The 57,373-nt window shown below is 52.7% G+C and carries 55 protein-coding genes and 1 riboswitch (2 of these 56 cut by a window edge); of the genes, 38 read left to right on the top strand and 17 right to left on the bottom strand.

Going from position 1 to position 57,373, the window contains the following annotated elements:
- Positions 1-935 carry the 3' end of a glycoside hydrolase family 2 protein gene (locus U9S71_RS10755; RefSeq protein ID WP_326327417.1) on the top strand. It extends 1,288 nt beyond the left edge of the window, so the window shows 935 of its 2,223 coding nt (coding positions 1,289-2,223); its start codon lies off the left edge, out of view; it ends in the stop codon at positions 933-935.
- 33 nt (positions 936-968) lie between these two features.
- On the opposite strand, the gene U9S71_RS10750 is transcribed toward U9S71_RS10755, so the two are convergent.
- Together U9S71_RS10750 and U9S71_RS10745 are read right to left on the bottom strand one after the other, a co-directional pair.
- On the bottom strand, positions 969-2,507 hold the full coding sequence (locus tag U9S71_RS10750; protein ID WP_326327416.1) for a YifB family Mg chelatase-like AAA ATPase: 1,539 nt from the start codon (positions 2,505-2,507) through the stop codon (positions 969-971).
- Positions 2,508-2,593: 86 nt separating this feature from the next.
- A complete protein-coding gene (locus U9S71_RS10745) occupies positions 2,594-3,784 on the bottom strand; it encodes a glycosyltransferase family 4 protein (protein WP_326327415.1) in 1,191 nt (396 codons plus the stop codon).
- Positions 3,785-4,041: 257 nt separating this feature from the next.
- Between U9S71_RS10745 and U9S71_RS10740 the strand changes: the two genes are divergently transcribed.
- The 3 genes from U9S71_RS10740 to U9S71_RS10730 all read left to right on the top strand — a co-directional run bounded on the left by U9S71_RS10740 (position 4,042) and on the right by U9S71_RS10730 (position 5,236).
- Positions 4,042-4,311 (top strand): YtxH domain-containing protein, encoded by a 270-nt coding sequence (locus U9S71_RS10740; protein ID WP_326327414.1) that lies wholly within the window; start codon positions 4,042-4,044, stop codon positions 4,309-4,311.
- Between the two features lie 93 nt (positions 4,312-4,404).
- Positions 4,405-4,791: a phage holin family protein gene (locus U9S71_RS10735; RefSeq protein WP_326327412.1), complete on the top strand. Its 387-nt coding sequence runs from the start codon at positions 4,405-4,407 to the stop codon at positions 4,789-4,791.
- Positions 4,769-5,236, top strand: a complete 468-nt coding sequence (locus U9S71_RS10730) for a hypothetical protein (RefSeq protein WP_326327410.1) — start codon at positions 4,769-4,771, stop codon at positions 5,234-5,236. Before U9S71_RS10735 ends, U9S71_RS10730 begins: the two co-directional genes overlap by 23 nt.
- Here U9S71_RS10730 and U9S71_RS10725 read toward each other — a convergent pair.
- Positions 5,203-6,147, bottom strand: coding sequence for a GDP-L-fucose synthase family protein (locus tag U9S71_RS10725; RefSeq protein WP_326327408.1), 945 nt, complete (start codon positions 6,145-6,147; stop codon positions 5,203-5,205). The two genes, U9S71_RS10730 and U9S71_RS10725, sit on opposite strands and share 34 nt — an antisense overlap.
- Before the next feature lie 908 nt (positions 6,148-7,055).
- Between U9S71_RS10725 and trmB the strand changes: the two genes are divergently transcribed.
- Entirely contained in the window at positions 7,056-7,706 is a 651-nt protein-coding gene (gene trmB / locus U9S71_RS10720; RefSeq protein ID WP_326327407.1) for a tRNA (guanosine(46)-N7)-methyltransferase TrmB, read from the top strand.
- On the opposite strand, the gene trhO is transcribed toward trmB, so the two are convergent.
- The 3 genes from trhO to U9S71_RS10705 all read right to left on the bottom strand — a co-directional run bounded on the left by trhO (position 7,678) and on the right by U9S71_RS10705 (position 11,030).
- On the bottom strand, positions 7,678-8,664 hold the full coding sequence (gene trhO, locus U9S71_RS10715) for an oxygen-dependent tRNA uridine(34) hydroxylase TrhO (RefSeq protein ID WP_326327406.1): 987 nt from the start codon (positions 8,662-8,664) through the stop codon (positions 7,678-7,680). The two genes, trmB and trhO, sit on opposite strands and share 29 nt — an antisense overlap.
- A 179-nt stretch (positions 8,665-8,843) precedes the next feature.
- On the bottom strand, positions 8,844-9,359 hold the full coding sequence (locus tag U9S71_RS10710) for a TlpA family protein disulfide reductase (protein ID WP_326327405.1): 516 nt from the start codon (positions 9,357-9,359) through the stop codon (positions 8,844-8,846).
- Between the two features lie 24 nt (positions 9,360-9,383).
- Complete coding sequence (locus tag U9S71_RS10705; RefSeq protein WP_326327404.1) at positions 9,384-11,030, bottom strand: hypothetical protein; 1,647 nt, start codon at positions 11,028-11,030, stop codon at positions 9,384-9,386.
- Positions 11,031-11,131: 101 nt separating this feature from the next.
- Between U9S71_RS10705 and U9S71_RS10700 the strand changes: the two genes are divergently transcribed.
- A complete protein-coding gene (locus U9S71_RS10700) occupies positions 11,132-11,635 on the top strand; it encodes an ArsR family transcriptional regulator (protein WP_326327402.1) in 504 nt (167 codons plus the stop codon).
- 18 nt (positions 11,636-11,653) lie between these two features.
- Here the strand turns inward: U9S71_RS10700 and U9S71_RS10695 are convergent, their stop codons facing one another.
- On the bottom strand, positions 11,654-13,186 hold the full coding sequence (locus U9S71_RS10695) for a sulfatase family protein (RefSeq protein WP_326327400.1): 1,533 nt from the start codon (positions 13,184-13,186) through the stop codon (positions 11,654-11,656).
- A 276-nt stretch (positions 13,187-13,462) separates the two neighbouring features.
- Here U9S71_RS10695 and U9S71_RS10690 point away from each other — a divergent pair, with 276 nt between their 5' ends.
- The 16 genes from U9S71_RS10690 to U9S71_RS10615 all read left to right on the top strand — a co-directional run bounded on the left by U9S71_RS10690 (position 13,463) and on the right by U9S71_RS10615 (position 32,115).
- Entirely contained in the window at positions 13,463-14,323 is an 861-nt protein-coding gene (locus tag U9S71_RS10690) for a sulfite exporter TauE/SafE family protein (RefSeq protein WP_326327399.1), read from the top strand.
- A gap of 75 nt (positions 14,324-14,398) precedes the next feature.
- Positions 14,399-14,491, top strand: a riboswitch (TPP riboswitch).
- Positions 14,492-14,558: 67 nt separating this feature from the next.
- A complete protein-coding gene (locus U9S71_RS10685; RefSeq protein WP_326327397.1) occupies positions 14,559-15,281 on the top strand; it encodes a class I SAM-dependent methyltransferase in 723 nt (240 codons plus the stop codon).
- The gene (locus U9S71_RS10680; protein ID WP_326327395.1) at positions 15,281-16,336 is read left to right on the top strand and encodes an AIR synthase-related protein; all 1,056 of its coding nucleotides are present in this window, start codon (positions 15,281-15,283) and stop codon (positions 16,334-16,336) included. Before U9S71_RS10685 ends, U9S71_RS10680 begins: the two co-directional genes overlap by 1 nt.
- On the top strand, positions 16,327-16,977 hold the full coding sequence (locus U9S71_RS10675) for a thiamine phosphate synthase (protein WP_326327393.1): 651 nt from the start codon (positions 16,327-16,329) through the stop codon (positions 16,975-16,977). The genes U9S71_RS10680 and U9S71_RS10675 overlap by 10 nt, the downstream gene beginning before the upstream one ends.
- Positions 16,978-16,989: 12 nt before the next feature.
- Positions 16,990-17,262, top strand: coding sequence for a Trm112 family protein (locus U9S71_RS10670; RefSeq protein ID WP_326327392.1), 273 nt, complete (start codon positions 16,990-16,992; stop codon positions 17,260-17,262).
- Between the two features lie 24 nt (positions 17,263-17,286).
- Positions 17,287-18,564: an alpha/beta hydrolase family protein gene (locus tag U9S71_RS10665; RefSeq protein ID WP_326327391.1), complete on the top strand. Its 1,278-nt coding sequence runs from the start codon at positions 17,287-17,289 to the stop codon at positions 18,562-18,564.
- Between the two features lie 230 nt (positions 18,565-18,794).
- On the top strand, positions 18,795-19,136 hold the full coding sequence (locus U9S71_RS10660; protein ID WP_326327389.1) for a hypothetical protein: 342 nt from the start codon (positions 18,795-18,797) through the stop codon (positions 19,134-19,136).
- Positions 19,137-19,401: 265 nt separating this feature from the next.
- A complete protein-coding gene (locus tag U9S71_RS10655) occupies positions 19,402-19,971 on the top strand; it encodes an RNA polymerase sigma factor (protein ID WP_326327388.1) in 570 nt (189 codons plus the stop codon).
- 74 nt (positions 19,972-20,045) lie between these two features.
- Positions 20,046-21,212 (top strand): FecR family protein, encoded by a 1,167-nt coding sequence (locus U9S71_RS10650; RefSeq protein ID WP_326327386.1) that lies wholly within the window; start codon positions 20,046-20,048, stop codon positions 21,210-21,212.
- Between the two features lie 224 nt (positions 21,213-21,436).
- Positions 21,437-24,871 (top strand): TonB-dependent receptor, encoded by a 3,435-nt coding sequence (locus U9S71_RS10645; protein WP_326327384.1) that lies wholly within the window; start codon positions 21,437-21,439, stop codon positions 24,869-24,871.
- Positions 24,872-24,881: 10 nt separating this feature from the next.
- A complete protein-coding gene (locus tag U9S71_RS10640) occupies positions 24,882-26,624 on the top strand; it encodes a RagB/SusD family nutrient uptake outer membrane protein (protein ID WP_326327383.1) in 1,743 nt (580 codons plus the stop codon).
- A 41-nt stretch (positions 26,625-26,665) separates the two neighbouring features.
- Positions 26,666-28,162 (top strand): outer membrane protein assembly factor BamB family protein, encoded by a 1,497-nt coding sequence (locus tag U9S71_RS10635; protein WP_326327381.1) that lies wholly within the window; start codon positions 26,666-26,668, stop codon positions 28,160-28,162.
- A 5-nt stretch (positions 28,163-28,167) separates the two neighbouring features.
- Entirely contained in the window at positions 28,168-28,980 is an 813-nt protein-coding gene (locus U9S71_RS10630; protein ID WP_326327379.1) for an endonuclease/exonuclease/phosphatase family protein, read from the top strand.
- A gap of 89 nt (positions 28,981-29,069) precedes the next feature.
- Complete coding sequence (locus U9S71_RS10625; RefSeq protein ID WP_326327377.1) at positions 29,070-29,762, top strand: endonuclease/exonuclease/phosphatase family protein; 693 nt, start codon at positions 29,070-29,072, stop codon at positions 29,760-29,762.
- Positions 29,763-29,764: 2 nt separating this feature from the next.
- On the top strand, positions 29,765-30,595 hold the full coding sequence (murQ, locus tag U9S71_RS10620; RefSeq protein ID WP_326327375.1) for an N-acetylmuramic acid 6-phosphate etherase: 831 nt from the start codon (positions 29,765-29,767) through the stop codon (positions 30,593-30,595).
- Positions 30,596-30,597: 2 nt separating this feature from the next.
- On the top strand, positions 30,598-32,115 hold the full coding sequence (locus U9S71_RS10615) for a sodium:solute symporter (RefSeq protein ID WP_326327373.1): 1,518 nt from the start codon (positions 30,598-30,600) through the stop codon (positions 32,113-32,115).
- A gap of 50 nt (positions 32,116-32,165) precedes the next feature.
- Here U9S71_RS10615 and U9S71_RS10610 read toward each other — a convergent pair whose 3' ends face one another.
- Complete coding sequence (locus U9S71_RS10610; RefSeq protein WP_326327372.1) at positions 32,166-33,146, bottom strand: hypothetical protein; 981 nt, start codon at positions 33,144-33,146, stop codon at positions 32,166-32,168.
- Between the two features lie 802 nt (positions 33,147-33,948).
- On the opposite strand from U9S71_RS10610, the gene U9S71_RS10605 reads away from it, so the two are divergent.
- From U9S71_RS10605 to U9S71_RS10595, 3 genes are all read left to right on the top strand, one after another.
- A complete protein-coding gene (locus U9S71_RS10605; RefSeq protein ID WP_326327371.1) occupies positions 33,949-34,641 on the top strand; it encodes a hypothetical protein in 693 nt (230 codons plus the stop codon).
- 276 nt (positions 34,642-34,917) lie between these two features.
- Positions 34,918-35,121: a hypothetical protein gene (locus U9S71_RS10600; protein WP_326327370.1), complete on the top strand. Its 204-nt coding sequence runs from the start codon at positions 34,918-34,920 to the stop codon at positions 35,119-35,121.
- The gene (locus tag U9S71_RS10595; RefSeq protein WP_326327368.1) at positions 35,118-35,582 is read left to right on the top strand and encodes a SecDF P1 head subdomain-containing protein; all 465 of its coding nucleotides are present in this window, start codon (positions 35,118-35,120) and stop codon (positions 35,580-35,582) included. Before U9S71_RS10600 ends, U9S71_RS10595 begins: the two co-directional genes overlap by 4 nt.
- A gap of 37 nt (positions 35,583-35,619) precedes the next feature.
- On the opposite strand, the gene U9S71_RS10590 is transcribed toward U9S71_RS10595, so the two are convergent.
- From U9S71_RS10590 to U9S71_RS10580, 3 genes are all read right to left on the bottom strand, one after another.
- Entirely contained in the window at positions 35,620-36,513 is an 894-nt protein-coding gene (locus U9S71_RS10590) for a Fic family protein (RefSeq protein WP_326327366.1), read from the bottom strand.
- Between the two features lie 323 nt (positions 36,514-36,836).
- A complete protein-coding gene (locus tag U9S71_RS10585) occupies positions 36,837-37,214 on the bottom strand; it encodes a nuclear transport factor 2 family protein (protein ID WP_326327364.1) in 378 nt (125 codons plus the stop codon).
- Between the two features lie 44 nt (positions 37,215-37,258).
- Entirely contained in the window at positions 37,259-37,936 is a 678-nt protein-coding gene (locus U9S71_RS10580) for a helix-turn-helix transcriptional regulator (protein ID WP_326327361.1), read from the bottom strand.
- Here U9S71_RS10580 and U9S71_RS10575 point away from each other — a divergent pair.
- Both U9S71_RS10575 and U9S71_RS10570 read left to right on the top strand, forming a co-directional pair.
- Complete coding sequence (locus U9S71_RS10575; protein WP_326327359.1) at positions 37,881-39,239, top strand: MFS transporter; 1,359 nt, start codon at positions 37,881-37,883, stop codon at positions 39,237-39,239. The genes U9S71_RS10580 and U9S71_RS10575 overlap by 56 nt on opposite strands.
- Before the next feature lie 175 nt (positions 39,240-39,414).
- Positions 39,415-40,017: a hypothetical protein gene (locus U9S71_RS10570; RefSeq protein ID WP_326327357.1), complete on the top strand. Its 603-nt coding sequence runs from the start codon at positions 39,415-39,417 to the stop codon at positions 40,015-40,017.
- 97 nt (positions 40,018-40,114) lie between these two features.
- Here U9S71_RS10570 and U9S71_RS10565 read toward each other — a convergent pair whose 3' ends face one another.
- Entirely contained in the window at positions 40,115-40,468 is a 354-nt protein-coding gene (locus U9S71_RS10565) for a VOC family protein (RefSeq protein WP_326327355.1), read from the bottom strand.
- A 186-nt stretch (positions 40,469-40,654) separates the two neighbouring features.
- Here U9S71_RS10565 and U9S71_RS10560 point away from each other — a divergent pair, with 186 nt between their 5' ends.
- The 5 genes from U9S71_RS10560 to U9S71_RS10540 all read left to right on the top strand — a co-directional run bounded on the left by U9S71_RS10560 (position 40,655) and on the right by U9S71_RS10540 (position 48,603).
- Complete coding sequence (locus U9S71_RS10560; protein ID WP_326327353.1) at positions 40,655-41,206, top strand: RNA polymerase sigma-70 factor; 552 nt, start codon at positions 40,655-40,657, stop codon at positions 41,204-41,206.
- Between the two features lie 63 nt (positions 41,207-41,269).
- Positions 41,270-42,283, top strand: a complete 1,014-nt coding sequence (locus tag U9S71_RS10555; RefSeq protein WP_326327352.1) for a FecR family protein — start codon at positions 41,270-41,272, stop codon at positions 42,281-42,283.
- A gap of 171 nt (positions 42,284-42,454) precedes the next feature.
- Positions 42,455-45,706: a SusC/RagA family TonB-linked outer membrane protein gene (locus U9S71_RS10550; protein ID WP_326327351.1), complete on the top strand. Its 3,252-nt coding sequence runs from the start codon at positions 42,455-42,457 to the stop codon at positions 45,704-45,706.
- Positions 45,707-45,717: 11 nt separating this feature from the next.
- The gene (locus tag U9S71_RS10545) at positions 45,718-47,136 is read left to right on the top strand and encodes a RagB/SusD family nutrient uptake outer membrane protein (protein ID WP_326327349.1); all 1,419 of its coding nucleotides are present in this window, start codon (positions 45,718-45,720) and stop codon (positions 47,134-47,136) included.
- A gap of 18 nt (positions 47,137-47,154) precedes the next feature.
- On the top strand, positions 47,155-48,603 hold the full coding sequence (locus U9S71_RS10540; RefSeq protein ID WP_326327348.1) for a TlpA family protein disulfide reductase: 1,449 nt from the start codon (positions 47,155-47,157) through the stop codon (positions 48,601-48,603).
- Positions 48,604-48,631: 28 nt separating this feature from the next.
- Here U9S71_RS10540 and U9S71_RS10535 read toward each other — a convergent pair whose 3' ends face one another.
- The 5 genes from U9S71_RS10535 to U9S71_RS10515 form a co-directional block, all read right to left on the bottom strand.
- Positions 48,632-49,624 (bottom strand): hypothetical protein, encoded by a 993-nt coding sequence (locus tag U9S71_RS10535; RefSeq protein ID WP_326327347.1) that lies wholly within the window; start codon positions 49,622-49,624, stop codon positions 48,632-48,634.
- Positions 49,625-49,749: 125 nt separating this feature from the next.
- Entirely contained in the window at positions 49,750-50,538 is a 789-nt protein-coding gene (locus U9S71_RS10530; RefSeq protein WP_326327345.1) for a DUF4382 domain-containing protein, read from the bottom strand.
- Positions 50,539-50,649: 111 nt separating this feature from the next.
- A complete protein-coding gene (locus U9S71_RS10525; RefSeq protein WP_326327343.1) occupies positions 50,650-50,847 on the bottom strand; it encodes a quinol oxidase subunit 4 in 198 nt (65 codons plus the stop codon).
- A 126-nt stretch (positions 50,848-50,973) separates the two neighbouring features.
- Complete coding sequence (locus U9S71_RS10520) at positions 50,974-52,293, bottom strand: T9SS type B sorting domain-containing protein (RefSeq protein WP_326327341.1); 1,320 nt, start codon at positions 52,291-52,293, stop codon at positions 50,974-50,976.
- Positions 52,294-52,351: 58 nt separating this feature from the next.
- The gene (locus U9S71_RS10515) at positions 52,352-52,702 is read right to left on the bottom strand and encodes an MmcQ/YjbR family DNA-binding protein (RefSeq protein ID WP_326327339.1); all 351 of its coding nucleotides are present in this window, start codon (positions 52,700-52,702) and stop codon (positions 52,352-52,354) included.
- A 59-nt stretch (positions 52,703-52,761) separates the two neighbouring features.
- Between U9S71_RS10515 and U9S71_RS10510 the strand changes: the two genes are divergently transcribed.
- The 6 genes from U9S71_RS10510 to U9S71_RS10485 form a co-directional block, all read left to right on the top strand.
- Positions 52,762-53,331 carry a Crp/Fnr family transcriptional regulator gene (locus U9S71_RS10510; protein WP_326327337.1) on the top strand — a complete coding sequence of 190 codons (570 nt, stop codon included), beginning with the start codon at positions 52,762-52,764 and terminating at the stop codon, positions 53,329-53,331.
- Positions 53,332-53,444: 113 nt separating this feature from the next.
- A complete protein-coding gene (locus U9S71_RS10505) occupies positions 53,445-54,107 on the top strand; it encodes an NADPH-dependent F420 reductase (RefSeq protein ID WP_326327335.1) in 663 nt (220 codons plus the stop codon).
- A gap of 40 nt (positions 54,108-54,147) precedes the next feature.
- Positions 54,148-54,720: a YceI family protein gene (locus tag U9S71_RS10500; protein ID WP_326327333.1), complete on the top strand. Its 573-nt coding sequence runs from the start codon at positions 54,148-54,150 to the stop codon at positions 54,718-54,720.
- A 104-nt stretch (positions 54,721-54,824) separates the two neighbouring features.
- Positions 54,825-55,922, top strand: coding sequence for an NAD(P)-binding domain-containing protein (locus tag U9S71_RS10495; protein WP_326327331.1), 1,098 nt, complete (start codon positions 54,825-54,827; stop codon positions 55,920-55,922).
- Between the two features lie 53 nt (positions 55,923-55,975).
- Positions 55,976-56,836, top strand: coding sequence for a DUF808 domain-containing protein (locus U9S71_RS10490; RefSeq protein ID WP_326327329.1), 861 nt, complete (start codon positions 55,976-55,978; stop codon positions 56,834-56,836).
- A 134-nt stretch (positions 56,837-56,970) separates the two neighbouring features.
- On the top strand, positions 56,971-57,373 hold the 5' portion of the coding sequence (locus U9S71_RS10485; protein WP_326327327.1) for an RrF2 family transcriptional regulator. Its footprint extends 35 nt past the window's final position; only the first 403 of its 438 coding nucleotides appear in the window; its start codon is at positions 56,971-56,973; its stop codon lies beyond the right edge, outside the window.

The following is a 57,373-nucleotide window of genomic DNA, read 5'->3' as shown; positions in this document are numbered from 1 at the left end:
AGATCATCGATCACCTGCGCTTCTTTCCATCCATCGTGGTATGGGTGCCTTTCAACGAAGGGTGGGGACAGTACGAAACTGAGCGGATGGTGAAGTGGACTATGCAATATGACACCACCCGGGTGATTGATGGGGTGAGCGGCTGGACCGATCGGGGTGTGGGCCACATGAACGATGCCCACCAGTATCCCGGCCCAGCCATGGAGCCCGCCGAACAGAACCCCGGCCGTGTTATCGTCCTCGGCGAATTCGGTGGCCTCGGCCTGCCTGTGAAAGAGCATCTTTGGAACCCCGAAATGCGCAACTGGGGGTACCGTACCTACATGACAAGCGACAGGCTGATCAAGGAGTATACCCAGCTCATCCACAACCTCCAACCCATGATCGGCCGCGGCCTTTCCGCCGCCATATATACCCAAACTACCGATGTGGAAGGGGAAGTCAACGGGCTCATCACCTACGACCGCCGGAAGGTCAAGGTGGACCCCGCGTGGCTACGCCTCCTGCATAGCCGGCTGTACAACGAACCCCAGCCCGCCCGGGCGGTGGTAAGCGATTCGGAGGTTCAGCCACAGCAGCTGCTCGTTGCCAGCGAAAACCCCATCAACGATGCGGGAGAGGTCAATCGGGCGGCCTTCCGCGCCGAGCGCGGCCCCGTAACCTTACATAAAGGCGACAACCGGTGGGGGCTGCTGCCGTTCACCATGGACGAGGTGGAGAACCTGCAACTCCGCATTCTGGCCCATGCCGATGTGAAGATCTATTTAAACGGCAAACTCGTAGTGGATAAGTTTTTGCAGACGAAGCGGCATTACGACGACATCAACATCAGTGAATTCAAAGGCTATCTGAAGCGTGGCGCCAACGAGCTGCTGGTCGAGCTGACCGACGTGAAAGCGCGCTCCCTGTTCGACGTGGGCCTGTACGCCTTCTGAGAGGAGGGGGATTCCCCCCGCGAGCCCGCCCCATTAGCCCGCCCAGCTGTCGCGGTCCAAACTGCGGAATTGGATGGCTTCGGCTACATGTTCGGGCCCGATGCCGTCGCACCCCGCCATATCGGCGATGGTGCGTGATACCCGGAGGATGCGGTCGTACGCCCGGGCCGAGAGGCCGAGCCGCTCCATGGCTGTTTTCAGCAGCGCCTGGCTACTTTCGTCGATACGGCAGCGGTCGTGTACCTGTCGCGGACTCATCTGTGCGTTGCAATGGGTGGTGGCGTGTGCTTCAAACCGCTGTGCTTGCCGCTCGCGGGCGGCCACGACGCGGCGGCGTATCGTGGCGCTCGTCTCTGCTGGCCGCGGGGCTGTCAGCGCCTGGAAATCGACGGGGGTCACCTCTACATGCAGGTCGATGCGGTCTAACAGCGGCCCCGATATCTTATGGAGATATTTGCGCACCATGCCCGCAGGGCACACGCAGGTTTTCTGCGGATGGTTGTAGAAGCCACATGGGCAGGGGTTCATGGCCGCCACCAGGATGAAGCTTGCGGGGTAGTCGACCGAAAAGCGGGCGCGCGATATGGTAATCTGGCGCGATTCGAGCGGCTGGCGCATAACCTCCAGCACAGCCCGCTTAAACTCGGGCAGTTCATCCAGAAACAGCACCCCATTATGGGCCAGCGAAATTTCCCCCGGCTTAGGGTTTGCCCCACCGCCCACCAAGGCCACATCACTAATGGTGTGGTGCGGCGCACGGAAAGGCCGCGTGGCCATGAGCGATTGGGCGGTACCGAGCGCACCAGCTACCGAATGGATTTTGGTGGTCTCCAGCGATTCGTCCAAACTGAGCGGAGGTAGGATGGTAGGTAGTCGTTTGGCCAGCATGGTCTTGCCCGATCCCGGCGGGCCGATGAGCAGGACATTATGCCCGCCCGCGGCGGCAATTTCCAATGCCCGTTTGATGTTTTCCTGTCCCTGCACATCCGCAAAATCAGTGTCATAGTCGCCAGTCCGCTCCAGTAGTCCATTGCTGTTATTTACCGTTACGCTATCCAGCGGCTGCTTGCCGGTTAGAAAGGCAATGGCCTCCTTGATATGATGGATGCCATAAACCTGCAAACCCGCTACGGCCGCAGCTTCCCGTGCATTGGCGTGGGGGAGAATAAGCCCTTTGAAGCCATCGCGCACGGCCTGCATGGCCACGGGGAGGGCCCCTTTAATAGGCTGCACGCCACCATCGAGCGACAGCTCGCCCAACATCAGGAAGTCGCCGAGTGCCGGTGCTTCCACCTGCTTGGATGCCGCCAAGATGCCCATGGCGATGGCCAGATCATAGGCAGAGCCCTCCTTCCGGATATCTGCCGGTGCCAGGTTTACTACGATTTTCTGCCGCGGCATCCGCATACCGGCCGTAGACAGCGCACTTTCAATGCGCTGCAAGCTTTCTTTCACGGCATTATCTGGCAGCCCCACAATGTAATAGCGGGTTCCACCTGTAATGTTCACTTCGATGGTAATTGTTGTTGCCTCAATACCATAAACAGAACTACCATAGGTTTTTATGAGCATAGGAGGAAATAATTTCCGATAAACTTAGAAAAAGTTTGCTGGAAAAGCAATTGAAAATAGATTATTAGGGCAGGAAACTGGGGAAATTAATTTTGGTGTTGCTTTTCCTCGTACTGTTGCAGCGCTTCCTCGGCCACCTCGCGCGCGTGGTCGCGCAGCGGATAGATGGCTTCGTCGTCTTCGACCACGGCCGCTTGCGACCGCACGATGACCTGGCGTACATCATAGAGCCACAGCATGGTATTCATCAGCAACGCCACGAGTCCGATAAGGATCAGAAGTTCCACCGTGCCGATAAACTGGAAAGATAGGGCCGTAGTGATCATCACCATATTGAACGCGGAGAGCACCAACGTAGCTTGCGTATGGGTCATTCCGGTGTCGAGCAGGCGGTGGTGCAGGTGGTTGCGGTCGGCCATAAAAGGCGATTTGCCTTGCGACAGGCGGATTACAATCACGCGCAGCGTATCAAAAATCGGGATAATCAAAATCGCTATGGCGATAGCGACAGCCGGAATCGCAGGGCGGAGCGACTCGACCAATGCCGTTACTTCGCCGGGTTTGTTTAGCTCGATAAACTGAATGGCAAGCACCGAAATGATAAAGCCAATGGTATATGCTCCTGCATCGCCCATAAAGATGCGGGCTTTGCCCAGGTTATAACGGAGGAAACCCAGTACCGAGCCCGCCATACTAACCGCCAATATCGCCAGCCCATATTCCTCCATCTGGAAGAACATGTAGCCGAAGGTAAGGCTCACGATCATGCTGACGCTGCCCAACAGCCCATTGATGCCATCGATCAGGTTAAATGCATTGATGATAAATACGATAAGCAGACTGGTAAACGGGTAGCTTACTACGGGATGAATATCATGGATGCCAAATACGCCATAAAAACCCGTAAGGCGGATATCGGCAAAATAAACCACAATGAATGCGGTTACCGCTTGGCCAAGAAATTTTTTGTAGGGATTTAATGCGGCGAGGTCATCTTTGAGGCCTACCGAAAAAATAAGCAATCCGGAGGCAAAGATGTAATTGGCATACGGTAAAATATTTCCCGGAATGCAAAGACACGCGGTAAAGGCAAATGAGATAAGCACCGCTATGCCGCCCAGATTTGGTGTGCGGTATTTATGGATTTTCCGTTCTTCCAGTGCCGGGTCATCAAACAATCGCTTCTTATAGGCCAGCTTGATGAGCGACGGCACGGCATACAAGGTGATGATGCAGGAGAACAGAAAGGAAAACAATAACAAGTAGATCTCCACCATATAGATTAGCGTGTTCGTCCAAATGCAACGTGGCAAAGATAAGCGAAATATTGGAAAAAGTCATCCTGCCATGCTGCTTAGCGATGGTGCAATATTTATGCCATATTAACATGCACCCCGTCGAATCGGTTCAAAGCACCCTCATTTCTTCCCTTTTTTTAGTTTTTGGCAAACGATTTGCGGATTTGTTTGTATATTTAACAGGACTGGACTTCTGAAGTTTAATCGTATGTTCCATATATAAATAGATAGTGATTATGAATGATAACGCAAAAGTGGTAGCAGCATTGTTGACAGGTTTAGCCGCAGGGGCTGCGTTGGGTATTTTATTTGCGCCAGAAAAGGGCTCCGAGACGCGCGAGAAATTGAACGACTCGCTCAAAGATCTCGGCGACGCACTGAAGGAACGTACGGCCGAGCAGGTAGACCACCTTAATGACTTCAAGGAGAAGGTCGTTGCCGCCGTTAAAACCAAAGTAAACAAGCACGAAGGGGCGGTTGAGGAGGCCCTCGAAGAACACGCCTGAATATAGAAAGGGGCCTCGCCCTAGGCCATCACATGGCACTGCATTCGGATGCCTTTCTAAGGCGATAAGCATAAACCTTTTGGCCAAGACCAAATGGAGGAGAAAAAATTTTCAATAAACGGCGTATTCCAAAAGAGCAAGGAATATATCGATACCCGTTTCAAGCTATTCAAACTGAAGCTTGTTGAACGATCGTCACGATTGATTGCAAGCCTCATCACCGACGGGCTAAAGGGAATCCTGGCTATCTTTGTGATTTTCTATCTGAGCTTGGCGCTGGGTTTTTACCTCAGCGAACTACTGGGCAGCTCGGCATTGGGGTTTCTGGCAACCGGTGGGATTTTTGTGCTGCTGATTATTATCGTATCGGCCTTTGAGAATCCCTTGGAACGTTTTTTCATGAACCTTTCCATCAAGCGTTTTTTGCAGAAGTGGAATGACGAAATAGACGAAGACGATGAGGAAGGAAAGCAAAATTAAAGACCTGAGCGACCTACGGCTCGAAATCGCCCGACTCAAAAGCTTGGCCGCCGAGCAGGAGAGTTACCTCGGTGACCAGTACCAGCTGCTGAGTGATAAGGTGGCCGCACCGGCGCGCTTCATCAAGTCGCTCGCCACCTGGGTACCGGGGGTTAACTTTACCAAGGGGCTGTTTGAGCAAGGCAGAAAAGATGAAGACTGGTTAACCAGGGCGCTGCGCGTCGGGCTGCCCGTGGTGCTCAACCGGTTTTTCTTACATAAGGCCGGTTTTATCAAGCGCGCGCTGGTTACGTTGCTTTCCCAACAAGCCGCCGGTGCGCTCAATAAAGATACCTTAGCCAGCCTCGTCAGCAAAGTGGCCGATTTCGTGCGCCCGCCGGCCAAACGCCGCAAGCGGGCACGTCGCAAAGATTACGGCATCCCGCCCGATAGCGAGACCTCCTGAAAATCTTTATAAACGAGCTCGAGGCCCGTTTCCAACGATGTGGTGTGATGCCATCCCAAGGCGTGCAGTTTACTCACATCCATCAGTTTACGCGGTGTGCCGTCGGGTTTCGACGGATCAAACACCAGATCACCTTCATACCCTACCACCGATTTAATCAGATACGCCAGCTCCTTGATAGGCAGGTCTTCGCCTGTGCCGATATTGACCAGCTGGGGGTCATTGTAGGTGGACATCAAAAACACACACGCATCGGCCAGGTCGTCGGCAAACAAGAATTCGCGCATCGGCTTGCCGCTGCCCCACACGGTTACCGAGGGCTTGTTGGCCACCTTCGCTTCGTGAATGCGCCGCAATAGCGCCGGCAACACGTGCGAATGTTCCGGATGGTAATTATCGCGGTAGCCATAGAGATTGGTCGGCATTACCGATATGAAATTACAGCCGTATTGGTCGTGATAGGCCTCGCATAGCTTAATGCCTGCAATTTTGGCGATGGCATAGGGCTCGTTGGTGGGTTCTAGCAAACCGGTGAGCAGGTACTCCTCCTTGATGGGCTGCGGCGCCAGCTTCGGGTAGATGCAGCTTGATCCCAGAAAAAGCAGCTTCGTTACGCCATGCACATGCGCTTGGTGGATGACATTATTCTGTATCGCCAGGTTTTCATAGAGGAAATCAGCGCGCATGGTATTATTGGCCAATATGCCCCCCACTTTGGCTGCGGCCATGAAAACGTAATCTGGCCGCTCTGCCGCAAAAAAATCTGCCACGGCCTGCTGGTTACGCAGGTCCAGCTCGCCCGAGGTGCGCAGCAACAGGTTATCGTATCCCAGCGCTGTTAACTTCCGGTGGATGGCTGATCCTACCATGCCGCGGTGCCCGGCAATATATATCTTCGCGTTTTTTTCCATTGCTTCGATTGCGTGTGGTACAAAGGTAAGGTTATTTTGGCGTTTGTGTTATTTCGTTAACTTAACTAAGTTTTCTGCAGCTGTCGTGCTTTCAATGGCAGCAGAGAGATCACAAACTACGCATCTTTGTGCGTAATTTGCTAAGTTTCTGCAGCTGTCGTGCTTTCAATGGCAGCAGAGAGATCACAAACTACGCATCTTTGTGCGTAATTTGCTAAGTTTCTGCAGCTGTCGTGCTTTCAATGGCAGCAGAGAGATCACAAACTACGCATCTTTGTGCGTAATTTGCTAAGTTTCTGCAGCTGTCGTGCTTTCAATGGCAGCAGAGAGATCACAAACTACGCATCTTTGTGCGTAATTTGCTAAGTTTCTGCAGCTGTCGTGCTTTCAATGGCAGCAGAGAGATCACAAACTACGCATCTTTGTGCGTAATTTGCTAAGTTTCTGCAGCTGTCGTGCTTTCAATGGCAGCAGAGAGATCACAAACTACGCATCTTTGTGCGTAATTTGCTAAGTTTCTGCAGCTGTCGTGCTTTCAATGGCAGCAGAGAGATCACAAACTACGCATCTTTGTGCGTAATTTGCTAAGTTTCTGCAGCTGTCGTGCTTTCAATGGCAGCAGAGAGATCACAAACTACGCATCTTTGTGCGTAATTTGCTAAGTTTCTGCAGCTGTCGTGCTTTCAATGGCAGCAGAGAGATCACAAACTACGCATCTTTGTGCGTAATTTGCTAAGTTTCTGCAGCTGTCGTGCTTTCAATGGCAGCAGAGAGATCACAAACTACGCATCTTTGTGCGTAATTTGCTAAGTTTCTGCAGCTGTCGTGCTTTCAATGGCAGCAGAGAGATCACAAACTACGCATCTTTGTGCGTAATTTGCTAAGTTTGCGGGCTATTAAGTGGCCCCATGGGAAAAGACAAGTTACGCAAGTTCAAGGAAATCGAGACGTTTACCAATGTATTGCAGCTGGATGCCGGCAAGCCGATGCAGGGCAGGTGGGCAACCGATCATTTCGGCAATGACCGGCCCATCGTGCTTGAGCTGGCCTGCGGCAAGGGCGAGTACACGGTAAACTTGGCCAAGCTGTTCCCCGAGCGCAACTTCATCGGTATCGACTACAAAGGCAACCGCATTTGGCGGGGTGCCAAAACCGCCATCGAAGAGGATATTTCGAACGTCGCCTTTCTCCGTATCCAGATTGAGACGATCCTCGACTATTTTGCGCCCGGTGAAGTGGCCGAGATATGGATTACCTTCCCCGACCCGCAGCCGCAAAAAAGTCGCGAAAAAAAGCGGCTCACCCACCCGGTTTTCCTCGCCCGGTACCGGCAGCTTATGGTGCCCGAAGGTGTGATGCACCTCAAAACGGATAACGACGGGCTGTACGCCTATACCTTGGCGCAGCTAACTGCGCAGGGATTGCCCATTCGTGCCCAAACCACAGACCTCTACCATTCCGACTTGGTCGATGAGGTGCTCAGCATCAAAACCTATTACGAGCGCAAATACCTCGAAGTAGCCAAAAACATCAATTATGTAACTTGGGGGTGGCCGTGAGCCGCTTCGCTTCACGGCGGCTGATTTTCTCGTAGTTTACCGGCTGTGGCACCTTTACATAAAAGCCCGTACCATCGTAGGGGCGCCTGCGGGGGTGCGCCATGCAAGCCTCCGAGCAGCACCCTTCCATCTTCCAGCCACACGCCTCGCATTGGGCAAAGTGGTCGTTGCATTCGGGATTGGCGCAGTTGATCATGCGGCTGCTAGGTGTACCGCAGTTGCGGCAAGTGGCTACCTCGGTGGGGTTCACCCGGTTCACGTCTACCGTTACCCGGTTGTCAAACACATAGCATTTCCCCTCAAAGTCTTTTCCACCCGCTTCCTTACCGTATTTGATGATGCCCCCATGCAGCTGGTACACGTCGGGAAAGCCACTTTTCAGCAGCAGGGCCGAGGCTTTTTCGCATTTGATTCCGCCGGTGCAGTAGGTCAATATTTTCTTGCCTTTGTAGGCCTCCAGTTCCTTGATCTTATCTGGAAACTCCCTGAAGTTCTCCATATCTAGCGTTACCGCGTTCTTGAACCGGCCCACGTTATGCTCGTAGTTGGACCGCACGTCTAACACCACCACATCGTCGCGGTCTTTCATTTCCATAAACTCATGCGGTTCCAGGTGTTTGCCCGTTTCCTTGGTGGGGTCGATCATTGTCGGGTCGCGCAGGCCGGAATGTACGATTTCGGGCTTATAGCGGCAGTGCATCTTGACGAAGGAAAGCTCATCCACCGCATCGATTTTGAACTCCGCCTTTGCGAAGCGGGGGTCGGCATGCACGGCATCCATATACGCCCGGCAGGCATCGGGAGTGCCCGATACGGTACCGTTGAGGCCTTCGTCGGCCACGATGATGCGGCCTACCAGGCCGAGCGATTTACAAAATCGAAGGTGATCTGCGGCATACACGTCCGCATGCTCAATGGGGCTGTAGCAATAGTACAGCAACGTAAGGTATTTTTTCATAGCATTGATACCGGTGCAAACGGCGTTTAATGTTTATTTACGGCGGCAAACTTAGCTAAATTCGCAGAAAAATGCGAATGTTAGCGATCTCTCCGCTGCCGTTGATTGCTTCACTCCGTCGCCCGTTCCCCACGCTCGGGTTCGCAATGACGACACGCGACACGTTGAAAAGTGCCCAATTACTTCGCCAGCTTGTCGACGGCCTGTTGCAATGCGGGGTCATTGGCCTTTACTGCATAATAGTGGGCTATGCCACCCTCGGGGTTAATGATCAGGTAGCGTGGTATCCAGTTGAGGTCGATCGCATTCGTGAAAGCGTTCTTCCAATCGGTTTTAAACCAATAGTGGGTGCCTTTCAGGTCGAACTTCTCGATACCGTCTTTCCACCGCTGTTTTTCCCTATCGAGTGAAAAGAAGACCACGGGCACATCGGGGTTGGCCGCTTGGAAGGCCTTCAGCTCCGGAAACCCTTTGAGACAGTCGGGGCACCACATGGCCCAGATATAGAGGAGCACCGTTTGGCCTTTAAACCCATCCAACACCTCGCCGGCGGTGGTTTGTGTGCCATCCGGACGGAAGAGCGATTGCTGGAGGGCCTCCGCAGTAAATTCGGTTTTCAATACCGCAGGGGTCTTTTGCGCCAAGGCTACGTGGGTGGCCAGCACGGCAAAAAGGAGTAAACACGTACGTATCATGGGCGTAAATTTACGGTTTCTTTTTCATTCATCGCCCAATCCGATGCACTGCTTCGTTCCTTCACGGATGCTGCGCCAGATCATCTTGAAGAACGAAAACGAAGCTGGACGTTCGATATAGACCTGCCCCGTGTGGTGCACACCGTTCGCATCGGGGTTGCTATCGTTCAGGAGGAAGCGGTTGGCCAGGAAGGAGGCTACCTTCTTTGTCGACGTTCCGCCATCGCGGTTTTCCCGCAAAAAGTTCACCTTCAGGCCGTCATAGTCCAGCTGCAGCGTGCCAGCCGTACGGCGGTCGTTCGCCTCCATGTCGAAGCGCAGGCTGCGGACGTTCCCTCCGGCAACTTCGACCCGCAGTTGGGGGGTGAGCATGCGGTTGAAGGCCGTCGCGTCCATGGGACCGACCTCAGCATGGTAGGTATGTGCACCCAGGCTATCCCGCAGGTCAAATCGGAAGTCGACGCTGAGGTCGCCCGCTCCCATGGCCCGGGCGCGTGCATGCAGCAGCATAAAGGGATCGCGCGCCAATTCGGCCGAATCGTTGGTAAGGTGATGTATCAGGGCGGTGGTGCCCCCAAACGTCACCGTTCCGGCCTCACCCGTTTGGTCGCTTACCTCCGTGAAGCGGATATCCATTGCGCCAACCCGCGCCGAGTCGATAGCCACCCGTTGTTCCATGCGCAGCAACTGCTGGTGCGGCGACCGGCCGATTTTATTTTCCGGCGGATTGGGCTGCGTTTTATCTTTATACACGGCGATATGGCCACTGTCGATGTGCAGGGCGGATGCCGCCAGGGTCTGCGTAGCCACCCACCGACCTATATCGATGCCGCGGAGGGAGATGCGGGCGACGGCGATGTCGCCGATATCTTCCGCCCGCCCTACGTGGCGATAAAACTCCGCCTTGCTTACGGTGAGCCCATACTGCAGATCGCGCAGTACCGCTTGGCGCTTCGCTGTCTCGAAACGGAGCGCGCCTGTACGCAATTGGTACAAGCTATCGGGCCGGGTGTAGGCCACCGCCGCAGCGGTTATGTGCGCAGCCTTTGCACCATACAAGCGGCTCGTATCGTGCAAGGCAGCAGCGTCGACCTGGATATCCCGCAGGGTTGCATTGATTTGCCGGACATGGAGGCGGCCAGCATCGCGGTCGCTCACCAACGCCAGTTCACCTTCGTGGATCGCAAAGCGCCCCACGCGGGTGCCTGCCAACGCTCGGTTTTCGGCCAGCCGGTCCAACCATGCCCCCCCGGCGGTGTCTACCTCCGCGGTATCCACGGTCGCATGGGTGGTTATGCGTATCGATGGGGTATCTACGGCGATGGTGCTGATGTGCAGGTTACCGGTTACCAATAATCGCAGTAAGCCCACCCCGCTTACCCGTAGTCGCGCCACTTGGATATCGTAGCTGGTTGCCGGCCGCCAGGTGCTGTCGTGCGGCGCGCGCGGCCGCAATCGGATGCCGGTCGCCATAGCGTTTCCAGCCAACACCGACAACTCCAGCCGATTGTAAGTGAGAGCATAGCGGCCCTCCGTACCTTCGGCCACGCGCGCCACCAAGGCCGCCGCCAATTTCGGCTTCAGCATACGGTTCACGAACCAACTGGCCACGGCAATGACCACGAGTATACCCGCGGCTACACCGATTGCCCATTTCCATAACGGCTTCATCCTTTAAGAAACGCCGCTGCCGCCCGAATGTTTGTAGGCATGTCCACTTGAACGACTTTCCGAAAAAAAGAGTACTTTTGTTGCTCGGTACACAAACAAACATGCTCGATTCGCTCATTACCTCGAAAACCCGCTTGCGATTACTGGTGAAGTTTTTCATCAATGCCGCCAACCGGGGCCACATGCGGGGGCTGGCCGATGAGTTCAACGAATCCACCAACGCCATCCGCCGGGAGCTCAACAACCTGTCGGACGCCGGTTACCTCCAAAAGGAGGCGCAGCGGAACCGCGTGTCGTACCGGGCCAACACGCAGCATCCGCTATTCGGTTCACTGCAGGATATCGTGCATAAGTACCTGGGTTTAGATCGCATTGTGGAGACCGTGTTGCAGCGCATGGGGGAGGTGGATCAGGTGGTCCTTACGGGCGACTACGCCGAGGGGCGCGATACGGGCACCATCGAGGTTACCATCGTGGGGCCGCGGCTCAATGCCGACTACCTGGAGCAGCTGGCACCCAAAGTAGAAGGCATCATCCACCGCCAGGTGGCTTTCACGCTCAGCGGCAACCCACCCAGCGGGGGGCTCGTTTTGTTTGAGCAATAAGGAATTTTTTGCCGATTATCATTTCAACTCCAACAGCTCGGGTGTGCCCGCTTCGCCGCGCAGCTGGCGGTACCGGTCTACCAGTTCCTGTAGTTTCTCCGGCTCCGCCGCGGCCAGGTTATGTTGCTGGCCGATGTCGTCTTTGAGGTTATACAGCTGGTAGGTGGTGTCGTTGCCCAGTTCGATGTTTACGCGGGGGTTGCGTTTCCGTCCGTTGTATGGCGGTATCATCACCCAGTCGCCGTGCCGCAGGGCCGTGCGCGAGCTGGCTTCGATAATCAGGTCGTCGCGCCCGGTGGTGCTGTCGCCCAGCAGGGTGACGAGGAGGTTTTGGCCGTCGCCAGTGTTTACCTGCTGTCCCGTTAGGCTGGCCAACGAGGCCAGCAGGTCCAACTGGCATACCATGGCATCGGATACGCCGGGGGCTACCCGTCCTTTCCACTGCACGATGAATGGTACCCGCGTTCCGGCTTCGAACAGGCTATACTTGCCCCCGCGCAGCGGGCCCCACGGCGTGTGGTCGCCCAGCAGTTCCACCGCATCGTCGTAGTAACCGTCGTTTACCACCGGGCCGTTGTCGCTGGTGAAAATCACCAGCGTGTTTTCCAGCAACCCTTCTTCCTCGAGGGTGTTCATCAGCTGGCCAATGCACCAGTCGGCCTCCACGATGACGTCGCCCCGGGGCCCCAGTCCAGAGGCCCCTACGAAACGCGGATGGGGCGTACGGGGCACATGCGGCTGGTGCATCGCATAATACAGGAAGAAAGGCCCGTCCTTGTGCTTACGGATGTACTGCTGGGCTTGGGTAAGGAACGTATCGGCCAGATGCTCGTCTACCCATTTGGCCTTTTCGCCTCCCTTCATGAACCCGATGCGGGGGATGCCGTTGACAATGCTGTTGTTGTGGCCATGGTGCCACCGCATCCGCAGCAGCTCGGGGTTGTCCAGTCCGGTAGGTTCACCTGCAAAGTTGTTGGCGTAATCTACCTCGATGGGGTCAGCCGGATCGGCATCTACCACGAGGCCATTTTCGATGAAGACCGTGGGCACGCGGTCTTGCGTAGCGGCCATGATAAATGCATAGTCGAAGCCCACTTCATTGGGCCCCGGAGCGATGTGCTGGTTCCAGTCGATCACCCCCGTTCCTAGTCCGAGGTGCCATTTGCCCACTGCTCCCGTATGGTAGCCCGCTTGCTTGAGCATACGGGGTATGGTCTGTTGCTGCGTATCGATAACCAGTGGCGCGGTCCCCGGCAGGATTTTAGCCGACTTATTGCGCCAAGGGTAGGTGCCCGTGAGCAGGGCGAAGCGGCTGGGGGTGCACGTAGCCGACGATGCATAACCATTGGTGAACCGCAGCCCCGAGGCAGCCAGTTTGTCCATGTTGGGTGTCTTCAACTCGGTAGCACCGTACGCGCCGACGTCGCCATAGCCCAGGTCGTCCATATAGATGACCACGATGTTGGGTCGTTTGTTGGCTTCGTGTTTGTTGTTGGCCGGATGGCATGCCATCACGGCGAGCAAGGCAATCCATAGGAGGTAATGTTTCATGAGCTGAATATCATTGGTTGCATGCAAACTTAACCAAAGTTGCTATATATGCCAACAAAAAAACCGGCGTACTGGGCACACATTTCGAAACTTTTTTTAAAATAATACTCTACTTATTAGGTAGAATTTGTGCTGTATTTATATATTTGCCGGGTAATACCATGGTCGGTGGGTAGGCGACGCACAACAGAGATCATGGAAATACCATATGAGTGCAACTGTAAATAGAAGTATATGAGTCCATTCGCTAGGGTCCAAGCATACTCGATTCAGCGGATGAAGCGAATCACAACCCGGCATATCTCCATTGGGATCGTGTTGATGAAATTGGCGTTGGTTGCCATCGTGGTGGTTAAATACCTCCCTTATGCCAGTACCAAAGACCTGCTTTTCGACGAGACCTTCTTTTGGTTTATGCTGGCGGGGTTTGTAGCACAAATGGTCGACGGTGCATTGGGCATGGCCTATGGTGCCACCTCGAGTGCCGTGCTGCTCAGTTATGGGCTGTCGCCGCGGTTAGCGTCTGCGGCCGTCCACACCGCAGAGATATTTACCACCGGCGTTTCGGGGCTCTCACACATCCGGTTCGGCAACTTCAACAAATCCCTATTTTTCAAACTGGTCATTCCAGGGGTTATTTTTGCGTCGTTAGGAGCTTTTATACTGGGGTCGGTCATCGACGGCGATGTCATCAAGCCCTATATCAATGCCTACCTGCTCATCTTAGGCGTGCTGATTTTGCTCAAGGCATTCAAGAAGAACCTCAAGACGACAGAAAATACCAAAGGTGCGTCGTTGCTGGCGGCTTTCGGTGGTTTTTTTGATGCCATTGGCGGAGGCGGATGGGGCCCCATCGTTACTTCCAACCTCATCCGCAAGGGCAATACGCCCAGTACGATTATCGGCACGGTGAATACGGCAGAATTTTTTGTCACTTATTTCACGGCGGGGGTATTGATTTACTTCACGGGTATCCACAGTTGGCAGATTATCCTCGGTCTTATCCTCGGTGGGGCACTGGCTGCTCCGTTGGGCGCCTACATTACCAAAAAGGTGACCAAGAAGACACTTTTCGTTGCGGTCGGCACGCTCATCATCGCCACCTCGCTGTACTCGCTTTACATGGCAATCTTTTAGCAACAAGGGGGAATCGGGCCTTTCGTTTTCTAAATGCGGTTGCATATCAACCCAACATTCCCTATGTTTGTGGCGGTACACAGCAAGGGGTGCCCCGTGGGGGCTGAGATTACACCCTAATTACCTGATTTGGATGATGCCAACGTAGGGATGCAGACCAACAAGACAACCATACTTGTTCCGCACGCCATTGGTATTTCCGTTCACGGTGCTGTCAAACACAAAGGCGAACATCATGGAACACGGAAAAACAACACTCGAACTTATTCCCCAAAAACAGCAAAACTGGCAAAACCGACCCGAATGGTTTTTCAACAGGGCGCACACCGACACGTATGAACAGTGGTACGAGGGCCGCTACAAACGTGCCGAGATCTGGCAGAAGAAGGTGATGGAACAGCTGGTGTCTAAAGACCGTCGCGTAGAGACGCTGCTCGAATTCGGCTGCGGCACCACCCGTTTCACACGGTGGTGGAAAGAAATCGGCATTGAAGCCACGGGAGGCGACATCTCACCCCTCATGTTGTCGCAGGCCATGCACCTCTTCGAGGGTGACCTGGTAATGGCCGACTCGCACCACATGCCCTTCAAAGACCAAACGTTCGACGCGCTTGCCTTCATCACCACGTTTGAGTACTACCGCGACCCGGTGCGCGTGATCCGCGAGGCTGCCCGCGTTGCCCGCTATGGCATCGCCATGGGCATGATGAACCGCAACTCGCCTAAAGTAGTGCGGCGGCGTGTGCAGGAGCTGTTCGGCAAGAACCCTTTCTACCTCACGGCCACCTTCTACACGCCCAAGAAACTGAGTGCCATCATCCATGAGGCCCTTCTGGGGCGCGAGTACACCATCGAATGGACCTGCACAGGCCTGCCCCGGTGGTTCCCCGTACAGCAGTGGAGCCTGCCGTACGGTGATTTTTTCGGCTTGTACGTGCGGTTTAATGATGTGGGTTGATGACGAAGCAACTTGGCAAAATAGGGATTCCGCTGTTTGACCGCACCATCGCGACCATGGGTGGTCACCCCCGTGGGGAAGTACGCGCCGGGCCAAGCTTCGGCGTGGATGTATCGGTAGTAGACCTGCCCGGCGGGCTGGCCATGACCATGACCAGCGACCCCCTGTCGCTCATCCCTTCATTGGGGCTGGAAGCCTCGGCATGGCTATCGGTACACCTCATGGCCAACGACATGGCCACCACCGGTCAGGGGCCCATGTACGGCCAGTTTGTGCTGAACCTGCCCGACACGCTCAGCGAAACCGATTTCAAACAATACTGGAAATATATCCATCGTTTTTGTGCCGATATCGGTGTAGCCATCACGGGCGGCCATACCGGCTTCGTTGCACACCAACATTCCACCATCGCGGGTGGCGGTACGCTGGTTACGGTAGCGCCGCGTGACGCCCTGCTTACCGCCTCGGCAGCCCGTGCGGGTGATGTCATTCTGGTTACCAAGCACTGTGCGCTGTCATCGGCAGCCATCCTGGCCATGAGCTTTCCGGAGACGGTGAAACAAAAGGCCGGTGCGGAAATATACCGGCTGGCTTGCGAATCTTTTTTCCGTACCTCTGCCCTACCGGATGCGCTCGTGGCGGTAAACGGCCAGACGGCCGACAGGCCGATCAGCGCCATGCACGACGTTACCGAAGGCGGCGTGCTGGGAGCCATCTACGAGCTGGCGGTCGCATCGGGCCATGGCGTGTTGATCGACAGCGAAAAGTTGCCCGTTCATCCGGTGCAGCTGCAGGTATGCACTGCTTTCGGGCTTGACCCACGCTACTGCGTAGGTGCGGGCGCCATGGTCATCGCCTGCCAGCCCGCTACCGCACGCGCCACCATCGACCGCCTCCGAACCGCAGGTATCCCCTGCGCGGAAGTGGGCCACCTCACCGATAAGGCCAACGGTATCCAACTCATAGAGGACGGCCAGGCAACGGACATGCCTTACCACGATGAAGACCCCTACTGGGCCGCTTTTCAACATGCTTATCAGAACGGATGGACGTAATAAAAACACCACGCCCCATCGGCACCGGAATCTATCTGGTGGTCGACCCGGCGATGGACAAACTGGAACTATACGACAAGGTGGATGCGGTGCTGGCGGAGGCCGAGAGTATCGCTGCCCTGCAAATCTGGGACCATTTCGACAAGGAGGAGGATGTTCCCGCTCTTGTTGAGGGACTGTGTAAGCGGTGCCATGCCCACAACGTGCCCGTGTTTATCAACAACCAGTGGCCCTACCTGGCGGACACCCCGCTGGATGGTGTCCATTTTGACGCTATCCCTACCGACTTCGGGATCGTGCAAGCTGCGGTAAGCCGGCCCTTCCGGTATGGCATTACCTGCACGAACGATATGGCGTCCGTACACTGGGCGCACGCCCATCAGGCCGATTATATCTCGTTCTGCTCGATGTTTCCCTCCAGCACCACCGAGAGCTGCGAAATCGTTACACCCGCGTCGGTACGCCGGGCACGGGCCATCTATGGTGGACCCGTCTTTTTGGCCGGTGGCATCCGGCCCGACAATGTAGCCGAACTCAGGAACCTCCGTTATAGCGGTATCGCTGTTGTTTCGGGTATCATGGGCAGTGACTCCCCCGCGGAGGCCATCCGCCATTACCAAAAACACATTTCGATAATATGAAAACCCATTATCATGAACATCGCTACCATTAACAAGCTATGCTGCCCCTTCGATCGGGCAGACCTCACACTTACCACCATCCGCACCACAGCGGCGGGCGCCATCGACGAGGGGTACCTTCGCTGTGGGCAGTGCAGCCGTATGTACCCCATCGTGCGGGGCATCCCCATTATGAGTCCCGACGAGTACCGCGAATTTGAGTTGGAGAAGCCGCTGCTCGACCGATGGGAGGCGCACCTGAAGGGCAAGACCGTTGAGGCGTTCCGTTTGGTGGATGGAACTTAACCTAACTTTCGTTAAGTTTGTCGTATGAAGATCCAATACAAGCCTATCGGTATCACCATGATGCTGTTGACGATGGCCAGCGCCAGTAGCTGGGCACAGCGGAAAGATGTAAACTACGACGAGTCGAAGGTCGGGGCATACACGCTTCCGGCGCTGCTCACCAATAAAGACGGCCAGCAGATTACCACCGTGGCACAATGGGAACAACAGCGGCGGCCCGAGCTACTCAACTTGTTCAGCACGTATATGTATGGGCGCACGCCCACCGACCCTGTTGCCGTGCGCTACGAAGTACTCACCGAAAACCCACAGGCGCTGGGCGGCAAAGCGACGAGCCGACAGGTAAAGCTACTGTTCAGTAACGGCACCAAAACCCTGGAGGCCCTATTGCTGGTATACCTACCCAACAATGGCGCGAAGCAGGTGCCGATGTTTGTGGGATACAATTTCAAGGGCAACCACAGCACCACGCTGGATACGACCATCTTATACTCCAAAAATTTCGCCCTGGTGAAGGAAGCGGGCCACCCCGACTGGGAGCGGGGCTGCCAGGCCAGCCGGTGGTCGTACGATGACATCATCGACCGCGGCTATGGCGTGGCCACCATGTGCTACCACGACATATTCCCCGATAAACCCGGGTTGAAAGACCATAGCATTGTTTCGCTTTTCCCCGGTTACGATGCCGATAGCGAAGCGCCCGACGAATGGCAGGCCATTGGCGCGTGGGCATGGGGTTCCAGCCGGATTGTCGATTACCTGGCCACCGAGCCCCGGGTCGACACAGCCCGTATCGCCATCATGGGTCATTCCCGGCAGGGCAAGGCCGCCCTATGGGCAGGTGCGCAAGATACACGGTTCAAAGTTGTCATCTCCAACAATTCAGGCGAGGGTGGTGCCGCGCTGTCGCGCCGTAATTTCGGCGAAACGCTTGCCATTGTGAGCTCCATCAAACCGGCGTGGTTTTGCCCGGCCTATGATGCTTACCACAGGCGCGCGGACGAGCTGCCGTTTGACCAACACGAACTGATTGCATTGATGGCGCCGCGGGCGGTTTATGTCGCCAGTGCTGAAGAAGACCGATGGGCAGACCCCAAGGGCGAATACCTGGCGGCCTACCATGCCGGCCCGGTATACGAACTTTACGGATTACAGGGCCTTCCGTCGGCCACGCCACCGGCCATCCACCAGCCCATCATGCAGGATGTGGGCTACCACATCCGCGCAGGCAAGCACGATGTAACACGGTACGACTGGCTGGCCTTTCTGGATTTTGCCGATAAACACTTTAAGATGGACTAACCAGCGGGCATTTCATTAGCGCACAAAAAGAAAGGTTTCCAAACGGGGAGAATGGAAACCTTTACAAACCAATTATAAACCTAATTATGAAGTTACAAACTTCGGGATATTTTTTTTGATAACTGTACTGTACTCTCCTGCTCATGCTACAACCGCCGATTACATCCGCATGCAGCGCAGCGGCCCGTTGGTTATTTTTTTGTATTATTGCGTATCAAAGCAGATGCATCATGAAGAATATGACCCTACCCAAGATAATGGGCGCACTGATTGTCGCCCTCCTCACATTCCAAGCCTGCATGACGGTCTCCTATGTGGGCGACCGCTACCAGCCTACGGAACAGGTAGATGTTTATTACGCCGAGAAAGATGTCAATACTGCGTACCGTGTCATCGGCCATCTCTCTGAAAAAGTCAGTGGCCTGAAGGGCGAGGAGCGGGCCAAGCAGCGAATTATCGCTAAATGCCGTGAAGTAGGCGCCGATGGTGTTATCATTCTCGGATTTGAGTACGGCGGTTCCGAAGAAACCGACGAATACCAAAAAGCCCAAGCGATTAAATACACCGAATAAGTGGAAACCCCCATGTGCTTATCCGGTATTGATCAACGAGATCATTTGCCTACTCCAAGGTCGGGTCAAATGGCCCTCCCCAGTTATTGTTTTGCTCAATATTCGGATTCCGCCTGGCACGTAAATCACCAATAAAAAGTATCGACATTTTTTCAAGTATTTTGTTTCCATAAGTAGCTACCGTCTGAGAAGAAGACAGGCAATAATTATGTCGTGAAAAGTTCTTATGTTTGACTTGCGTAATGAAATAGTAATGGGATGACACATGGTGAATGTGACAGATAGCGAACTTCTTCAGCAAATAAAACAAGACAGTCAGGAAGCATTCACTGAATTACACAATCGGTATCACCTGCTATTGTTTGCGTATGCCTTCAAATTAACCGGCGAAGAACAGGCCGCAAAGGACCTTGTTCAAGAAATTTTTATTTCATTATGGAATAAACGGGCGACCGTTTACGTGTCGGTATCCATTCGCGCCTATCTCTATAGCGCAGTTCGATATAAATTCTTGAAGCTGGTAGCCCACAATAAAATACGGGCGGACTACGCTGTTCATTTCCACAAGTTCATGGAAACGGCAGAAGTTTACGCTGACGACACACTTCTGTTCAAAGAACTCATTACAGAAGTTGAACGGTTGGCCGATACCTTACCGGGCAAAATGGGCGAGGCTTTCCTCATGAGCAAAGTGGAAAACTATTCGAATGAAGAAATTGCCGAGGCACTTCAACTGTCGAAGAAAACCGTACAAAACATGCTCAGTGAAGCAAAAACCATCATCCGAGCAAAACGCAAAGGACCATATTTTCATTTACTCGGCCTTTTTTGGTGAAAAAAATCAAATTTTTCCGGGACTTTTGCCGTGATCACGGGACATAACCTATAAAAGGAGTTCCTGAATTAGCCATGGAAAAAGACCCTATAAGCGATATCATTGAGCGTTATCTGGTGGACTCGTGCTCCACGGAGGAAAATAAACGAGTCGAAGCGGCTTTTCTGGCCTATTTAAAAGACCGCCGTTTACCTCATGCCGACGCCCCAGTGATGGAACGCATCAGCGCGGAGATGCAGGGCGACATGAAGCGCTTTTTGGCAACGAGCCCCACGGGCACTGTTCAGCGCTTCCCTAAGAAGCTCTCCCCCACCATCCGTTGGGCCGCTGCAGCCCTGCTTTTGCTAAGCCTATCACTGGCCTATCATTTTTGGGCGGGGCGTCCAGCCCCGTTGTCCGAAAACAAGGAGTTGCTATCCACCGATTTATTGCCGGGAACCAACAAGGCAAGCCTTATTTTGGCAGACGGCTCGATTATCGACCTTAGCGATGAGCGTGAGGGGATTGTGGTGAAAGCCGAAGCCGTTACCTATATGGACGGCAGCCCCATTGCGGAGGGGCATCGAAATGTCGTCGACTGGAACACCATCCGTACCCCCAAAGGCGGGCAGTATAAACTGGTACTGGCAGATGGCACGACGGTTTGGTTGAATGCCGCTTCCGCATTACGGTATCCATTGGCGTTCGACGGTAAGCGCCGCGTGGTCGAACTGCTGGAAGGAGAGGGTTACTTCGAAGTAACCCCCAATAAGGAAAAACCATTCCAAGTGGTTTCCAAAGGGCAGTATATTAATGTGGTAGGTACCACCTTCAATATCAACGCTTATGAAGACGAGCCGACGGTGCGCACAACGCTCATCGAAGGAACGATAAAGGTGGTTTCCGTACCCCGTGACGGCTCGGCCGATTCGATGAGTATTTTACTGAAGCCTGGTGAAGAGACGACCCTTTTGGGCAATTCACTCCGTAAGCAAAAAGCAAATATGGCCACAGCGGTGGGTTGGAAGAATGGGATGTTTGTTTTTGATAATACCGATTTAAAAGCCATCCTGCGACAAATTTCCCGTTGGTACGATTTCGAAGTGGATCTGGAGGGGATTCCAGCGCGTACCTTCTCTGCCGAAATTCCGCGGAGTGTCCGACTATCGACCTTATTGAAAACCATCGAGTCAAGCACTGGGTTCACATTCCGCATGGAACAAACGGCCCAACAAGAAAGGAGGTTAATACTGAACGAATGAACAAGACGGTGTCTGATACGCAATAACCGGAAGCGCTGGTAACACTTCCGGTCAACGTTAAGCCGTATTGGATGAATCACTGGAGCAAGTCACCTTTTTATTTACTAACCACTTAACATTACAAATGTATGAATTTTATTATTCATGTAACCAAACCGTGTTACAGGAAAGACCCCTATAAGCACCGGGAATACCACGATGCTATAGGCAAACTAATCTTAATTATGAAGCTGACATTGTTATTGACGTTCGCACTTGCACTGCAGCTGAACGCGAGGACCTACGGGCAATCCATCAGTATCGACGTTAGGAATGCCCAATTGAAAGATGTGCTCAAAGAAGTCAAGGACCAAAGTGGCTACGCTTTTTTCCTCGATGATATGTTGTTGTCGCGCGCTCGGCCAGTGACGTTACGATTGAATCAGGTTCCGGTAGACAAGGCGTTGCAACGTATCTTTAGGGATCAACCATTTGGCTATGCCGTTAGCGAAAAAATCGTCAGCATCAAAGAACTTACAGCAATAACACATTCCACCAACGGCGTCTCCCAAACACCTCCCCAACCGGTCCTGGTGAGTGGTATCGTCACGGATAGTACGGGCACCCCGCTTGCAGGTGTTACCATAGCAATAGCGGGTGAGACCAGCAGAGGCACCCTAACCGGGGAAAATGGCCGCTTCCAGATCGAAGCCCTGCCCGAAGCCACGCTCGTATTCCGGTATTTAGGATATGCGACGCAAGAAATTCCAATAAACGGCAACAACGAAATCCGTGTGGTATTGTCGGCCAAGAGCACGCTGATGGATGAATTGATCGTGGTAGGTTACGGTGATCAGAAAAAAATTAACATCACCGGGGCCGTTAGTCAAACGGGTAAGGAAACTTTCAGCAACCGCCCAATCACAAACGTAGCACAGGGGCTACAAGGGGTATTACCCAACCTAAACATCTCCTTTTCAGATGGGCAACCCGGCAGGGGAGCGTCGTTCAACATTCGGGGCACGACCTCGATCAATGGCGGCAGCGCATTAATATTGATTGATGGTGTTCCGGGCGACATCAACTTGATTAACCCTGAAGACATCGAACAGGTGACGGTACTGAAAGACGCAGCCTCGGCCGCAATATATGGTGCTAGGGCCGCGTTCGGAGTTATCCTGATTACCACCAGCAGGGGCTCGGCAAGCAAACCCCAGATCCGGTATACCAATAACTTCGGGATAGGGAAGCCTACACGCATACCTAATGCGGTCAAAGATCCTTTGATCGCAGCGCAAATACAGAATGAAGCCTACCGCGGGTTTTCCGGCGCCGGCCAAGCAGGCCTGGAGCGTACCATCGATTATTTGCTGCGGCGGCAGGACGACCCCACTTTGCCCGAACTAGGCAGCGATGCTGCCGGCAATTGGATACATGGTGCGACCACCGACTGGTACGGGGAGTTTTACAATGATTCACAGCCGTTTTCCAAACATTACCTTAGCGTCTCTGGCGGTACGGGCAAATTCAACTACCACCTTTCTGGCGGACTTCTCGACCAACGCGGGGCTTTCAAAATATCGCCGGATGACTACCGGAAATACAATTTCAGTGCAAAGTTGGATATCCAGGTCAACGATTGGCTCAAGATATTCGACAATGTCGAATACAACCGCGGCAGCTACGATTCGCCCAATAAGATGATCGCTACCAATGTCAACGTGTTCCGATACCTTTCTTTAGGTGCAAACTCATACTATGCCATCCGGACACCCGATGGGAACTATACGGCTGAAGGAGCCAGGGCCATCGGTGTATTCTCAGAAGGCGGCAGGGTCAAAGAGACCGAAGCCATGTTCAAGAACACCGTTGGTTTCCAGATGAGCTTTTTGAACCGAGCGCTGAAATTGAATGGCGACTACACCATCCTTTCAACGCAGACGCTGGTGAACCAGCAACGGTTGCCGATAGCTTTTGAAACCCGGAAAGGGGTGTTTAGTGAATTTCACGCCGACAACTATTATGCCGCCCAAGCACAGGTAAACCATCAGATTGTTAACCTTTATGGTTCGTACGAAAAGCGGTTCGGCGATCATTACATTTCCGTACTACCTGGTTTCAATGGCGAATTGAACCAACGAAATGCGTTCAATGTATCGCGGGATTTTAATATTTCAACCGATCATGCGGCGCTGGATCTCACATCTGGCAATTTATCTGCGGGCGATAGCAAAACGGAATGGGCCCTGATGGGCTTCTTTTACCGGGCTAACTACCAGTTCAAGGATCGGTATCTGTTGGAACTGAATGGGCGTTACGACGGTACGTCGCGGTTTCCGAAAGTGAGTCGCTTTGGCTTCTTCCCCTCCATTTCCGCGGGCTGGATTTTATCGCAGGAGCGGTTTTTCCAACCCCTGAAACCGGTGGTCGATGTGTTGAAAATCAGAGGGTCGTATGGATCGCTGGGCAACCAGCTGGTTAGCAATTACGCCTACATTACGGCTATGGATGTCAGCCAGATCGGCCAGATACTGGAGGGGGTAAGGCCATTGGCCACCCGGGCGCCCGCGCTACGGTCGGCCAACCTCACCTGGGAAACTTCTCGCACCATCAATTTAGGCGCGGACGCATCCCTTTTCGGCGAGCGGTTGCAAGCCGGGTTCGACTGGTATCGCCGGGAAACGTTGGATATGCTCGCCAAAGGAAAAACCTTACCGGCCGTATTGGGCACCACAGAACCGCAGATCAATGCCGCCAACCTCGCCACTAAAGGCTGGGAATTGTCATTGAACTGGCGGGAGCAGAAAACAGCTGGCCGCCACGCCTGGGGTTACCATATCGGCGGGGTGCTGGCCGACAGCCGTACATTTATTACCCGCTTTGACAATCCCAACCAATTTCTGGGCGACTATTATGAAGGGCAAGAAATCGGGGAAATTTGGGGATACCGAACATTGGGCTTTTTCAAAACCGACGACGAGTACCGGAACCACGCGGACCAATCGAGGGTGCAGACCATTCTTTACAACCTAGATGGCCATCCGCTGGCCGGCGACCTAAAATTTGCCGATCTGAATAATGACGGTGAGATTTTCTCCGGACAAAATACCGTGGGCGATCCCGGCGATATGCGCATCATCGGCAATAGTACCCCCCGACTTGCTTATGGGATCAACCTGGCCTTCAACTGGTCCAATTTTTCCGTATCGGCGTTCTTTCAGGGTGTGGGTAAACGCGACTTCTGGCCGGACCGGGAATCGGGGGTTTTCTGGGGGTTTTACAACCGATGGAACCAACCGGTCTGGGAACATATACGCAATAACTATTGGACACCCGAAAATCCCGATGCTTACTTCCCGAGGTTGAGGTCATACATTGCTTTTAATGATACGCGGTCACTGGGTGCCGTGCAAACGCGGTACCTGCAGGATGCCTCTTATCTCCGCTTTAAGAACCTCACCGTAAGTTACAGCATCCCAAAACCCCTGCTCGAACGCATACACGTTGGTGGCGCCCGTGTCTTTTTCTCGGGCCAGAACATCTTCGAATGGACGCGGTTATCTAAGGCATTCGACCCGGAAACTACCGGCGACGAGCCGGATACCGGCTCGCGCAATGGCAATGGTTTCGTTTATCCCATACAACGCGTGTACACCGCAGGTATTGAAATTAATTTATAATCCGGAAATCATGAAATATCATAGCATAACTTTGTTTTTGGCAGCGCTGATGTTCGCGTCGTGCGGGAAAGACTTCTTGGAGCGCTTTCCGCTCAGCCAGCTTTCGCCCGAAACATTTTTCAATAACGAACGAGACCTGGAGCTCTATACCAACAGCTTCTATGCTTACCTTCCCGGCGAAGAAGCCTATCTCGATGACCAGCAAAGCGATAATCTCGCGGTTACTACCGCCAGTATCCAAGAAATCATCTCCGGCAAACTTGCCGTACCTACCTCGGCTTCCGAAGCAGGCTGGACGTGGGGACCGTTGCGCAACATCAATTATTTCCTTGCTAATTACCAAAAAGCTGACGAGCCGCAAGCCGTTAAAGACCAGTACGCGGGATTGGCAAGGTTTTTCCGGGCGATGTTTTATTTCGAAAAAGTAAAGCGCTTCGGTGATGTTCCCTGGTACGCTCATCCCCTTGACGATAGCAGCGAAGAACTTTACAAAGCAAGGGACCCCAGATCGCTGGTGATGGACTCCGTACTCGCAGACGTAAACTTTGCCGTTGCCCACCTGGGTACCGGAAAAAGTACATCGCGTATTACACGCTGGACCGCATTGGCCCTCAAATCCAGGATTTGCCTCTTTGAGGGGACCTTCCGGAAGTACCATACCACATTGGGCTTGGATGATGCCAACCAATGGCTTGAACAAGCCTATCAAGCAGCACAGCTGCTCATGGACAGTGGCCAATACGCCGTTTATAGCACGGGGTCGCCGGAAACGGATTATTTAAACCTGTTCAGCCAAAGCAATGCAAACGCCAAAGAGATTATCCTTGCCATGGCGTATGACGGGGCAGAACACATGCGCTACCATCAAGCCAACGCGGTGTTCACCGTGGCTACATTGGGAAATCCCGGCATGACCAAATCGTTGGTAAACACTTACTTGATGCGCGACGGCTCCCGATTCACCGACCTACCCGGATATGCATCGATGATGTTCGCTTCAGAAGTGGAAAACCGCGACCCGCGGTTAAAGCAGACCATCCGGACACCGGGTTATACGCGTACCGGAACCAACGTCCCCTTGGTACCCGATTTTGCCAATGCCCGTACCGGCTATCAGGTTATCAAATACGTCACTACGCTCAATGAAGACGGTAATCGGAACACCAACGACCTGCCTATATTCCGATATGCGGAGGTGTTACTGAATTTCGCGGAAGCGAAGGCCGAGCTGGGCACGTTAACGCAAGAGGACGTAAACAAGAGCATCAACCAGCTCAGAAACCGTGTCGGCATGCCCCCCATGGTATTGTCCGCATTGACATTAGACCCCGTACTGAGCGAGCAATATACACATGTCGACGATCCCCTCATACTGGAAATACGGCGGGAAAGGCGGGTCGAACTTGCCATTGAAGGATTCCGCTACCACGACCTGATGCGGTGGCGGGAAGGACATCTACTCGCCAGGAAATTCAAAGGCATGTATTTTCCCTCGAAAGGGAGCTTCGATCTTGATGGCAACGGAACCATGGATGTGGCGCTGGTCGATGCAATGCCAGCTTCGCCGCAGCAGGGTGTTCAGTATGTTGTGCTGGGCAACGACCTGGAGCTCGCCGACACGAACAACGGCAACCTGGTTTTCCGGCCCAACGAAACCAAAATTTTTAATGAGAACAAGCACTACCTGTTCCCATTACCGCGAACCGAGCGGCTGCTGAACCCCAAATTGACCCAAAATCCGGAATGGGAATAATGCCGGACTTGTAGATAACATAACATATAATAAAAACAATCATGAAATACATCAGTTATATTACTGCCTTTTTTTTCGTGGCACTTACTCTAGCATCTTGCAAAAAGGATAAACCCACCGAATCAGGAACCCCAATAATCGATTTCAGTTACGAGCCCGTTGAACCGACCGCCGGTGAAGTGGTATCGTTCATGGCCGAGATAAAGCCAGGATCAAGTAACATTGTATCTTGGGAATGGTCATTTGGAACATCCGATCATTCGAGCATCAAGGACCCTCTTTTTACCTTTGCCAACGAAGGTTCCTTTGATGTGAGACTAACCGCAACGGATGCTGCTGGGGAAACGGCAACCGTAACGAAGACCATTGAGGTACTGGCAGCACCGGTCACCGAATTTCCGGCCACACTCGCGTGGACATTTGAAAACAACACGCCAGTGTCTGCCAAGAACGATGCCACCGCCCCTGCGATAGGTGACGACGGCGTGATTTATTATGTGGAGGGCTTCGCTGGCATCAACAGTAAAATGGTGGCCGTTTCAGACCAGGGCACGGCGGCAACGGTAAAGTGGAACGAAACCTATGGCGGCGACCTGCGGAATGCACCGGCTATAGGGCCCGATGGCCATATCTATATCGGCAAGTGGACAGTAAATGCGATCACTAAAATCAATTCGACCACCGGGGCGATGCAATGGGAGCAAGCAACTGCCGGCGCAGGAATGTCCAATTCGACCACCGCAATCGATGCAAACGGAAATATCTACTTTGCATCGCGGGTTACCGCTAGCCTTGGCGGCATCTTTTCTTTTGCCGGAAATGGCACCAAACGCTGGGAAATCGAGACGCCGGATTTCGGAGCGACGTATTCATCGCCTGCCATCAGCAAAGATGGGGGTACCGTATATTTCTTCGCAAGCACTGCTGGCCAGGCCGTTGCCATCAACACCGCAGATGGAAGCTTTAAATGGACCACTCCCCTTGAGGTAGGCTCGAACGGCGTGGGCCCCTCATTATCCATCAACAGCGATGGCACCATTTATGTGACCACGGCCGAAGAAGTAGTAGCCATTACCGACGAAGGGACGAGCGGCGCCATCAAATGGAAAGCACCGGCGGTAGGTGCCAACAGTTCGGGCGTTGTTATTGGCCCCAACAGCGATCTGTATGTCGGAAGTAAAGATGGCCTGAAGTCTATCAATGCGGCCAGCGGGTCAGTAAACTGGACCTACGAAGCGTTCATGGAAGAGTGTGTTCCAGCTGTAGATCAGGGCGGAAACGTTTACTTCGGAGACGTTAGCGGCAAATTATACATCGTTAATGAGGACGGCGAACTGCAAAAGGCGCTCTCGCTAGGCCAGTCGGAAAATGCCGTCGTACATACGCCCACGATAGGCGATGACGGTAGCGTATACGTGGAAGTATCCGATGATGGCAAAGTCAAACTTTGCAAAATCGCCGTGGAAAACAGCGGCCCTGCCGATTCGCCTTGGCCGATGAAAGGACAGAACAGGAAACACACCGGGCGCGCCAAATGATACCGATGAATTGGAAGACCTTGCTCATCGCAGCCGGTACCGTAATAGGATACCTGTGTACCGGCTGCAATGGGTCCGGTGGTGAAGCATCACCGGAGAAAACAGAAAAGGTATACACCATTCGCGTGCTCACCTATAACATTTTCCACGGGGAGACATCGACAGGAATGATCGACATGGATTTGTTCGCCGATATCATCAAGAGCGAGTCCCCAGACATCGTAGCTTTGCAGGAAGTAGACAAAGGCGCCTCCCGTTCGGGGCGCTTGGATATCACTGCCGAACTTGCCTCCCGTACCGGATTAACAGGGTATTTCGGGAGTTTTAGGCCGTTCCAAGGCGGCGAGTACGGTGCTGCGATCTTGTCGGCCTATCCGGTACACGACTTTCGGACGATACCCACCATATCGGACAACATTGCGCTGCTGTTTGCCCGAATTGAAATCGATAAGGACGTATACATCCATTTCAACTCCTCGCACCTGTCGACCGATTTGGCAGAAAACGCCAACCAGGTCCAGCAATTGACGGACTACTACCTTGAAGCCCTAGCTAGCGAACCGCTGCTTATCTGTGGCGACTTGAACGCTGAGGCGACCGACGACCAGATGCAGCCGCTATGGGCGCACTTTTCGGAATCCGATACCGGAATGGGGTTCACCTTCTCGACACGAACGGGGATGCGGAAAAAAATCGATTTCCTTTTACATCCCAAAACGGCCGCTTGGGAGGTCGTATCCACAAAGCGGATATGTAATGCCAAGGCGTCTGACCATTGCGCTGTATTAGCGGTTCTTAACTATAAAGTAACACAATAATGTTAGTAAACATACAAATCAAAACCACCCTCTTTGTTTTTATATTTAGTTTGGTTTCAGGACATCTTCTTGGCCAGTCATTGAACGTGATGAGTTATAATATCCATCATGGAACCGACGCGCAAGAAAACGACAGGCTCGACAGCATCGCCTTGTTCATCAAAGCATCCGGGGCCGATTTGATTGGGTTGCAGGAGGTAGACAGTGTTTGCAGGCGGTCGGGCAACATCGACCAGATGCAGCGCCTCGCATCGCTCACCGGGATGCACTATGCATTTGTTCGCCACAGGGCCTATGATGGCGGCGCATACGGGCAAGGCGTCTTGTCGCGATACCCCATTTCCGATATCCGCAACGATCGGCTTAGTATACGGAAAGCCGACGGCACAACCACGTCTACCGCGCTGTTGAGTGCTAAAATCCAGCTGCCAAACAACCAGCAACTGGTGTTTGCCAATGCCCACTTCGCCCTTGAACCGGAAAGCCGGCTGATCCAAGCCGAGGAGGTGATTGCGCACCTACAGCCAGGGCAATGTCCCGTCATCCTTACGGGCGACCTGAACGCAGAGCCTGAAACGGCGGAAATCAAACGGTTAAAGCGTTATTTTACGGATGTGTCGTTACCCGGTCAGCTTACCTTTCCGGCGGACACTCCCGTAAAAACCATAGATTATATCTTGGTGAGCAATATGTTCCCCTATCAAACCGCAGTATCTACGGTTTTTCCGGCCATCCACCATTCCGACCACCTGCCCATTATGGGCACCATCACATTGAAATAATCATGAAAAATATTACCGAACAAGAATCACCCTATAACAACCTTGAACAGCTGTCTGTCGGGCAGCTCATTGCGCATATCAATAACGAGGATCAAACCGTCGCACCGAGCGTTCGGAGAGCGGCCCATCAACTGGAGGCACTCATCCAAGGAGTGGTAGAGCGTATGCAATCCGGTGGCAGATTATTTTATATCGGCGCAGGCACGAGTGGACGCCTCGGCATACTGGATGCCTCTGAATGCCCACCAACCTACGGCGTACCCCCCAACCTCGTACATGGCCTGATCGCGGGGGGAGATGCTGCGATCCGGAATCCTGTGGAGCACGCCGAGGACAACGATGCTCAGGCCTTCAACGATCTTCGGGGATGCGCCATCACACCAAAAGACTGTGTGCTTGGCATTGCCGCATCGGGTACTACCCCGTATGTGCTTGGGGGCCTTCGACAAGCGAATGCACTGGGATGCCTCACCGGTTGCATTGTTTGCAATGCGAACAGTCCGATTGCTGCGGAGGCCCAATGCCCTGTGGAAATCATTACGGGCCCCGAGTTCGTTACCGGATCGACCCGCATGAAAGCAGGTACAGCAACCAAGATGGCACTTAACACGATCAGTACAGCAACCATGATACGGCTAGGCCGGGTCAAGGGCAACAAAATGGTCGATATGCAGCTTTCCAACGCCAAACTGCGCGACCGGGGGGTACGCATGGTGATGGCCGAGACCGCTATGGACTATGCGACGGCGCAGGCGCTCCTCGAAAAACACCGCAGCGTACGGAAAGCCATCGAAAAAGGGTCGATTCCAAATTCATCAGCAACAAGAACCTGAGCATGTCACCAATCATTCTTTTTTCATTCCTGGCTGGCTACTTTGCGTTACTGGTCGGTGTCTCCTATGTCACTTCCCGTAAGTCATCCGGCAACACGGCTTTTTTCATCGCAAACCGAAGTGCCAAATGGTACGTCGTCGCTTTTGGCATGGTTGGCACCACGTTGTCTGGCGTAACGCTGATCTCTGTGCCCGGCGCGGTGGGTAACGGCGGCTTCGGGTACTTCCAATTTGTGCTTGGCAATGCGGTTGGGTTCCTCATCGTGGCGGGTGTCTTATTGCCACTCTACTATCGCTTGGGTTTGGTATCCATTTATACCTACCTCGAAAAACGGTTCGGGTATTGGAGCTACAAATCGGGCGCGATGATCTTCCTCATCTCTCGCACCATCAGTTCCGCATTTCGGTTGTACATTGTTGTTATCGTATTGCAAAAATACATTTTTGACGCATGGAGCGTTCCTTTTGTGGTTACCGTGGCTACATGCCTTACGTTGATCTGGATTTATACGCACAAAGGTGGGCTCAAGACAATCATCATTACGGACACCCTTCAAACCGGGTTCATGCTGCTCGCCGTCGTACTTTCGGTTTACTTTATCGCCACCAGTTTAGGCCTCGATCTGCCGGAGACATTCGAAACCGTTAAACAAAGCAGTTACACCAAGATGTTCTTTTGGGAGGACTTTGCACCGAGCCGGCTGCATTTCGCCAAACAGTTCCTCGGCGGCGTGTTTGTGGCTATTGCCATGAACGGCCTGGACCAAGACATTATGCAGAAGAATTTGAGCATGAAAACCATCGGCGAGGCACAGCGGAATATGGTTTCCTTTACGGCGGTATTTGTATGCATCAGCTTTCTTTTCCTTCTGGTAGGTGCATTGCTATACGGCTACGTGGACCAAGTGGCCGTGGGCATGGCGGCCTTGGAAACCCCCGACCATTTATTTCCGGAAATCGCGCTGCATCATTTGCCAACCGTTGCGGGAGTTATCTTTATGATCGGACTCACAGCGGCCACGTTTGCTACCACAGATTCGGCGCTAACCGCCTTGACCACTTCGTTCTGTGTCGATTTCCTGAACTTTGATAAACAGAAAGATCCATCCGCCACTAAGCTGGTGAAAAAACGGCATGCCGTCCATGTTGGATTTTCGTTGGTCATGCTCGCGGTCATATGGATATTCAACCTGATCAATGACGATTCGGTGGTCAACGCCATTTTCAAAGCCGCCGGCTACACCTATGGGCCACTGCTTGGTTTATTCGGCTTCGGTATCCTCACCAAGCGGGCGGTGCGCGATCAAGTGACACCCTTTCTCTGCCTGCTCTCACCCGCACTCTCCTTTCTATTGGAGGTGGGGGCGCAGCGCTGGTTCGGTTACGCCACCGGATTTGAGGTTATTATTTTCAACGCGGCAATTACGTATACCCTGCTTTTTCTCACTAGCCGGTCGCTAGCCAGCGCCCAACGAGTTCGAACTGAGTGCTTAGCGGTCGGTGCTAAACATCCTCGATAGCCTTTTATACATATACGCGCGCGCAACACGGGCTTCGTCGGGCGGAAGAGCTATTCCGCCCGCAGGTGCCCTTTTTCATGCCGCTGGTCAAACCATTGGCCCACCTCTTTTGCAATGTTTTTATGGAAGAGGAGGAACGTCCGTCGTTCTTCGTTCACCATCCCCGTCATCACCTGCTTTTCCGGCACCACGGCAATGCCGCTTTTCAACAAAAGCTTGCGCCCCTTCTCGCCCACCCCTTCGCTATCGACCACACTATCGGCACACAGTCCATAGTGTTGCCCTAACCATTTAAACCCCTTCGATTCTGCAAATGCTTTCATCTTTAGCGCCGGTATGGACCACATAAACAACCCGCCATCCCACGTGCTCACCCGGGTTTCGCCGTTATGGCGGTCTATCACCGCGACTTCAGCAATAGGCAGGTCGATCGCTTCTCCGGCACTGTCGCGCGTCGTCACCGATATTGTCTCTTTCGTATCGGCCGGGTTGGCCATCGGGGCTTCCGCCCGTGTTTCCTGGCGGGCACCGCGGCCACCCAACCGTTGATACTCGTCTTCTTCTGCTTGCCTTTTCCAAAAATAAAGGTGCTTGTTCTGCACATAGTAAAGGAGCACCAATAATACAATGCCCATCAAAACCCAAAAAAACTCGCGCTCCAGGTACCCCCGATCCACGAGGTTCTCGCCATAGGATGCAAAATAGATTGCAATAACCACGATGACAAATAAGATCGGCGGCAGAATATTCCATTGTAATTGGTGTACGGCCCGCAACTCCCACCCGTCATCGATGCCATAGCGTTTGTTGAGCTGATGGTTGTTCCATCGGATGTATGCCATCACGGCGAGGCCGCAGCAGTAACTGATTGCCATGGGAATCAAATAACCGCGCATGAAAACCAGTTCATCGATACCGCGCTTGGAACGGAGGGCCACAACGAGATGGCAGAAAATAGGCAAGAAAATCAAGGCAATCAATAAATCGAGCAGGTACGGCCGTATTGTAAATAAAGCAAGTAATCTTTTCATAATTCGTGTAACATAAATGGCGCATCTATCTTGGCATTTGATTGCCGTATTTAAGTGCGTTGCGAACCCACTTGGTTAACGAAAATTAGTTAAACGATTGAGCACACACAAAAAAACATTCCCGAATCCGACGAAAGTTTCCCGAATCCACCTTTTGATACCGCTAGGTATTGCTAAAATGAAGGTTTACAAGCAATTTTATAAAAACTTTTAGTAATAACCAAAAATTAAAACCATGAAAAAACCATTGCCCCCCAAGGGGGTGAGCGATATTATAAAAATAAGGACTTGAAGGTATCGGTTATTTTGGTTTTACTTTTCACGCTTGGCCGTTGCAACGCAGGGCGTCCCGCATACCTGGCCGGCGCGATATATGGCCGTGGCCCACCGTTGGCTGGGGCTCATGACGGTGCCCCAAAAAAGTGCAACCTGCTATCCAAACAACGGTGATGTCCGATAAATTTCATGAATTTCCAGGGAAGAGGCCGTATACCTATTGCCCAACGCCACAGCTCCGGACCCCTCCGGAGACTGTGTGTGGGCATACAAACACATGCTTGTTACTACAGCCGATAGGCTGAGATATCTTGGCTTTGGGCATCTAAAGGTAAGAAAATTTTAATTAAAACAACCTTTTAGCGTATTTTTTCGTCCATTGCCCGTAATTTACCAAGGATGACGCACGGGTGGAGGATAACGGAAGGGGCGCTCAAGGTATGGTGTCGCTGCGATGTCAAGTGGATAATTAGGGCCAATAATTGGATTTTCTAACTATATTTACTTCCGATTTCAACGATGAATTATGAAACGCCATTCAACCCCATATGCTTTCTCGATGCTTGTTGCGGTGCTCACGTTTGCTCTATCGTGCAAGAAGAGTAGTCCGCCCGAGCCCGGAGTGCAGTTCCCGCTAACGGTAAAAGCCACAGCGATCTTATCGCAGGGACCGGTACGTTTATTTACACATGAAGGCGAGGTAACCGATGCCGCCGTGATTGCACAGTTCATTTCGGGGGCCGATGGCTTTAATAAAGATTTCGAAATTGAGGCCGAAGATGTCATCACCTTCCAAACGGACTCGACATTGGAATTTGAATCCTTAACTGGCCTAATATCGGTACAGGCCGAAACAGCAGACAAGCTTGTTTTCCGCTATCCATTTGCGCCTACTTTAAACGACTCCTATAACTCTATATTGCAGCCTTTACTGGACCATCAGCGGATCGCGAAAACAAACATCACGCACATGGTACCTACGGGCACCGGCTTTCGGTACGTTGGTGAAGTGGTAATCGTTGCCTCAGGTAACTACCAAGCCTTCGAGCTACCTGTAACCGTTTACCTGCTGAGCCGTTGGCGCGGCCAAGGTGAATTTGCTAAATCGTACTACAGCAATTCGGGCGTGTTCAGTCCGTTTAGCGACGACTTCCTGGCGACACTAGGTGCCCGCGATACGGTGGCTTACCAAGAGAACGTGACCCTGTTTTCGGAGTAGTGCTCGCTGGATCCGGGGCGCCACAGTGGGCGGGCGTTCCTTGCTTTGGTCGCGTGCCTGCTACCGATGGAGCGATGTGGATTTCGAGGCCAACCTACGAGACCGCGTAGACTGGCCGATCCGCTATCAAGACCTTGCCCCTTGATAAGGCCAGGGTTTCGTCGTACAACAAGAAAGTCAGTCGAAAATTTGCGAAAGCGGAGTAGGCCCGCTATCTTAGCGTAAATTTATAAACCCGATACGATAACAAACCTTTTAACGATAAAAAACTAGACGATGACACAGCTATTCATTGGTACGCAGGAAATCATGCTTCTTTTGTTCTCTGCCATTATCCCACTTGGTTTAACGGCATTAGTGCTCTACATCGCATACCGCTTGGTTGATCGGTGGGTAAATCGGTCCATCGAAGTTCGCCGCGAGCAAAATGCATTGCTGGCTAAATTGCTTGAGAAGCTGGAGGAGGGGAAGACGCCATGAAAAAGCTATATACTATTTTGTTTTTGGCTGCTTTGATGGTTTCGGCTTGCGATCATGCCGCGAAGACTGAACAGACCCTTGTAACCGGCTGGTACCATGTGGTAGACAGCGAAACAGGAGTGGAAAGGCAGCTGGGTGACAGCCTTACCTATTACCTGGATCCACAGCCCGTGATAACGGCAGCTCATTTCAAAGCCGCAACGACGGAATCATTTCCACACGACAGCACCCTTTGGCAGGTCGTTGTGCATTTGGATGACACCGGCAGGGAACGGTTTGCTAGGGCGACCGATGAGCTCATCGGTGAAGACTTGGTTTTTGTGCTGGATGACTCGCTATGGACAGAGCCGATAAGGATACAAGCTAAGATTCCGAACGGTGTGATCGTGATTAATAAATGGCAGTTTTCTAAGGAGGAGGCCGAGGAGTTAATAGGAAAGATAGACGTTGGCAAAAGATGATGATCGCAATTGACCTCCCAAAGTCTGGCTGGATTCATTATTCAAACGGAATTTCAAAATATTGAAGAATAGCTTTGTAATTATCCTGAGCGGTAAGACAAGTGTCTAATAGATATTCCTTTATGTGTGGCCATTCCTGCAAACCTCTGTAATAAAACAGCTTTAGATCTTCATCTATAATAAAAGGCACAATATTATTCGCCAGGCATTCTTTAAACATAATCAATCGACCAACACGGCCATTACCGTCTTGAAAAGGGTGAATGATTTCAAACTGATAATGAAAGTCAATAATATTTTCGAAAGTTTTCTTTTCGATGCTGTGGTAATATAAAAGTAATGCGGCCATTTTCGTTGCGACGGCTGCAGGTGGACAAGTTTCATTACCGCCAACTTCGTTCGGGAGCTTTTTGAATTCGCCAACATTAAACCAACCCTTTCGGCTGTCAGACGTTCCAGATTTCAACAATAAATGGATTTCCTTTATAAATGACGCGGTTAGTTTGTTCTTTGCTTTGTCGATGATTAAATCAATGCAACAAAAGTGGTTGGCAGTTTCTATGATATCATCTACATTGACACTTTCTTTGGATGCTCCAATGGTGTTGGTTTCGAAAATGTACCGGGTTTGATCGTGTGTTAATTTACTTCCCTCAATGCGATTAGAATTATAGGTAAGGTCAATCTGCGTACGGTGGTAAATTCCCCCTTTGAGCTGCATTTCTTTTTGCTCTTTGAGATGATTGAGTAAGGGATTATCACTAAACTTCTTCTTATTTCCTTTTTCAGGTAATCTTGCATCCGCTGGAATATTCCAAGTTTTACCGGTTAAGAAAGCTCCTTTAATTCTTCCGGTAGCACAATAATTCCGGACCGTTCTTTCCGGAACGTTCCATTTTCTTGCATACTCACTTACGGAAATATAGTTCATCGTCCATTTAACCAACACCGTTATCGGCAAATATACCATAAATAATTGGCTGGATCTACCCTTTTTTGCCGATAACGGCACTCGTTCAACTGAAAAACAGTCGGCCGCCTTTTTCGGATTTATCGGATACCTAACTCAAAAAACCCTAACCTCCGGGGTAGAGTTCAACGAACTGAGCCAACGCAGCCTTCCAATCGGTGCCGATTCGACACAGAAATCAGGCGTTCGACACAAAAAAACCGATGCTTGGACAAACAAGCAGGGGAATAATGCGACGACGGTCTTTAAAAGATATGTTGATTGGCCATTCGTTGGTTGCCCCTCTAGATTTTGATGACGTAAGACGTAATCGATTTCAGGGTTGTGCCGGTTGCTTTCGCAAACCCATAAACATCGCAATAAGCATACACCTCGCCCGATACCAAGTGCATCTCGCCGCTGGCAGAGGCATGGCGGCCGTGGGTAACCACCGTTTGCAACACCATCTTCTGCACCGGTGACGCTTTCATCGATTCCAGCTCCGTTATGAATGCGGCTTTGCCCATGATTGTCCGGTCGCCAACCATGTGCCAGCTGACCTCATCATCGAGGTTGGCTTCGATAAAAGATACATCGCCTTTGGCAAAGGCGCTATTGAATTCCTTGAGGAACTCCCGGCGTGGCGAGTTCTTGCAATCGGCATTAATTTCTAGCTCTACCATGTTTAACGCTTTTTACAAAGGTACAACTTGATAGCGGACAAACGCTAACCCCCTACGCGGAACTGCTCCACCAGCCGCGACAACTCAGATATTTTATTGACACCCAGCTTACGGTAGATGTTCTTAACATGCGTAATGACGGTGTCTGGAGAGATAAATAACTTGCCGGCAATCTCCTTTTTGCTGAGACCATCGTAAAGCAACCCTACAATCTCCAACTCACGGGAGGTAAGGGATAGGTATTGTTCATATGGCGATATGGATACTTCGATTTCCATAGGCTTCATCACCGTCATGGCCACTTTGGAGCTGCCCCGCCCGTTACGGATAATCGCTTTTGATGTGCCGATGGTCTTCTTCCATTGCCCAGTCGATGCCAAGAGCTTATATTTCAGATTGAGGTAACCGGGCGGGTCATTTCGAAAAAAAGCCATCGATTCAATCAACGTATAATAGGTTGAAAGGTGCATGGTTTTAAGGTAATAAAAATGGTCCATACCCTGCAAGATGCGATTGTTGAACCCGTAGAACTCCCGCAACTTTTCGTTAATACATATCGGACGGTAATACTCCACATCGTGAATGGTGATGAGATAATCAGATCGATCTATAATCTGCAGGAATGGCTCCTGCCGAATACAATCGACAGTGAGTGGTGTTTGAGCGGTGAGCGCAGCATATATTTCTTCAAGTTCTTTTTGTAATGGCAAAAAATGGTCCATAGGTGTAAAAATTGGAAACAAGCGCCCGAAGATAGCAAAGAAATCCGAAACCCAAACGGCCATTTCCGGGCGGGCGTTTATTTGGTTAGCTTTGCAGCCCATGCAGCACACTCCTCAATCGATTTACCGTTTGCCGTTCATCCTGCTCTGCTCGAGTTCGCTGCTTTTTTCGGCCAGTTTCAACATGCTGATACCGGAACTGCCCGCCTACCTCAGTAGCTTGGGCGGCGGTGAATACAAAGGGCTCATCATCGCGCTGTTTACGCTCACCGCAGGCATATCAAGGCCTTTCAGCGGCAAGCTGACCGATACGGTGGGGCGCGTGCCGGTGATGGCCGTGGGCTCCATCGTATGTTTTGTGTGTGGGTTCCTGTATCCGGTCCTATCCAGCGTGTCGGGATTCTTGTTCCTACGCCTCCTCCACGGTTTCTCCACAGGCTTCAAGCCTACGGCAACGGCCGCATACGTGGCCGACATCATCCCGCGCGAGCGCTGGGGCGAAGCGGCGGGCATGCACGGGCTGTGTTTCAGCCTGGGGATGGCCATAGGGCCGGCGGTGGGAAGCGCCATCAGCCAAGCCTACTCTATCGATGCCCTTTTTTATTGCTCCTCCGTGTTCGCGCTGCTCTCCATCGTGATTTTGATGAACATGAAAGAGACGCTCCCGGCACCGAAGCGGCAACCGTTGCGAGCATCGTCATTCCGCATAGCGCGCACCGATATCATCGACCCCCGGGTAATCCCCGCAGCCATCGTTACCCTGCTTTCTTATGTTGCCTATGGCGCTATCCTTACATTGATACCGGATTGGACGACGCACCTGGGCATCTCCAACCGGGGCGTGTTTTTCGTGGCCTTCACCATATCGTCGGTAGCCATCCGGTTTTTTTCGGGTCGGCTCTCCGACCGGCATGGCCGCGTGCTCATCATCGAATACGGATTGGCAATACTCATCCTATCGATGGGTATCCTGGCGTGGGGCGAAAGCCCTTTCTGGCTGGTCTCCGGGGCCGCGGTATACGGAATCGGCGGGGGTATCCTCTCGCCCGCCGTGAACGCGTGGACCATAGACCTGAGTAACCCCCACCAACGGGGGAAGGCGATGGCGACTATGTATATCGCCTTGGAAGCTGGAATCGGACTGGGCGCACTGATCGCCGGATGGGCATACTACGATCGCATTGGCCGCATCCCGTACATCTTCTTCGGCACGATGGTCGTGGCCGCCTTTGCCTGGCTTTACATACAGGGGTACAAGCGGCGTATGAAAACGGGTGGAAGAGGGAAAACGAAAGGCGAATAGGCTGAAAACGAAAGGTCTCCAAACGGGGAGAATGGAGACCTTTACTAACCAATTATAAACCTAAATTATGATGACACAAAGATAGTGTACTTTATACACACTTCCAAATCTTTTTTACTTTTTTTTCTTGAAGATTTTTTTTACTACCTTAGTACAACAATTATAAAAAAACACCATGAAACTACTAACCGCATTATGGGCAATCACGATGTTTTCATTCAGTGCCTTCGCCCAAACGAAAGATTCGTTGGCCATAGACGTCGTATACGCGCCAAGGGGAGGCTCAGATGCCGCTTTCATGGTTAACGGGAGCTTTCTACCAAACCTCGCTGTCCAAACCATAGTACCTAGCGGCATAAAGGGCCTCCATATAGCTAAAAATGATACGGTTGTAAACGGGCATACGTACAGAGGGACGTTATGGATTACCCTGCACGATGATTACGCTCCTGTGTTTGTTTCGCTCACCGAGTTAAAACAGAAATATACCGAACTCAAACCCGGACCCACGGTTTTCATGATAGACAACCAATTGATCAATGGCAACTACGACCAACTGATGGTGAATGAAAAATACATCCTGAAGATTGAAGTGAAACGCCTAACTGATGCCGAGGGGCACGAGGATGTAAACGTGGTGAAGCTCGTGACCCGATCGGAAGAAAACATCCGGAAATCAAAGGAAATCCGCATTAGAGGCAATGCTTTCCTCATGCCAAGCAACAAATATTCAACGGATTTACTTTCGATAGACCGGAATGCGGGAATAATGCGCTAGTACAGATGTATCCGAACGGACAGTCGTATCCCCGCACTTTTCGTACTTTTGAGCCTTAACCCCTTTTCCTTACAATCACCATTAAACAAAAGCGACCTCAGGACAAATGTGAAAGGATATTGACAGTCTTACCGAAAGGGTCTTTCACATAAAACCGCCGGACACCCCAAGGCTCGTCCGCAATGCCATAGACTACCGAAAATCCTGCCTCCTGCATTTTCTGGTGTGTTTCGTCAACGTCATCCACCTCAATGGAAATATCAGGCACAGATGTACCGGAGCCACCTTCCGAGGCGAAACTGATCTGTACCCGTGCCGTATGATCGTTGCCGTATGTGCAAATCCAACTCAAATCCATTAATATTTCCAAGCCAAGGATTTCGCCGTAGAAACGCCGTGCGGCGTCTATATCTTCCGTTGCCGTGTTTACCACAATTCTCCGTACTGCCATCTATTTGTTAGTTAACAAATACAAAACTACAAAAATGGCATCGGCGAGGGCAGAAAAGGTTCAACCTGGAAAAAGCGGTGCTAACCGCCATCAGAAATAACGCAATGGACTATCTGAACCCCTCGATGTCGTTTTTTGCACGTCATGTTGCTTCATCTTGAATAATTCCCTAATTTCGTGGTGGATATGGCAACAAAAAGAGGGGCGGATAATTCACAGTCGAACGGTACGGACGATACGTCGTTGCGCCTGCTCTTCAATGACATCTTCCAATCGTACGAGCAACCGCTCTTCCGGCTGGCCGCCAACCTCTGCAAAGACGACAGCATGGCACGAGATATCATCCACGATGTTTTCCTCAAACTCTGGGAAATCCGCCAGCAGCTCCATGAAATCGAATCCATAGAGGCTTTCCTATTTACGCTGACGCGGAACCGAATCATGGACTACCTGCGTAAAGTGGCGTCTGATGCGCGCCTGAAACAGGCCATTTGGGAATCGATGCAGCAGATCGTCGCTCCTGCTAACGGGGCAGAAGAAAAGGAATTCCATGAGGTGCTCGCCAGCGCCATAGACCGGCTCCCGCCGCAACGCAAGGCAATTTACCTCTTGCGCGATGCGGGGTATAATTACAATGAGATTGCTGACCAGCTCCACATCTCCCGACATACCGTAAAAAACCAAGTGAGTGCCGCGTTGAAGTCCATCCGGCAGACCCTGAACCGGCTATTCGAATAATTTTTTTCCTGTCCAATAGGACACTTCCCCGTCTGCTACGTCTATGGATATAGATAACGAGCAATGAAAACACGCATCCGCTATTTGCTACAGCAATATTTCAATGACCGCGCAAGCTATGAGGAGCTGGAGGAATTCTTCCGTGTTGTCCGCTCCGCTAAGCACGACGAAGAACTCGCAGCGCTGATCAAAGAGACGTACGAGGCGCTACGGCGCGAAAACCCATCGTCGACCTACATCGATCCGACCGGAAACCTTACGTTTCCTACGGGCGTCGATATGGCGCCCACCCCCGCCAAACGCTTGCCGCGCAAAGGCAGACGCCTTGCGCTGACCATCATGGCCGCAGCGGCAGCGTTGGCAGCGGTACTGTGGTTTTGGCCACGGAGCCCACAAGGCTACATGAGGGACGAGCCCCAAACGCAAGTACAGGTGGTGAAGCAGGCGGCAAGTGACGAAAATAAAGTCATCCAACTGAGCGACGGCACCAAGGTGTGGCTCAACTCATCCAGCAAGCTGGAGTACCCGCAGACATTCGACGCTTCATCGCCGCGCGAGGTCTCGCTGACGGGAGAGGCGTTTTTTGAGGTGGCCAAAGCGGCCGACTGGCCTTTAGTGGTGCATACGGGTGCCGTGAAAACCACCGTGTTGGGTACGGCTTTCAACATCAAAGCCTACCCGGGCATGCAAAATATCAGCGTGTCCGTAAAACACGGCAAGGTAGCGGTAAGTAAAGATAACCAGCCGCTGGCCACATTGGAAAGTAACCAGGAGTTGCGTGTAGCACTGAGACAAAACGCGCCCACCCCAGCCGAAGAGCTCACGCTGAACAGTAAGGTGGCCGGCAAATGGAAAGACGGCTACCTGGATTATGAAGACGAAGCCATCGCTTCGGTCATTGCCGACCTCGAACGGTTTTATGGAATCCGTGTAAGCCTCTGGGATGAAACGCTGGCCAACGAAGAAATCACCATCTCGCTGCGCCGCGATAGCCATCCCGAATTTGCGCTGGATATCCTGTGCCGGCTTTTAGACAAACAACTAAAAAAACAAGAAAATAAGTTCATCATTTACTAACCATCATTAAACAACATGCTTATGGATAGTTGACTACATCAGGAAAAGAAGGCCATGCCGGCTGGTACCCGGCGATGGCCTGTGGATTCAATAAACACGTTACGTTATGTTATACTAAATCTGTTCAAAATTATGCATTTAACCACAAACAAGTGCAAAGGGAGATTATTAATGAAAATATCTTTACTCGCTATCTTACTCACCGCAGCATCGACCGTCGTGTCATATAGCACAACCGCTCAGCACCTACACGAAATCGAAGCATCATTGCCGGCAGGTACCCTGTCATTGCGCGACGCGTTGAACCAACTGGAACAACAAGCAGATATCCGATTTACTTATCGCAGTAGTGATATCAAAGGCTTTGACCGCCTGCATATCGCCGGTAATGGGGGCAATGTGGCCGCCCTACTGGATGGGTTAATGAAGCAGACCGACCTGCACTACGAGCAGGTGGGAAAAACCGTCATCATCAAGAAAAACGCGGCAGCCGTAGCCGACCGGATGGAGCGCGTGGGGACACAGGTAGCCATCTCGGGCCAGGTGCTGGATGAAACCGGCACACCCCTCGCAGGTGTGACCGTACGGATAACCGGTACGCCTGTAACGACTTCCACCGACATGAAGGGCAACTTTTCCATCCGGGCAACGGACGCTAACCCTACCCTTGCAATATCTTACATCGGTTACCAAACGGTCGAGATTGCAGCCAATGACCTGGCAGATGCTGCGTACGTCATACGCCTACAGCCCGATTTCGGTCGGCTCGACGAGGTTACCGTCATCGGCTACGGCACCACAAGCAAACGGGTGAGCACAGGCTCAACGGCGGGCATCACAAGCGACGAGATCAGCCAAGCGCCCATCAATGATCCCCTGGCCGCGCTGCAGGGACGGATAGCAGGCCTCGAAGTGAATAGCAGCAATGGCCTGCCCGGATCGGCATTTACCGTGCGCCTTCGGGGGCTCAGCTCGTTGGGAGGGTCGAACGACCCGCTATATATCATCGATGGCATTCCGTATTTTTCGGAGTCGTTGAACATGTTCAGGGGAGACAACGGCGGCCAAAGCCCCCTGAGTGGCATCAACCCCGCCGACATCGAACGGATCGATGTGCTGAAAGATGCTGATGCTACCGCAATCTATGGATCACGCGGGGCCAATGGTGTCATCCTCATTACCACCAAGAAGGGCAAGGCCGGCAAAACACAGGTAAACGCCAATCTTTATTCGGGTGCCGGCCGGGTAACCAATAAGGTAGATATGCTAAGCACCGCCGAATACCTGGAGCTCCGCAACGAAGCGTTCAGCTACAGCGATGATGCACCCAACGAAGATAACGCGCCCGACCTCATGCTGTGGGATCAAGACGAAAACACGAACTGGCAGGAAAAACTGATTGGCAACACTGCACAACTGACCGAAGCGAACGTTTCATTCTCGGGTGGTTCCGAACGGACCACCTTCTTGCTGAGCGGCACCTACCGCAATGAAACTACCGTGCAGCCCGGCGACAACGGCTATAAGAAAGGATCAGGCATGCTGACGCTGCAGCACCATACGCCGGACCAGAAATTTTCGGTGTCGGCAACGGTCAACTATACAGCTGACTTCAACAACGCGCTGGCCACAGACATTACGCAATATTATAACCTGGCGCCCAATATGCCGGTATATGACGATGCGGGCTACTACTACTGGTTCGGCAATGACCAGAATCCCTTCGCCTTCCTCGAAAGGCGCCATGAAACCCGCAACCAGGCATTGCTTACCAGCGGCGTAATCCGCTACAGCCCCATCAAAGGCCTGGACCTTACGGCCAACATCGGCTACAACCGTACGGCATTCAACCAGCTGCAGATGTACCCGCTTACCTCTTTCAATCCGGCAAATGCGGCTACCAATATGGCGTATTTCGGATCGAGCACCAACACCGCTTACAACATCGAGCCCCAAGCCCGGTACACGTTTGACGTAGGGCAGGGTACTTTCGAGCTCCTGGCCGGTGGTACCTGGCAACGGAATGTGCGCGACGGGCAGGACCTGCGTGCCGAAGACTTCTCTTCCGATACCCAGCTCGGCAACATTACGGCGGCAAACTCGTTGCGCAGCCAGAATTTCGCGTATGCCGACTACCTCTACCAAGCGGCTTTCGGCCGGGTTACCTATAACTGGGATAGCAAGTACATCATCAACGCCAGTTTCCGCCGCGACGGGTCATCGCGCTTCGGGCCCAACAAGCGGTTCGGCAACTTCGGCGCCATCGGTGCCGCATGGGTGTTCTCCGAAGAAAACGGTCTTCGCGAAGCGCTCCCATTCCTAAGCTTCGGCAAGTTGCGCGGCAGCTACGGCACTACGGGCAATGACCAGATCGGCAACTACCAGTACATGGATACTTGGGGATTCACCAGCAACCCGTACGATGGCGTGGTGGGCCTTAACCCGAGCCGCCTGCCTAACCCCGATTACCGTTGGGAGCGCAACCGCAAGCTGGAAGGAGGACTGGAACTCGGCATGCTGGACAATCGGCTCTCATTGAACGTCAACTACTATTTCAATCGGTCAGACAATCAATTGATCGAGTATACCCTGAGCCCGCAGACCGGCTTTTCGGGCTTCACAGCCAATATGCCGGCGCTGGTGGAAAACAAGGGGTGGGAGTTTGAAGTGAGTAGCGTGAACATCGCCAATGAGAACTTCGAGTGGACCACTTCCGGTAATTTGACCATCGCCCGCAATAAACTGGCAGAATACCCCGATTTCGAAAATTCGGGCCTAACGACATTATACGCGGTAGGGCACCCCATCGACATCGTGTTCGGCTATAAATTCACCGGTGTGAACCCCCAAACGGGCATCCCTGAGTTTGCCGACCTCGATGGCAACGGCGAGTTGACCGCGTCATGGGACGACCAATACATCATGGGCAGCAGCATGCCGGCTTTCTTCGGCGGCTTGGCCAATAACCTCCGCTACAAAAACCTGAAGGTCGATTTCTTGCTTCAGTTTGTGAAGCAGGAAGGCGAGGCACTCAACTACGGCTACCCTGCCACATCGGCACTCGGCATACGGGCGAACTTCGACCGTTCGGTGCTGAATCGCTGGCGCAACCCCGGCGATGTGACCGACATCCCGCGGCCCGCACTGTCGTCGAGTGATGACGCCTATACACAATACAACTCGTTCTACCGGCACTCCGATGTGCTTTGGGTGGATGCATCGTTCGTCAGGCTGAAGAACCTGACCGTGAGCTATGACCTCACCTCCGCGCTGCCTATGCTGAAAACGCAACGCATCGGCGTGTACGTACAGGGGCAAAACCTATTTACGCTGACCAGCTACGACGGGTTCGACCCCGAAACGCGCGGACGCGTGATGCCCCCCATCCGTTATTATACAGCAGGTATCCGTTTCACCTATTAATCTGAAAGAACATGACACATCGCATATATATCCTATTGCTTACCATCGCCTTCGCTTTCAGCTCGTGCGAAAGCTTTGTAGAGCCGGGGGCACCGAAGACAGAAATCCCCCTCGAACTCGCCTTTTCCGACGATAAAACTGCGACAGCTTCCGTGGTGGGCATGTATGCCCGCATGAATAACCTCAACTACCAGTTTGCCAACGTGCTGTCGCTCATCTTGCCGGGCATGATGGCCGACGAGATGGCGTATGCATTTGCGTTTGCCACTTACGATGAGTTCAAGAACAACAACGTCCTTTCGTCCAATCAGTATGTAGATGTCTTCTGGTCATCCCTTTATCAGTACATCTACCAAGCCAATGCGTGTATTGAGGGGCTGGAAAAGGCCGACAACTTGAACCCGGAAGTAAAAAGCCAACTGCTGGGCGAAGCTAAATTCATCCGGGCATTCTGCCATTTCTATTTAGTGAACTACTTCGGTGATGTGCCGCTGATCCTCACCACCGATGCGCTGGCCAACAACCACAAGCCACGTACACCCGCTGCCGAGGTGTATGCCAGTGTCATCGAAGACCTGAAAGCGGCTAAGGAGCAGCTGTTTGATGGTTATCCCTCGGGAGACCGGGCCAACGCCGATGGCGAACGCATCCGCCCGAACAAAGGTGCCGCCAGTGCCATGCTTGCACGTGCGTACTTGTATATGGGCCAGTTCGCGCTGGCAGAGACGGAGGCTACAGAAGTCATCGACAACAGCCAATACCAATTGATGAGCAGCGAAGACATCAACAACGTTTTTTTAGCCAACAGTGCAGAAACCATTTGGCAGCTGCAAGCTATCAATACAGCTGGCGGCCGGAACACCTGGGAGGGATTCTTGATGGTGCCCGCATCGGAAACGGCTGCCGCACTTTTCCGGCTGGTACCCGGCGGCCTACAGGACGCGTTCGAGACCGACGACCTGCGCCGCGAGAATTGGGTAGGCTCTCGCACCACAGCATCGGGCGACACCTATCTTTTCCCCTATAAATATAAGGCCCGCTTCGGCGTAACGCCTGTGCAGGAATACACCATGGTGCTACGCCTTGCCGAGCAATACCTCATCCGCGCAGAGGCCCGCCTGGCACAGGATAAGTTTGCCGACGCCGAAGCAGACATCAATACCATCCGTGGCCGTGCAGGCTTGGAAGCGCTGGATCTGGGCGATGATGCCGGTGCGATCCGCACGGCTTTGGAGCAGGAGCGCCGCATCGAGCTTTTTGCCGAGTGGGGGCATCGGTGGTTTGACCTCCGCAGGTGGCCCAGCGCCACCGGCGAAGCTGCGAAAACCCGCGCCGACGATGTGTTGGCACCGGTAAAACCGGCTTGGCAGTCGAGCGCGATTTACCTGCCACTGCCCGATGAAGCAATCCGTACGAACCCGAATTTGTAATCCGTTAACTATTGACCCATGTTTCCACGATCATTGATACCGACGCTTTGTTTGTGCCTGCTGCTCCCCTTCGGAGCGCTTGCAGCACATAGCACCACCGTGAGCGGCAAACTCATAGGCTATTGGGGAGAACAGCTTACGCTGAACTACCAAGAATATGCCGTACTAGCCGACCTACAGAAACAGGAAATAGTGGTGGCCGCCGATGGATCGTTCCGCTTCTCCATCGATATCTCGACGCCGGCACGGGCGTTCATGATCGTGGAAACTTCCCCCGTGGAAGAACAATTTACCGTGACCCGTGGCGACGGCCGGGATACGACCATCACCACCCAGACCAACCGGTCACAGTTGGTGTACCTCTACCTCGCCCCCGGCAACAAGCAACACGTAACCGTCGATGTAAAGCGCGTACAGGAGACGCTCCACATCACCGGGAGGAACAGTGCGGCCAGCCGGTACCTCAATGAGGAAGACTGGCGGTTTAACCAATACCGCGACAAGCACTTGAAAAATTACTTCGGCTATGTGAACTACTCGCCCGACCAATATGCGGCCTATGTAGCACAACGGGAGGCCGACCGGCTCGCATTCCTCGCGCAATTCAACAAACAGCGGCGCATAGCCAAACAATTGTACCACGTGAGCGAGCAAACCATCCGCAACGACGCCACCATGGCGCTGCTGCTCTATCCGTCAATGCGCAGCGCCTACCGGGAAGATGGCTTTTCAGCGGATGCGGCATATTATGCGTTCCTCAAGGACGTAGAACTCGATCGGTCGAAGGCCGACAAAGGTATAGCATATTACTATTTTCTGGATTACTACCTGAAGCAAAAATACCGGTTGGCCGATACCGAAGAAGATTTCTTCGATTACGTCAAAAAGGAATTATCCGGCCGGCCGCTGTATGAGTATTATGCGTTTGCGTTGGCGTCCAATTTCAAGAAGAAAATCTACGACCACTTCGGACCGGACAGCCCCTACCCCGATCTGGCCAAACGGGTGAAAGTAAAATACCACAAACTGGAAGGTATGTTGGAAGGCAACCCTGCCCCCGCCGTGGTATTGCAAGATACAACCGGTAGGGACATCCCACTGGCCGACCTGAAGGGACAATACGTATACATCGACTTCTGGGCCACATGGTGCGGACCGTGCATCGCAGAAATGCCGGCGCTGGATACGCTGCAGCATGATTATGCCGACGCTAATATTGCCTTTGTAAGTATATCGGTGGATAAGGAAAAGGATAAACAGAAGTGGAAGGACTTCGTAGCCAAGCGCGAGCTCAAGGGTGTGCAAGTGTGGGTAAACGCTGAAAACAGCCGAGTATTTACCGAAGCGTTTAATATTATGCAAATTCCACGCTTCGTTCTGCTCGACCCGGAGGGACGCATCGTGAATGCCAACGCGCCGAGACCTTCTGACAAGCGTATCCGGCAGCTACTGGACAAGGTCTTGTAAGCGCCAACACCGGCCACCGCATGCTTCGCTACCCCCCTTCTTCCAACGCTCCCCAGCCACTGAAAAAGATAGCGAGCATCTTCCAGCCCACCTCGATATCGGTAAAGCTGTAAACCGGTTCCGTTACCTCGATCTGCAGCTCCGCGTCCGTAATAGCGCGGGCCGTGATGCCTTCCGGCTGCATCACCAGCGTAGGCTCCTCGCCGTTGTCATAATAAATCTCCAACTTCAGGATGCCGGCTTCTTCCGGTAGATAAAAGGGGTGCGTGAAGTTGATCGTTTTATTAAAGGCATCGGAGGTATATACAACGAGCTTGTAAACGACTGGCGTGGGTGGAAGCGGATTGTTCGGGTCGGGCTCTGGGATATGCTGCGACTTAATGGTGTACGTCGAGACTTCGCATGAATATCCCGCCACTACCTGGCTTTTTGATGAAACTTCGCGATCATATATCGAGATGTCCATCGAGCTGCCGCTGCCGACACCCAGATCGACAGAAGGCACATATGTCAACGACAACTCGCAATCTTCCTCAGCAATCTCATCCGTCTGCACCAACGTACGCATGAAAACCTTCCCTACGTCATTCTTGGCGTCGTGGTAATTATCGAACTGATACCCGAATCCGCGCGCCTTGCCCAACACAATATCGTCCTTCACATAATACGTACCAATAACCGCATTCATCATGAGGCCGAGTGCAGCAAAGGGGTTGTTTTCGGAATATTCTTCCAGAAGAGCAAGGAACGCCTGCGCCTCCGCGCTATTCTCGGCCAGCTCGGCAAACTGCGCGGGTACATCATCGCGCGAAAAGTCGATTTCCTTAATGAAAAAGCCCAAATCTACCCCGTGGCTGCGCATGCCCATTTCAATGGTGCCCTCCGTAAACGGCGTATGGTCGCTGGGCTGCTCCTCGTCAGGATCTAACGAATCGGTTTTGGCGCACGCCGAAAACAGCAGTAAGGCGATAAAAAGGTAATGAAAAAGGTGCTTTGTCGTCGTTCGGGAAAATAGATACATGTACTCGCTTTTATATATTTTATGAATCGGTGAAAAATAAGGGTTCTTATGGGCCATCGCAATACCGGAAGACAAGGAAGTTGGCGTGTATCCGAACTTCCTTGTTTTTTGGTATAGTCTACAAGCTATTGCTCCAGATCAATGGTCTGTACATCGGCGATGATACCAAAGGCTACCGGAACGGTACGCTCGTAAACCGCCAAACCGGAAGCCTCATCGGGCTCAACACGTAAAGTATAGCCACCTTCGGGAAGCCCCTGGAGCAGGAAGAACCCATCCGGCTCCGGTATGGCACTCACCGTATCCGTTTCGCTGATGGCATACACAATGGGGTTTGCGTCCATCGGCTGCACTACGCCTTTGATCTGGCCATTGGTAAGCTGGGTAAATACACGGATTACAGGCTTCAGCTTATAATCGCCATTGCCCGTTTGCACGATAGACCTCGCGGCGTCAAAATCGGTCCAAAATTCGTACGACCCGTTGGGAACCAACTCTGCATGGACATTGAATTTAAGACCACTCTCTTGGCCGGAAGGCACATCGAGCGGATGCTCGACACCATCCACCACGATGGCGTTGCCCTCGCCGAGTAAAAAACGCACCTGCGACAGCTTTCCCACGGGGAGGCTAGTCCGCGCCAGCAGCGTGTCGGCCCCGTTGCGGTAGTCGAGAATATTGTATACCCCCGGAACTACCGGAGCGACCGAAACCCACCCGGCCTCATCGGTATGGAACTCAATGCCTTGGATATCCAATAACAACGCGTCGAATGCGGCAGGCGCATCGGTAAGCCGCAGGCTGACTTCCGCCGTCTTGTCCATGTTGCTGGGATTCTTTTCACAGCCCGTAAAAAACAACAGGCCCAATGCAGCGGTGAAGGTCAATAGCGGGAGTACTACTTGCTTTTTCATTTTTATTTGTTTTCTATTATTTATTTGTTTCTCATTTGCTGACGGACGTTCGATTTAAATATCCTGGTCTCCTGAGGTAATACGATCCTGAGACATACTAGTTGGATTTGTTCATTTAACAGGCATCAGGTAATCGTACCTGAGGTGTTTCTTCCGCTGCCCCGGTGCGTGATCCCTGGCGGATTGCTTTCCACTGATTTTCTTCTCCTGACCCGGGGGTACTTTACCACTGCGACCCGCCGTACGCTGCATGGTACAAGATCCGAGGAAAATAACAGCGGTGACCAATAATGCGGCAAGTGCTTTCATCTGTCCGTTTTTTCTTTAATAGTAACCTATTGATTGTGCGATGAACGAACAAAATTCTCGCCCAAACGAAAAGTCATTAATTAACAGCGGCTTAACAAATGGGAGGGGTGTATAGTTTTAGGGACATTAATACAACACCGTTAACGGGCCCCGGTATTGTTCACCACCTACGATAATGAGGTAATAATAAGCACCTACGGGCACTAACCGCACCTTGCTGGAACCATCCCACGGCATATTGTATCCGTGCGATCGGAATACGGTCTGCCCATTACGGTCAAATACCGTTACCATCGCATCCCGCTCCTCCAGGCCGCTGATTTCCCATTTGTCGGCTACCCCGTCGCCATTAGGCGAGAACATATTGGGAACGGTCAACGCTTCACAATAGGGGCGCACCTCGACCGTGGTGCTTACGCGGCACCCATTTTCATCCGCTACCTGTAGGGAATAGGTGCCGGGGGCGGAGACATCAAGGTAAGGGCTGCTGGTGGTGGCTCCATTCCAATAATATGCCATATACCCCGGCGGTGCTTCAAGACGCACTACCTGCTGCTCGGCCACACAGATAACCGTATCGGCCATTTGCGGCGGTACCAGCTGCTCATACGCCCGTACTTCGATTTCAGCCGTATCGGCACAGCCACCAGCGTTGGTGAGTATCAGAGTATATATACCACCATTGCTCACAGCGATGCTTTGCGTGGTCTCGCCCGTAGACCATTGGTAGCTGTAGGTGCCATCGGCGGGGTGTGTGGCAGTCAACACATGGGAAGTACCGACACAGATCGGTTCGTCACTCGCCGCTTGGATCAACGCTACCGGCGGTTCCACAAAACTGACAATCAGCTCGTCTGACGATACCGAGCACGTACCGATGGAAATTTCGACGCGGTAGCTGCCTGGCGTGCTCACCTGCAGGGTCGTTTCCGATTGGTCGGGGATAAGCACATTATTTCTATACCATCGTTTAACGGCCTCTTGGGGGTAACCACTGAGTGTAAGCGTACGTATTTTGCCCTCACACACCGCTATATTGTTATCGGTTGTCCTCGGCCTTTCCAGCTGCTGGAAAAGCACCGTTACCGAATCGGAATGCACAAAATTGTTGCCACCTGCGCTCACACCCACGGCATAGGTCCCATCCGTGGTAACCTCGAATATGGGCGCGGTCTGGTCGGCAATGACCTCGCCGTTGCGATACCATTGGTAGCGGTATCCGAGTTGTACATCCGTTACCTCCAAATGAAAGGCCGGCTGGTTGCATAATGCCACCGTATCGGGATAATCAAAGGTGAATACCGGTGTATCGGCCATGCGCGAACTGATGTCTGTAAATGGCTTGGAGTAACCGGCAAAAAATTGTTCCTCGACGTGCAAGCTGAGTTGCGCATGGAGTGATACTGCAAAGCAGCAGGCGACAAAGAGCAAAGCCGTAGATTTCACGTGTCTTCCGTTTATAACCGGCAACAATAATAGCAATAAATTCTATCCCTTGCGCCAACTACCCGCGCACATCGTTATACGCCGAGAGCAACGCTTCCAACACCAGCTCACGCGCCACGTGGTCAAGACGGAAGGTGGTAGCCCCTTTCTCGCCCCACTTATTGGGTACGGGGCGGATATTCGTGGGGTCCATGGCACAGAATAACGCCTGTTCGGATACCGTAAGGAAGATATTGGCGGTATTGTCTTTGGCGAGGTACGTAGCAAACATGCGCTTGCCCACCACACGGAAACCCATGCGCTCGAAATGGGCCCGTTGCTCCGTGCCGGCAAACGAAAGGGCCATCGCTGTAAATGCTGTACCGTCGATCATGTGGTAAAGATAAAAAATAGCTAAGCGTTTTGCCATCCAGTTTACTATGTTTGTAAAACATACGGGCGGCTTGCCAGCGATGATTACCAAACGCCATGTTTAGCGAACTAGAAAAGAACTTCAGGCAGCAGATTACGCTTACCGAAGAGCAATTTGAGCGGATAACGCATCATTTCGTGCCGAAGAAGCTACGCCGGAAACAATTCCTGCTGGAGGCCGGTGATGTGTGCACCCGCATGGCGTTCGTAGCTAAAGGCGCCCTCTTCTCCTACTCCACCGCCGAAAAAGGCTCCATCAACGTGGTACAGTTTGCGTTCGAATCGTGGTGGATGGCCGACCTGTACAGCTTCTTTACCCAAGAGCCCTCCAAACTGACCATCGAAGCGCTGGAAGACTGCGAACTGCTGCTCCTCAAGGCCGATCGCCTGGAACCGCTATTGGCCGAAGTGCCGGCCGTGGAATCGTACCTGCGGATATTATACCAGAATGCATATGTGGCCCTGCAGCGCCGTATGGAGGAAACCATTGGCCTCACCGCCGAACAGCGATACAAGCGCTTCATGGAGCGCGATGGGCACCTGCTACTGCGCGTGCCGCAGCATCTCATCGCCTCGTACCTGGGCGTTACCCCCGAAACCCTCAGCCGCATACGGAAGCTGGTGTAGTGGCGTACCAACGGAAAGCCGTTGATATATATCAACGCCATTCCTTATCATATATCATTGGGGCGACTTTAGAACCGCCGTACCTTTGTATCGTAACAAAAGGAGGAATGAATATGAAAACGAAATCAACGATTGCCATCATCGGGAGCACCGGAAACATGGGCTCTGCCATTGCCAAATCACTGGCGAAAGGCCGCAACAGGTTGTTGCTTTTCGGCAGGGATGAAGCAAAACTCGACACACTGAAAACCGATATCCGCGCATTGAACAACGACGCAGAAGTGGAAACCATCGGTTGCCCGAAGGATGCCAGCTGGGAGGCCGACATCGTCATCCTAGCGGTGCCTTACGCCGCCGAAGCGGCCGTAGCCGAAGAGATAAGACCCTACATCACCCAGAAAATCGTCATCAGCATCGCCAACCCCATGAACCAGACCTTCGACGGCATGGTAACACCCGCAGACTCAAGCGCAGCCCAGGAACTGCAAAAATTGCTGCCGGATGCGCAGGTGGTCAAAGCATTCAACACCACCTATGCGGCCAACTTCGCCGAACCGGTGATTGCCGGCAAACCGGCGGATGCATTTGTAGCTGGCGACGATGAGCAGGCCGTACAAACCGTGGTATCGCTCGTAGAAAGCATGGGGCTCCACCCCGTGGTGGCGGGTGGACTCGCGGTAAGCCACACGTTGGAACATATGCAGCTGCTATTGATCCAACTCACCGTAAAAAACAATTACAACTGGCACGCCGGTTGGAAAATATTGCACCATTAATTATTCAACTATTTTATAACGGAAAAAACAAATTATTATCATGAAGAAAGGATTATTAGCAATTGCACTGCTTATCGCATCAACAGTTTTTGCGGCAGTGACACTTTGGACAAACGACAAGGCGCACTCGCAACTGCAGTTTACGGCGACACACCTCGGACTCAGTGACGTATCGGGCACATTCAACGATTTCGACGTAAAAGTGAATGCCACCAAAGATGATTTCAGCGACGCAGTATTCGAACTGACAGCTCAGGTAGCCTCCATCGATACCCGCGTAGAAGCCCGCAACAACCATCTGAAAAGTGCGGATTTCTTTGACGTAGAGAAATATCCGGAAATTACTTACAAAAGCACGGCCATCAAAAAGAAGGGGAAGAACAAGTATAAACTCACGGGCGACTTGACCATACACGGTGTGACGAAGTCTGTAACGATGGACCTGTTGTACCGCGGCAAACTGGTTGACGAAAAGACCGGCAAGGAAACCGTAGGTTTTCAGCTCACCGGCGAAATCAACCGCTCTGACTTTAACGTAGGCCCTGGGTTCCCCGAGCCGATGATCAGCGACCTGGTGCGCATCAAGGCCGACGGTGAGTTTATAAAACAATAGCCGGAAAAAAAATTAATAAGCAACCAAACTGAGCGGCCCGTAAGCACGCGTATTCCACGCGGCTTATGGGCTTTTTCGTATATTGCCCGATAAGTTGATCGGATATGGCAGGTAGCTCCCAACTCGTATACAAAACAGGCATCGCCGTCATCGGGGCAGGACAGGCTGGCCTTTCTTCGGCTTTCCACCTCAAACAGCTGGGGCTAACCCCCGGACGCGATTTCGTGGTGCTGGACCAGGCGGCCCAAGCGGGTGGTGCCTGGCAATACCGCTGGCCATCGCTCACCCTCAGCACGGCAAACGGCATACATGACCTGCCGGGCCTGCCCTTTGCCGAAACGGTGGCTGACACGCGCGCCGAAGAGGTGCCAGCCAACAGCGCCATGCCCCAGTATTTCGATGTGTACGAACGTAAATTCGGCCTCCCTGTCTACCGCCCCGTCAAAGTAATCGTGGTTTGCGAACGCGAGGGCCGGCTACGCATCGAAACCGACAAAGGCATGTTCTCGGCCCAGGGAATCATCAATGCCACCGGTACATGGGATAAACCGTACATACCGGAGTACCCGGGCGCATCCCTGTTTGAGGGCCAACAACTGCATACCCGTGATTACCACACGGCAGCCGCCTTTACCGGCAAGCATGTGCTCATCGTAGGGGGCGGCATCTCGGCCATCCAGCTGCTCGACGAAATCTCGCAGGTAACGGACACTACATGGGTGACCCGCCGACCGCCGGTATTTGAGGCGGGCCCTTTTACTCCCGAGCGGGGCCGAGCGGCCGTTGCCATGGTAGAAGAGCGCGTACGCCAGGGGCTGCCGCCGGCGTCGGTGGTGTCTGTAACCGGCCTGCCCGTCACACCGGCGGTTCAAGCCATGCGTGCGCGCGGCGTGCTGAACCGCCAGCCCATATTCAGTGAGATCACCTCCACGGGGGTGCGCTGGCCCGACGGCCGCACGCTGAGCGTAGACGTCATCTTGTGGTGCACCGGTTTCCGCAGCTCGCTCGACCACCTCATGCCGTTGATGCTGCGCGAAGCGACCGGGGGCATCGCCATGGCGGGCCGACTGGCGACCCTGGTGTCCCGAGATCCACGTGTCCATCTGGTGGGGTACGGCCCTTCGGCATCGACCGTCGGCGCCAACCGTGCCGGACGGGCAGCGGCACAAGAACTCACCGACTACCTCGGCATGGGTAAATGACTAAAAAGTCTGTGATTTTCGCTAAGTTTACCGCCGTAATAACATAACAGACAATGGCATCAGGTTTTTTTGCGGTTTTAGATGATATAGCTGCGCTCATGGATGACGTGGCGGTAACCAGTAAAATTGCCACCCGAAAAACAGCGGGTATTTTGGGCGACGACCTGGCCGTAAACGCCGAAAAGGCAACGGGATTCCTGGCATCGCGCGAACTTCCCGTGTTGTGGTCCATTACCAAGGGCTCTTTTTTAAACAAGCTGATTATCATCCCGGTGGCCCTGCTGCTCAATGCGCTTTTTCCGGCAGCCATCAAAGTGATCCTCATCCTGGGCGGGTTTTACCTAGCCTATGAAGGCGTGGAAAAGATCATCGAGTTTTTATTCCACCGACAGAAAAAGGGCCATGAAGTAATCGAAGAGCAGCAGGTACAGCAGGGCGATGTGGAAAAAACCAAAATCAGATCTGCCGTCACGACCGATTTCATCCTGTCGGTAGAGATCGTCATCATCGCCCTCGGCACGGTACTCGACCAAAGCCTGTCCATCCAGATATTGACCGTATCGGTTGTCGCCCTGCTGGCAACGGTAGGCGTATATGGCATTGTAGCCCTCATCGTGCGCATGGACGATGCCGGCCACCGCCTTATCAAATACAGTGACGAAAAAGGCTGGCTAACCGCATTGGGGAAGTTGTTGGTGAAGTCGCTGCCGATCGTCATCAAGAGCCTGGCCGTAATCGGCACCATCGCCCTGTTGTTGGTCTCGGGCGGTATCTTTGTCCATAATATTGATTATCTCCACCACATCCTGCCCACCGTGCCATCCATCGTCAAGGAACTGGCATTCGGCATTGGCGGAGGACTGATTGCCGTGGCGTTGGTGACCGCAGGGAAGCGGGTATTTGGGAAACGGTGATTCGATATCCAAAAATAATTTCGATATTCCGTTGTCGGAAGCTGGGAGTAACATTGTGCATAGAACAATGACGGGCTCCCCAACGCGGAAATTATTGCTATCTTTGTTAGTTGAGAAACCAGTAGAAGTCAGGGATGTTATCCAAAAAAACCAAATACGCCATCAAGGCACTGATTGTATTAGGCCGGAATTACGGCAAGGAACCCATGCAGATCCAACGTATCGCAGAGGCTGAACGTATTCCGAAAAAGTTCCTCGAACAGATCCTGCTGGAAATGCGCAACGCAGGCATCTTATACAGCAAAAAAGGCGCTGGGGGTGGCTACAGCCTCAACAAGGCCCCAGAAGACATCCGTCTATCGCAGGTGATGCGCCTCATCGACGGCCCTATTGCGCTGCTGCCCTGCGTAAGCCTCAATTTCTATCGAAAATGCGACGAGTGCAAAGAAGAGGAAGTATGTGGCATCCGCGATACCTTTACCGATGTGCGCGATGCGATGCTGCAGATCCTCAATGACACCAGCATAGCAGACATCA

It is taken from the genome of Parapedobacter flavus (assembly GCF_035818675.1).
Lineage (GTDB): Bacteria > Bacteroidota > Bacteroidia > Sphingobacteriales > Sphingobacteriaceae > Parapedobacter > Parapedobacter flavus.
Note: the sequence above shows the minus strand (reverse complement) of the source record. Positions and strands in the feature narration are given on the sequence as shown.

What these genes read in the sequence shown, in the direction of transcription:
- U9S71_RS10750 (WP_326327416.1), bottom strand. Translation starts at nt 2,507, where the DNA reads ATGCTCATAAAAACCTATGGTAGTTCTGTTTATGGTATTGAGGCAACA.
- U9S71_RS10745 (WP_326327415.1), bottom strand. Translation starts at nt 3,784, where the DNA reads ATGGTGGAGATCTACTTGTTATTGTTTTCCTTTCTGTTCTCCTGCATC.
- U9S71_RS10740 (WP_326327414.1), top strand. Translation starts at nt 4,042, where the DNA reads ATGAATGATAACGCAAAAGTGGTAGCAGCATTGTTGACAGGTTTAGCC.
- U9S71_RS10735 (WP_326327412.1), top strand. Translation starts at nt 4,405, where the DNA reads ATGGAGGAGAAAAAATTTTCAATAAACGGCGTATTCCAAAAGAGCAAG.
- U9S71_RS10730 (WP_326327410.1), top strand. Translation starts at nt 4,769, where the DNA reads ATGAGGAAGGAAAGCAAAATTAAAGACCTGAGCGACCTACGGCTCGAA.
- U9S71_RS10725 (WP_326327408.1), bottom strand. Translation starts at nt 6,147, where the DNA reads ATGGAAAAAAACGCGAAGATATATATTGCCGGGCACCGCGGCATGGTA.
- trmB (WP_326327407.1), top strand. Translation starts at nt 7,056, where the DNA reads ATGGGAAAAGACAAGTTACGCAAGTTCAAGGAAATCGAGACGTTTACC.
- trhO (WP_326327406.1), bottom strand. Translation starts at nt 8,664, where the DNA reads ATGAAAAAATACCTTACGTTGCTGTACTATTGCTACAGCCCCATTGAG.
- U9S71_RS10710 (WP_326327405.1), bottom strand. Translation starts at nt 9,359, where the DNA reads ATGATACGTACGTGTTTACTCCTTTTTGCCGTGCTGGCCACCCACGTA.
- U9S71_RS10705 (WP_326327404.1), bottom strand. Translation starts at nt 11,030, where the DNA reads ATGAAGCCGTTATGGAAATGGGCAATCGGTGTAGCCGCGGGTATACTC.
- U9S71_RS10700 (WP_326327402.1), top strand. Translation starts at nt 11,132, where the DNA reads ATGCTCGATTCGCTCATTACCTCGAAAACCCGCTTGCGATTACTGGTG.
- U9S71_RS10695 (WP_326327400.1), bottom strand. Translation starts at nt 13,186, where the DNA reads ATGAAACATTACCTCCTATGGATTGCCTTGCTCGCCGTGATGGCATGC.
- U9S71_RS10690 (WP_326327399.1), top strand. Translation starts at nt 13,463, where the DNA reads ATGAAGCGAATCACAACCCGGCATATCTCCATTGGGATCGTGTTGATG.
- U9S71_RS10685 (WP_326327397.1), top strand. Translation starts at nt 14,559, where the DNA reads ATGGAACACGGAAAAACAACACTCGAACTTATTCCCCAAAAACAGCAA.
- U9S71_RS10680 (WP_326327395.1), top strand. Translation starts at nt 15,281, where the DNA reads ATGACGAAGCAACTTGGCAAAATAGGGATTCCGCTGTTTGACCGCACC.
- U9S71_RS10675 (WP_326327393.1), top strand. Translation starts at nt 16,327, where the DNA reads ATGGACGTAATAAAAACACCACGCCCCATCGGCACCGGAATCTATCTG.
- U9S71_RS10670 (WP_326327392.1), top strand. Translation starts at nt 16,990, where the DNA reads ATGAACATCGCTACCATTAACAAGCTATGCTGCCCCTTCGATCGGGCA.
- U9S71_RS10665 (WP_326327391.1), top strand. Translation starts at nt 17,287, where the DNA reads ATGAAGATCCAATACAAGCCTATCGGTATCACCATGATGCTGTTGACG.
- U9S71_RS10660 (WP_326327389.1), top strand. Translation starts at nt 18,795, where the DNA reads ATGAAGAATATGACCCTACCCAAGATAATGGGCGCACTGATTGTCGCC.
- U9S71_RS10655 (WP_326327388.1), top strand. Translation starts at nt 19,402, where the DNA reads ATGGTGAATGTGACAGATAGCGAACTTCTTCAGCAAATAAAACAAGAC.
- U9S71_RS10650 (WP_326327386.1), top strand. Translation starts at nt 20,046, where the DNA reads ATGGAAAAAGACCCTATAAGCGATATCATTGAGCGTTATCTGGTGGAC.
- U9S71_RS10645 (WP_326327384.1), top strand. Translation starts at nt 21,437, where the DNA reads ATGAAGCTGACATTGTTATTGACGTTCGCACTTGCACTGCAGCTGAAC.
- U9S71_RS10640 (WP_326327383.1), top strand. Translation starts at nt 24,882, where the DNA reads ATGAAATATCATAGCATAACTTTGTTTTTGGCAGCGCTGATGTTCGCG.
- U9S71_RS10635 (WP_326327381.1), top strand. Translation starts at nt 26,666, where the DNA reads ATGAAATACATCAGTTATATTACTGCCTTTTTTTTCGTGGCACTTACT.
- U9S71_RS10630 (WP_326327379.1), top strand. Translation starts at nt 28,168, where the DNA reads ATGAATTGGAAGACCTTGCTCATCGCAGCCGGTACCGTAATAGGATAC.
- U9S71_RS10625 (WP_326327377.1), top strand. Translation starts at nt 29,070, where the DNA reads ATGAGTTATAATATCCATCATGGAACCGACGCGCAAGAAAACGACAGG.
- murQ (WP_326327375.1), top strand. Translation starts at nt 29,765, where the DNA reads ATGAAAAATATTACCGAACAAGAATCACCCTATAACAACCTTGAACAG.
- U9S71_RS10615 (WP_326327373.1), top strand. Translation starts at nt 30,598, where the DNA reads ATGTCACCAATCATTCTTTTTTCATTCCTGGCTGGCTACTTTGCGTTA.
- U9S71_RS10610 (WP_326327372.1), bottom strand. Translation starts at nt 33,146, where the DNA reads ATGAAAAGATTACTTGCTTTATTTACAATACGGCCGTACCTGCTCGAT.
- U9S71_RS10605 (WP_326327371.1), top strand. Translation starts at nt 33,949, where the DNA reads ATGAAACGCCATTCAACCCCATATGCTTTCTCGATGCTTGTTGCGGTG.
- U9S71_RS10600 (WP_326327370.1), top strand. Translation starts at nt 34,918, where the DNA reads ATGACACAGCTATTCATTGGTACGCAGGAAATCATGCTTCTTTTGTTC.
- U9S71_RS10595 (WP_326327368.1), top strand. Translation starts at nt 35,118, where the DNA reads ATGAAAAAGCTATATACTATTTTGTTTTTGGCTGCTTTGATGGTTTCG.
- U9S71_RS10590 (WP_326327366.1), bottom strand. Translation starts at nt 36,513, where the DNA reads ATGAACTATATTTCCGTAAGTGAGTATGCAAGAAAATGGAACGTTCCG.
- U9S71_RS10585 (WP_326327364.1), bottom strand. Translation starts at nt 37,214, where the DNA reads ATGGTAGAGCTAGAAATTAATGCCGATTGCAAGAACTCGCCACGCCGG.
- U9S71_RS10580 (WP_326327361.1), bottom strand. Translation starts at nt 37,936, where the DNA reads ATGGACCATTTTTTGCCATTACAAAAAGAACTTGAAGAAATATATGCT.
- U9S71_RS10570 (WP_326327357.1), top strand. Translation starts at nt 39,415, where the DNA reads ATGAAACTACTAACCGCATTATGGGCAATCACGATGTTTTCATTCAGT.
- U9S71_RS10565 (WP_326327355.1), bottom strand. Translation starts at nt 40,468, where the DNA reads ATGGCAGTACGGAGAATTGTGGTAAACACGGCAACGGAAGATATAGAC.
- U9S71_RS10560 (WP_326327353.1), top strand. Translation starts at nt 40,655, where the DNA reads ATGGCAACAAAAAGAGGGGCGGATAATTCACAGTCGAACGGTACGGAC.
- U9S71_RS10555 (WP_326327352.1), top strand. Translation starts at nt 41,270, where the DNA reads ATGAAAACACGCATCCGCTATTTGCTACAGCAATATTTCAATGACCGC.
- U9S71_RS10550 (WP_326327351.1), top strand. Translation starts at nt 42,455, where the DNA reads ATGAAAATATCTTTACTCGCTATCTTACTCACCGCAGCATCGACCGTC.
- U9S71_RS10545 (WP_326327349.1), top strand. Translation starts at nt 45,718, where the DNA reads ATGACACATCGCATATATATCCTATTGCTTACCATCGCCTTCGCTTTC.
- U9S71_RS10540 (WP_326327348.1), top strand. Translation starts at nt 47,155, where the DNA reads ATGTTTCCACGATCATTGATACCGACGCTTTGTTTGTGCCTGCTGCTC.
- U9S71_RS10535 (WP_326327347.1), bottom strand. Translation starts at nt 49,624, where the DNA reads ATGTATCTATTTTCCCGAACGACGACAAAGCACCTTTTTCATTACCTT.
- U9S71_RS10530 (WP_326327345.1), bottom strand. Translation starts at nt 50,538, where the DNA reads ATGAAAAAGCAAGTAGTACTCCCGCTATTGACCTTCACCGCTGCATTG.
- U9S71_RS10525 (WP_326327343.1), bottom strand. Translation starts at nt 50,847, where the DNA reads ATGAAAGCACTTGCCGCATTATTGGTCACCGCTGTTATTTTCCTCGGA.
- U9S71_RS10515 (WP_326327339.1), bottom strand. Translation starts at nt 52,702, where the DNA reads ATGGCAAAACGCTTAGCTATTTTTTATCTTTACCACATGATCGACGGT.
- U9S71_RS10510 (WP_326327337.1), top strand. Translation starts at nt 52,762, where the DNA reads ATGTTTAGCGAACTAGAAAAGAACTTCAGGCAGCAGATTACGCTTACC.
- U9S71_RS10505 (WP_326327335.1), top strand. Translation starts at nt 53,445, where the DNA reads ATGAAAACGAAATCAACGATTGCCATCATCGGGAGCACCGGAAACATG.
- U9S71_RS10500 (WP_326327333.1), top strand. Translation starts at nt 54,148, where the DNA reads ATGAAGAAAGGATTATTAGCAATTGCACTGCTTATCGCATCAACAGTT.
- U9S71_RS10495 (WP_326327331.1), top strand. Translation starts at nt 54,825, where the DNA reads ATGGCAGGTAGCTCCCAACTCGTATACAAAACAGGCATCGCCGTCATC.
- U9S71_RS10490 (WP_326327329.1), top strand. Translation starts at nt 55,976, where the DNA reads ATGGCATCAGGTTTTTTTGCGGTTTTAGATGATATAGCTGCGCTCATG.